The 57,671-nt window shown below is 41.9% G+C and carries 58 protein-coding genes and 1 tRNA gene (2 of these 59 running past the window's edge); 18 read left to right on the forward strand and 41 right to left on the reverse strand.

Annotation, left to right across the window (positions count from 1 at the left end):
• On the forward strand, positions 1-1,997 hold the 3' portion of the coding sequence (locus POV27_RS00445) for a TonB-dependent receptor (RefSeq protein ID WP_272860752.1). It extends 229 nt beyond the left edge of the window; only the last 1,997 of its 2,226 coding nucleotides appear in the window; the start codon falls outside the window, past its left edge; its stop codon occupies positions 1,995-1,997.
• A gap of 52 nt (positions 1,998-2,049) precedes the next feature.
• On the opposite strand, the gene POV27_RS00450 is transcribed toward POV27_RS00445, so the two are convergent.
• The 3 genes from POV27_RS00450 to POV27_RS00460 all read right to left on the reverse strand — a co-directional run bounded on the left by POV27_RS00450 (position 2,050) and on the right by POV27_RS00460 (position 4,360).
• A complete protein-coding gene (locus POV27_RS00450) occupies positions 2,050-2,763 on the reverse strand; it encodes a CPBP family intramembrane glutamic endopeptidase (RefSeq protein ID WP_272860753.1) in 714 nt (237 codons plus the stop codon).
• 34 nt (positions 2,764-2,797) lie between these two features.
• The gene (locus POV27_RS00455; RefSeq protein ID WP_272860754.1) at positions 2,798-3,364 is read right to left on the reverse strand and encodes a helix-turn-helix domain-containing protein; all 567 of its coding nucleotides are present in this window, start codon (positions 3,362-3,364) and stop codon (positions 2,798-2,800) included.
• A gap of 303 nt (positions 3,365-3,667) precedes the next feature.
• Positions 3,668-4,360, reverse strand: coding sequence for a DUF547 domain-containing protein (locus POV27_RS00460; RefSeq protein ID WP_272860755.1), 693 nt, complete (start codon positions 4,358-4,360; stop codon positions 3,668-3,670).
• A 364-nt stretch (positions 4,361-4,724) separates the two neighbouring features.
• On the opposite strand from POV27_RS00460, the gene POV27_RS00465 reads away from it, so the two are divergent.
• Complete coding sequence (locus POV27_RS00465; protein WP_272860756.1) at positions 4,725-5,252, forward strand: winged helix-turn-helix domain-containing protein; 528 nt, start codon at positions 4,725-4,727, stop codon at positions 5,250-5,252.
• Between the two features lie 32 nt (positions 5,253-5,284).
• Positions 5,285-6,775 (forward strand): M61 family metallopeptidase, encoded by a 1,491-nt coding sequence (locus POV27_RS00470; RefSeq protein WP_272860757.1) that lies wholly within the window; start codon positions 5,285-5,287, stop codon positions 6,773-6,775.
• A gap of 205 nt (positions 6,776-6,980) precedes the next feature.
• Here the strand turns inward: POV27_RS00470 and POV27_RS20325 are convergent, their stop codons facing one another.
• From POV27_RS20325 to rseP, 3 genes are all read right to left on the reverse strand, one after another.
• On the reverse strand, positions 6,981-7,265 hold the full coding sequence (locus tag POV27_RS20325; protein ID WP_419179930.1) for a GIY-YIG nuclease family protein: 285 nt from the start codon (positions 7,263-7,265) through the stop codon (positions 6,981-6,983).
• Positions 7,266-7,381: 116 nt separating this feature from the next.
• Positions 7,382-7,455 (reverse strand) — tRNA-Asn (locus POV27_RS00475).
• Positions 7,456-7,577: 122 nt separating this feature from the next.
• Positions 7,578-8,927 (reverse strand): RIP metalloprotease RseP, encoded by a 1,350-nt coding sequence (rseP, locus tag POV27_RS00480; RefSeq protein WP_272860758.1) that lies wholly within the window; start codon positions 8,925-8,927, stop codon positions 7,578-7,580.
• Between the two features lie 152 nt (positions 8,928-9,079).
• On the opposite strand from rseP, the gene POV27_RS00485 reads away from it, so the two are divergent.
• The 3 genes from POV27_RS00485 (at position 9,080) to feoB (ending at position 12,165) form a co-directional block, all read left to right on the forward strand.
• The gene (locus POV27_RS00485; protein WP_272860759.1) at positions 9,080-9,748 is read left to right on the forward strand and encodes an SCO family protein; all 669 of its coding nucleotides are present in this window, start codon (positions 9,080-9,082) and stop codon (positions 9,746-9,748) included.
• 87 nt (positions 9,749-9,835) lie between these two features.
• Positions 9,836-10,063, forward strand: coding sequence for a FeoA family protein (locus tag POV27_RS00490; protein ID WP_272860760.1), 228 nt, complete (start codon positions 9,836-9,838; stop codon positions 10,061-10,063).
• A gap of 2 nt (positions 10,064-10,065) precedes the next feature.
• Positions 10,066-12,165 carry a ferrous iron transport protein B gene (feoB, locus tag POV27_RS00495; protein ID WP_272860761.1) on the forward strand — a complete coding sequence of 700 codons (2,100 nt, stop codon included), beginning with the start codon at positions 10,066-10,068 and terminating at the stop codon, positions 12,163-12,165.
• Between the two features lie 167 nt (positions 12,166-12,332).
• Here feoB and POV27_RS00500 read toward each other — a convergent pair whose 3' ends face one another.
• The 9 genes from POV27_RS00500 to POV27_RS00540 all read right to left on the reverse strand — a co-directional run bounded on the left by POV27_RS00500 (position 12,333) and on the right by POV27_RS00540 (position 19,562).
• On the reverse strand, positions 12,333-12,692 hold the full coding sequence (locus tag POV27_RS00500; RefSeq protein ID WP_272860762.1) for a hypothetical protein: 360 nt from the start codon (positions 12,690-12,692) through the stop codon (positions 12,333-12,335).
• Positions 12,693-12,793: 101 nt separating this feature from the next.
• The gene (locus POV27_RS00505; protein WP_272860763.1) at positions 12,794-13,954 is read right to left on the reverse strand and encodes a metal ABC transporter permease; all 1,161 of its coding nucleotides are present in this window, start codon (positions 13,952-13,954) and stop codon (positions 12,794-12,796) included.
• Entirely contained in the window at positions 13,935-15,071 is a 1,137-nt protein-coding gene (locus POV27_RS00510) for a metal ABC transporter permease (RefSeq protein WP_272860764.1), read from the reverse strand. Before POV27_RS00510 ends, POV27_RS00505 begins: the two co-directional genes overlap by 20 nt.
• A gap of 50 nt (positions 15,072-15,121) precedes the next feature.
• Complete coding sequence (locus POV27_RS00515; protein WP_272860765.1) at positions 15,122-15,856, reverse strand: metal ABC transporter ATP-binding protein; 735 nt, start codon at positions 15,854-15,856, stop codon at positions 15,122-15,124.
• A complete protein-coding gene (locus POV27_RS00520) occupies positions 15,857-16,771 on the reverse strand; it encodes a metal ABC transporter solute-binding protein, Zn/Mn family (protein ID WP_272860766.1) in 915 nt (304 codons plus the stop codon).
• A gap of 6 nt (positions 16,772-16,777) precedes the next feature.
• Positions 16,778-17,575, reverse strand: a complete 798-nt coding sequence (locus tag POV27_RS00525) for a transporter (RefSeq protein ID WP_272860767.1) — start codon at positions 17,573-17,575, stop codon at positions 16,778-16,780.
• Between the two features lies 1 nt (position 17,576).
• Positions 17,577-18,233, reverse strand: coding sequence for a metal-dependent transcriptional regulator (locus tag POV27_RS00530; protein WP_272860768.1), 657 nt, complete (start codon positions 18,231-18,233; stop codon positions 17,577-17,579).
• 104 nt (positions 18,234-18,337) lie between these two features.
• Positions 18,338-18,787 carry a YHS domain-containing (seleno)protein gene (locus POV27_RS00535; RefSeq protein WP_272860769.1) on the reverse strand — a complete coding sequence of 150 codons (450 nt, stop codon included), beginning with the start codon at positions 18,785-18,787 and terminating at the stop codon, positions 18,338-18,340.
• Positions 18,788-18,824: 37 nt separating this feature from the next.
• Positions 18,825-19,562, reverse strand: a complete 738-nt coding sequence (locus tag POV27_RS00540; protein ID WP_272860770.1) for a TerB family tellurite resistance protein — start codon at positions 19,560-19,562, stop codon at positions 18,825-18,827.
• A gap of 217 nt (positions 19,563-19,779) precedes the next feature.
• On the opposite strand from POV27_RS00540, the gene POV27_RS00545 reads away from it, so the two are divergent.
• The 3 genes from POV27_RS00545 to POV27_RS00555 all read left to right on the forward strand — a co-directional run bounded on the left by POV27_RS00545 (position 19,780) and on the right by POV27_RS00555 (position 21,632).
• Complete coding sequence (locus POV27_RS00545; protein ID WP_272860771.1) at positions 19,780-20,190, forward strand: BrxA/BrxB family bacilliredoxin; 411 nt, start codon at positions 19,780-19,782, stop codon at positions 20,188-20,190.
• A gap of 64 nt (positions 20,191-20,254) precedes the next feature.
• Positions 20,255-20,992: a lysophospholipid acyltransferase family protein gene (locus POV27_RS00550; protein WP_272860772.1), complete on the forward strand. Its 738-nt coding sequence runs from the start codon at positions 20,255-20,257 to the stop codon at positions 20,990-20,992.
• Positions 20,976-21,632, forward strand: coding sequence for an HD domain-containing protein (locus tag POV27_RS00555; RefSeq protein ID WP_272860773.1), 657 nt, complete (start codon positions 20,976-20,978; stop codon positions 21,630-21,632). The genes POV27_RS00550 and POV27_RS00555 overlap by 17 nt, the downstream gene beginning before the upstream one ends.
• A 29-nt stretch (positions 21,633-21,661) precedes the next feature.
• On the opposite strand, the gene POV27_RS00560 is transcribed toward POV27_RS00555, so the two are convergent.
• From POV27_RS00560 to POV27_RS00600, 9 genes are all read right to left on the reverse strand, one after another.
• Positions 21,662-22,771, reverse strand: a complete 1,110-nt coding sequence (locus tag POV27_RS00560) for a PA0069 family radical SAM protein (RefSeq protein ID WP_272860774.1) — start codon at positions 22,769-22,771, stop codon at positions 21,662-21,664.
• Between the two features lie 48 nt (positions 22,772-22,819).
• Positions 22,820-23,158, reverse strand: coding sequence for a hypothetical protein (locus POV27_RS00565; protein ID WP_272860775.1), 339 nt, complete (start codon positions 23,156-23,158; stop codon positions 22,820-22,822).
• A gap of 190 nt (positions 23,159-23,348) precedes the next feature.
• The gene (locus POV27_RS00570) at positions 23,349-24,581 is read right to left on the reverse strand and encodes an amidohydrolase family protein (protein WP_272860776.1); all 1,233 of its coding nucleotides are present in this window, start codon (positions 24,579-24,581) and stop codon (positions 23,349-23,351) included.
• A 110-nt stretch (positions 24,582-24,691) separates the two neighbouring features.
• Positions 24,692-25,474: an enoyl-CoA hydratase/isomerase family protein gene (locus POV27_RS00575; RefSeq protein WP_272860777.1), complete on the reverse strand. Its 783-nt coding sequence runs from the start codon at positions 25,472-25,474 to the stop codon at positions 24,692-24,694.
• A gap of 84 nt (positions 25,475-25,558) precedes the next feature.
• Positions 25,559-27,013, reverse strand: coding sequence for a sensor histidine kinase (locus POV27_RS00580; protein ID WP_272860778.1), 1,455 nt, complete (start codon positions 27,011-27,013; stop codon positions 25,559-25,561).
• Positions 27,014-27,078: 65 nt separating this feature from the next.
• Positions 27,079-27,624, reverse strand: coding sequence for a CopD family protein (locus tag POV27_RS00585; protein WP_272860779.1), 546 nt, complete (start codon positions 27,622-27,624; stop codon positions 27,079-27,081).
• Positions 27,625-27,642: 18 nt separating this feature from the next.
• Positions 27,643-30,741 carry a VPS10 domain-containing protein gene (locus tag POV27_RS00590; protein WP_272860780.1) on the reverse strand — a complete coding sequence of 1,033 codons (3,099 nt, stop codon included), beginning with the start codon at positions 30,739-30,741 and terminating at the stop codon, positions 27,643-27,645.
• Positions 30,742-30,791: 50 nt separating this feature from the next.
• Positions 30,792-31,595, reverse strand: coding sequence for an NAD(P)-binding domain-containing protein (locus POV27_RS00595; protein WP_272860781.1), 804 nt, complete (start codon positions 31,593-31,595; stop codon positions 30,792-30,794).
• Complete coding sequence (locus POV27_RS00600) at positions 31,596-33,941, reverse strand: M20/M25/M40 family metallo-hydrolase (protein ID WP_272860782.1); 2,346 nt, start codon at positions 33,939-33,941, stop codon at positions 31,596-31,598.
• A gap of 139 nt (positions 33,942-34,080) precedes the next feature.
• Between POV27_RS00600 and POV27_RS00605 the strand changes: the two genes are divergently transcribed.
• Positions 34,081-34,545: a CBS domain-containing protein gene (locus tag POV27_RS00605; protein WP_272860783.1), complete on the forward strand. Its 465-nt coding sequence runs from the start codon at positions 34,081-34,083 to the stop codon at positions 34,543-34,545.
• Here the strand turns inward: POV27_RS00605 and POV27_RS00610 are convergent, their stop codons facing one another.
• From POV27_RS00610 to POV27_RS00620, 3 genes are read right to left on the reverse strand one after another with little or no spacing between them, the layout of a single operon-like run.
• Entirely contained in the window at positions 34,546-35,241 is a 696-nt protein-coding gene (locus POV27_RS00610; RefSeq protein WP_272860784.1) for a hypothetical protein, read from the reverse strand.
• A 1-nt stretch (position 35,242) separates the two neighbouring features.
• Complete coding sequence (locus POV27_RS00615; protein ID WP_272860785.1) at positions 35,243-35,593, reverse strand: DNA gyrase inhibitor YacG; 351 nt, start codon at positions 35,591-35,593, stop codon at positions 35,243-35,245.
• Positions 35,594-35,604: 11 nt separating this feature from the next.
• Positions 35,605-36,519, reverse strand: coding sequence for a DUF6268 family outer membrane beta-barrel protein (locus POV27_RS00620; protein ID WP_272860786.1), 915 nt, complete (start codon positions 36,517-36,519; stop codon positions 35,605-35,607).
• 128 nt (positions 36,520-36,647) lie between these two features.
• Between POV27_RS00620 and POV27_RS00625 the strand changes: the two genes are divergently transcribed.
• The 5 genes from POV27_RS00625 (at position 36,648) to POV27_RS00645 (ending at position 42,437) form a co-directional block, all read left to right on the forward strand.
• On the forward strand, positions 36,648-37,190 hold the full coding sequence (locus POV27_RS00625) for a hypothetical protein (RefSeq protein ID WP_272860787.1): 543 nt from the start codon (positions 36,648-36,650) through the stop codon (positions 37,188-37,190).
• Between the two features lie 158 nt (positions 37,191-37,348).
• Complete coding sequence (ileS, locus tag POV27_RS00630; protein ID WP_272860788.1) at positions 37,349-40,753, forward strand: isoleucine--tRNA ligase; 3,405 nt, start codon at positions 37,349-37,351, stop codon at positions 40,751-40,753.
• 1 nt (position 40,754) lies between these two features.
• Complete coding sequence (locus POV27_RS00635) at positions 40,755-41,138, forward strand: TraR/DksA family transcriptional regulator (RefSeq protein WP_272860789.1); 384 nt, start codon at positions 40,755-40,757, stop codon at positions 41,136-41,138.
• Positions 41,139-41,204: 66 nt separating this feature from the next.
• The gene (locus POV27_RS00640) at positions 41,205-41,819 is read left to right on the forward strand and encodes a DUF4097 family beta strand repeat-containing protein (protein ID WP_272860790.1); all 615 of its coding nucleotides are present in this window, start codon (positions 41,205-41,207) and stop codon (positions 41,817-41,819) included.
• Between the two features lie 33 nt (positions 41,820-41,852).
• Positions 41,853-42,437: a lipoprotein signal peptidase gene (locus POV27_RS00645; protein ID WP_272860791.1), complete on the forward strand. Its 585-nt coding sequence runs from the start codon at positions 41,853-41,855 to the stop codon at positions 42,435-42,437.
• On the opposite strand, the gene POV27_RS00650 is transcribed toward POV27_RS00645, so the two are convergent.
• From POV27_RS00650 to POV27_RS00670, 5 genes are all read right to left on the reverse strand, one after another.
• Positions 42,434-42,859 carry a response regulator gene (locus POV27_RS00650; protein WP_272860792.1) on the reverse strand — a complete coding sequence of 142 codons (426 nt, stop codon included), beginning with the start codon at positions 42,857-42,859 and terminating at the stop codon, positions 42,434-42,436. The genes POV27_RS00645 and POV27_RS00650 overlap by 4 nt on opposite strands.
• A gap of 25 nt (positions 42,860-42,884) precedes the next feature.
• Entirely contained in the window at positions 42,885-44,018 is a 1,134-nt protein-coding gene (locus POV27_RS00655) for a PAS domain-containing sensor histidine kinase (RefSeq protein ID WP_272860793.1), read from the reverse strand.
• A gap of 98 nt (positions 44,019-44,116) precedes the next feature.
• Entirely contained in the window at positions 44,117-44,680 is a 564-nt protein-coding gene (locus POV27_RS00660) for a 5-formyltetrahydrofolate cyclo-ligase (protein ID WP_272860794.1), read from the reverse strand.
• Positions 44,680-45,651 carry a succinylglutamate desuccinylase/aspartoacylase family protein gene (locus POV27_RS00665; protein ID WP_272860795.1) on the reverse strand — a complete coding sequence of 324 codons (972 nt, stop codon included), beginning with the start codon at positions 45,649-45,651 and terminating at the stop codon, positions 44,680-44,682. The genes POV27_RS00660 and POV27_RS00665 overlap by 1 nt, the downstream gene beginning before the upstream one ends.
• Positions 45,648-46,523: an ATP-grasp domain-containing protein gene (locus POV27_RS00670; protein ID WP_272860796.1), complete on the reverse strand. Its 876-nt coding sequence runs from the start codon at positions 46,521-46,523 to the stop codon at positions 45,648-45,650. Before POV27_RS00670 ends, POV27_RS00665 begins: the two co-directional genes overlap by 4 nt.
• A 290-nt stretch (positions 46,524-46,813) precedes the next feature.
• Here POV27_RS00670 and POV27_RS00675 point away from each other — a divergent pair, with 290 nt between their 5' ends.
• Positions 46,814-47,215 carry a hypothetical protein gene (locus tag POV27_RS00675; RefSeq protein WP_272860797.1) on the forward strand — a complete coding sequence of 134 codons (402 nt, stop codon included), beginning with the start codon at positions 46,814-46,816 and terminating at the stop codon, positions 47,213-47,215.
• Between the two features lie 43 nt (positions 47,216-47,258).
• Here the strand turns inward: POV27_RS00675 and POV27_RS00680 are convergent, their stop codons facing one another.
• The 8 genes from POV27_RS00680 to POV27_RS00715 form a co-directional block, all read right to left on the reverse strand.
• The gene (locus POV27_RS00680; protein ID WP_272860798.1) at positions 47,259-47,768 is read right to left on the reverse strand and encodes a Riean_0653 family protein; all 510 of its coding nucleotides are present in this window, start codon (positions 47,766-47,768) and stop codon (positions 47,259-47,261) included.
• Positions 47,769-47,950: 182 nt separating this feature from the next.
• Entirely contained in the window at positions 47,951-49,255 is a 1,305-nt protein-coding gene (locus POV27_RS00685) for a YCF48-related protein (RefSeq protein WP_272860799.1), read from the reverse strand.
• Positions 49,256-49,327: 72 nt separating this feature from the next.
• Positions 49,328-50,137 carry an AraC family transcriptional regulator gene (locus tag POV27_RS00690; protein ID WP_272860800.1) on the reverse strand — a complete coding sequence of 270 codons (810 nt, stop codon included), beginning with the start codon at positions 50,135-50,137 and terminating at the stop codon, positions 49,328-49,330.
• Positions 50,138-50,280: 143 nt separating this feature from the next.
• Positions 50,281-50,997: a T9SS type A sorting domain-containing protein gene (locus POV27_RS00695; RefSeq protein WP_272860801.1), complete on the reverse strand. Its 717-nt coding sequence runs from the start codon at positions 50,995-50,997 to the stop codon at positions 50,281-50,283.
• Between the two features lie 253 nt (positions 50,998-51,250).
• Positions 51,251-52,096: a 5-oxoprolinase subunit C family protein gene (locus POV27_RS00700; RefSeq protein ID WP_272860802.1), complete on the reverse strand. Its 846-nt coding sequence runs from the start codon at positions 52,094-52,096 to the stop codon at positions 51,251-51,253.
• Positions 52,089-52,817 carry a 5-oxoprolinase subunit PxpB gene (gene pxpB / locus POV27_RS00705; protein ID WP_272860803.1) on the reverse strand — a complete coding sequence of 243 codons (729 nt, stop codon included), beginning with the start codon at positions 52,815-52,817 and terminating at the stop codon, positions 52,089-52,091. Before pxpB ends, POV27_RS00700 begins: the two co-directional genes overlap by 8 nt.
• Positions 52,814-53,548 carry a 5-oxoprolinase subunit PxpA gene (gene pxpA / locus POV27_RS00710; protein WP_272860804.1) on the reverse strand — a complete coding sequence of 245 codons (735 nt, stop codon included), beginning with the start codon at positions 53,546-53,548 and terminating at the stop codon, positions 52,814-52,816. The genes pxpB and pxpA overlap by 4 nt, the downstream gene beginning before the upstream one ends.
• Positions 53,548-54,774 carry an Nramp family divalent metal transporter gene (locus POV27_RS00715; protein WP_272860805.1) on the reverse strand — a complete coding sequence of 409 codons (1,227 nt, stop codon included), beginning with the start codon at positions 54,772-54,774 and terminating at the stop codon, positions 53,548-53,550. Before POV27_RS00715 ends, pxpA begins: the two co-directional genes overlap by 1 nt.
• A gap of 189 nt (positions 54,775-54,963) precedes the next feature.
• On the opposite strand from POV27_RS00715, the gene POV27_RS00720 reads away from it, so the two are divergent.
• A complete protein-coding gene (locus POV27_RS00720; RefSeq protein ID WP_272860806.1) occupies positions 54,964-55,497 on the forward strand; it encodes a hypothetical protein in 534 nt (177 codons plus the stop codon).
• A gap of 182 nt (positions 55,498-55,679) precedes the next feature.
• Here POV27_RS00720 and upp read toward each other — a convergent pair whose 3' ends face one another.
• Positions 55,680-56,333: a uracil phosphoribosyltransferase gene (upp, locus tag POV27_RS00725; RefSeq protein WP_272860807.1), complete on the reverse strand. Its 654-nt coding sequence runs from the start codon at positions 56,331-56,333 to the stop codon at positions 55,680-55,682.
• Positions 56,334-56,894: 561 nt separating this feature from the next.
• Here upp and POV27_RS00730 point away from each other — a divergent pair.
• Positions 56,895-57,671: the 5' portion of a hypothetical protein gene (locus POV27_RS00730; protein ID WP_272860808.1), read on the forward strand. It continues 105 nt past the right edge of the window; only the first 777 of its 882 coding nucleotides appear in the window; the start codon lies at positions 56,895-56,897; the stop codon falls past the right edge of the window.

Consider the following 57,671-nt stretch of genomic DNA (forward strand, 5'->3'; position numbering starts at 1 on the left):
CCCTAATGATCTCGACTGAAAATTTGAAGAATCCTGTTACAGTAACATTGCAGCGGGCCTCTGTATCACTAGAGCAGGTGGTATTGGTCTCTAAAGTGGATGTGTTGAGTAAAATTGTGGAAGCCGACGTTCAGGTGAATCCTGTGAAATCATCCCAGGAAATGCTGAGAAAAGTCCCAGGCCTATTTATAGGACAACATGCAGGTGGTGGTAAAGCCGAACAAATCTTCTTGCGTGGTTTCGATGTGGACCATGGTACCGACGTAGCTATAAGCGTTGAGGGTATGCCCGTTAATATGGTGTCGCATGCTCATGGTCAGGGTTATGCCGATCTTCATTTTGTGATTCCGGAAACCTTGAAGAACATCAATTTTGGCAAAGGCCCGTACTATGCAGATCAAGGAGATTTCAACACTGCCGGATTTGTTGATTTGAAACTAAAGAAGCAGATTGACAACAATCTTATTTCGTCTGAAATGGGACAGTTCGGTACCCGACGATTCGTGGGGATGTTTAATTTGCTTGAAGAGGAGAAGAGTTCGGCCTATGTAGCCTCCGAACTTTATTTAACTGATGGCCCGTTCGAATCCCCTCAGAATTTCAATCGATTCAATCTTATGGGACGGTATCTTTTTAGTGTGCCGGGCGATCAAGAGCTATCAATAACGGCATCTCATTTTCAAAGTAAGTGGGACGCTTCTGGTCAAATACCCCAACGAGCGGTGGATCAAGGTATCATTGGTCGCTTTGGAGCCATAGACGACACCGAAGGAGGAGAGACCAGCCGTACCAATCTGGCTGTAAACCATCACAAAAGACTTAGCAAGGGAAAAACTTTGGAAACATCGGCCTATGCATCCCGTTATGAATTTGATCTCTTTTCAAACTTCACCTTCTTTTTGGAGGATCCCGAAAATGGAGACCAAATTCGCCAGTTTGAGGAAAGACTACTCATGGGGGCCAATACCGTATTCAAAAATGACAATGTTTCACTGGGGAAACTTGACTTTGACTATGAGGCGGGTATTGGTTTTCGTTACGATAATGTGGATAATAATCAACTTTCCCGGACGCTCAACCGTCAAACCGTTTTGGAGCGTTTGGCCTTTGGAGATGTTGATCAGGTAAACGCGAATGGCTTTGTAAGTGCTAATTTTAAATCTGGAGATTTTAGCTTTAATCCCGTGTTACGATTGGACTATTTTAAGTTTGACTATGTGGACAAATTGAGTGAGTCATACGATAACCGAAGCGAGGAAAAGGTTGCCTTTAGTCCCAAGTTCAATACCATTTATAGTCCCGCACCGGGAACGCAGTTCTTTTTGAAGACCGGTATAGGCTTTCATTCCAATGATGCGAGAGTAGTGACCGCGAATGGAGGAGAGAAGACCCTTCCTGCGGCCTATGGAGTTGATTTGGGCACCATTTTGAAGCCGACGGATCGGTTGGTTCTAAACGCCACCCTTTGGTCGTTATTTTCGGAGCAAGAGTTCGTTTATGTTGGCGATGCTGGAATTGTGGAACCCAGTGGCAGAAGTAGGCGATTGGGATTTGAATTGGGTGGTCGCTATCAAGCTACAGACTGGTTATACTTGTACGCCGATGCCAACTATACCCATGCCAGAAGTACCGAGGAGCAAGATGGGATGGATTTTATTCCTTTGGCGCCAAAACTTACCTCAATAGGAGGTCTCGTAATTGATGGTAAGCGTGGGTTTTCTGGTGGAATCAATTACCGGTATATCGATGATCGCCCAGCCAATGAGGACAATTCCATTGTGGCCGAAGGGTATCTGGTAACCGATGCCAATGTTAATTACAACTTCGGTAATTGGACGGTTAGTTTGATCGTGGAAAACATTTTTGATACCGCATGGAACGAGACCCAATTTGCCACAGAAAGTCGGTTGTTCAATGAATCCGAACCTGTGGAGGAAATTCACTTTACCCCAGGATCACCGTTTTATATTAGAGGAAAAGTTTCTGTACGTTTTTGATTGTATTTCTGACCCTCGGAATCCACAACTAGGAATTTTTTCAAGATGAACTTCATTCTTGTTCAGATTTGTTTTTGGATAATATTAATCTCGATCTGTTTAGCAGTATTAAGACTAACAGTGTCATTACTGAGGGAAATAGGCCTCTAAAAAAAGCATAGTAAGTTTCATAAGGCTCCGAAAGATCCGTTTTGGCTAATTCTCCAAAAAGGAGCTCTCCATAAGGTTGCGATTCGTAGAAACACGACATAAGTAGGTTATAACCTAGATGTAGTCCCAGACCAATATATATGGATTTAGTTTTGTAGAAAGCATAAGCCCATACGTATCCGGTAACCCCGGTGATTAAAATAACGTACCCTATTAGAACCCATCTTTCTGTTGTAATTCCATAGGAAAACACATGATAAACACCAAAACATAAAGCGGAAAGAAAAATGGCCCATCGGTGCCCCAATCTTTTAATGAGAACATATAGTAAGGCTCCTCTAAAGACAAGGTCCTCGGTTAGTGCTGATTTTATATGGTAGATAAACGCCTTGAAAAGAACCTTTGTGTGAAATCCTTTAGATTCCCACTGTACGGCTTTTAGTACGGTTTCAATATAGACCAATATGGAGCAAAAGATAACAATGATTGCAAAACCTGCTAAAAACTGAGCGAGATGCTTGGGGGTAGGAGCAATGCCTATGGCTCCAAGATTTTTTTTCTCAACTAGGAACAGAAGCCCCCATGAGATTAATAGAATAACTAGTAATCCTAACATTGTAAGTGTATTTAGTTTGATTTTACCTAAGCTCCTAGGCTTTCTGTTTCAGAAAAGGAATTGAAAGAGGATAGTTGCACCTACCAGAATCTAAGGCTGTCATTGTATTTCGTATACTGAAAATGATTCCTAAAAGAAGGATGGCTCCGGTGAGAAAATAATTATAGCCAGGAATGATAAAGTATAATAATAGCGAAAGCACGAAAAAAAGACTGACGCTGCAGTGAAAATTGATAACGGCCCTTCCGTGCGAATCATACACTTTGTTTTCGTCTGCCTTATTCATCCATACAAACATTGGGAAAAGAATGTTTGCCAAAGGAATAATAAACCCGAAGAATGGAGAAGCGTGAAGTAAAAGCATCCATTTTCTGCTTATAGGTTCTTCCTTGGGGTCATTCAAAACGATGAGGTCTTCAACTTCGATTTCCAGCCCTACCGCCAGTAACTTGATTGTTTGCAAATGAGGTTGAACTTCTCCCTTTTCGATCCGCTGTATGGTGCGCAAACCAACGGTGGTCCTTTCGGCCAGTTCGTCTTGTGTGTAGCCTTTAAGCTTTCGCTGATATAATAAATTCTCTTTTAGCGTTGGTTGTTTCATTTCACGATGTTTGATGATGCAAATCTAATGGCTACACTTGGTTTTTAACACGCCATTTAAATGTCACCTATATGCCATGTAAAGGATTTAAAGGGGTTTACAGCTAAAATATCGGTTTTTTAAGACTAATAGTATAAAATTCCTCGCTGGGGTATTTTTAGGGAAGGCCTTGGAAGTGTTCCTGAATATAGAAACAAAAAATCCGGTCGTTTAGACCGGATTCATCCGAAGCAGAAAGCCCCGGGTAAAATTCTGGGATTTTTTAGTCGGGACTTTATGTTACAATTGTCGTTTATTTCTCAATTACTTTCGATGTAAATTCCAGTTATACTCCATATAGGTAATCTTCGTACTCTTGATCAATTTATCTCCACTGCTATGCCTATTAATGAAATTGATAAGGTTAAAATCATCCTTATACCACTCAAATATCTTGGATAATTTGGCATACCTTGTTGTAATTATGTTCTTTGTTTTATCATTGATAAAATTACTGGTAGCAACGCCTAAATCATATTCTATGGTCTCAGGTTGATAGGCGGTTCGCTTTAATTTAGGAGAAGAGATGGCTGTAGAATACAATGCAAAATGTACTCTGGGATCATTTAATTTTCTGATAACTTCATGCTCAATCATGTCAAGCGATATTTCGATTCCATCATATTTTACAATGTCTATCTTAAAAGCGTCTCTTATATAATTGATGCTTTTAATGGGATAATTTTCCGCCAATAATTTTATGACATTGGCATTGTAGAAATTAATCCAGTAAGATTTCAACTCGCTTGGGGTCCAGCTGGCATTGGGAGATATCTTCGAAAAATTGCTGGTAATTTTATTGAGTTGCTCCATGTTCTTTAGGACTTTGTCGTAGTTAACAACTCCCTTATTAGAGACATGATCCTTTAAAAATTTATCATATTCGGTTAAATCGATGGTCTGAGAAAATGTTGATGAGCACACTACTAATGCCAATAAAAATAAAAATCGTTTCATAGTATTTTTAATTTGGGTTAACGTTTAACTGGGTCGTCTTTGTAGGAAAAAGCTAACAATTTGTAGGAAAAAACTATATGTTCTAGAAACAACATTGTGATTTAGAGCTCCTCCACACTTCAACTATGCTCAGTGCATCGCTTGTACTTCCTCCAGCATTCTTTTCTAGAACTTCGGCAGGTAAACCCTGCCCATGAAAGGCTGGTTCTCACCAAATAAGGTCAAAACAAAAACTCCGTCGGCAGGTGATGTTATATGGATGGAATATTCAGGAAAAAATCAGGAAAAGATCAGGAAAAGATCATGGAGATCCAGAATATGACGTATGTAATTCATTTAAATTGCAATAGTAAAATTGAGTTTTATGGTATACCCTGAATATGTAATCAATGGAAAATTTAAGATTTCGGTCGAAACGAATGAGATTACAACTCTTAATGACGATAAACACAATGATGTATATAAAATAGAACCGCGAACCATGGAAGTTCTAGGCAGGTTACTGGATGCGGACGGCAATCTTGTGTCACGTGATTATTTATTAAAGGTTATTTGGGAAAATTACGAGGGAGGTGACGAAGGAATAAACCAAGCCATATCTAAACTACGTAAAGTCTTTAAAGATGATCCTAAGAATTCCAAAATTATTGAGACCATATCGAAGAAGGGATATCGAATAATTGCAAATATTGAACATGTAAGCAAAGTCGATAAAGGAAGTATTGAAAATGAAGTAGCGTCCGGCGATAATGCATCACAGTCTAAGCTATTAGAATTTTTAAAATACCTAAGCACTCCAAAACACCTTGCCGTATTTGTGATTTTGGCTGCCTTCGTAATTGCAGTTCTAATCATTCTCTACAAAATTATTTATGCCTTGGTATGGAGTTAGACATCAAATTCAAATTATAAATTTCTAGAAAAATGAAACTTCGATTTTACATTTTATTGGTTTTTATATGCACGTTTAGTTTTTCAGTTTTTGCTTTTGTCGGTTTAGACAATACACACGAAATTTTGACATATGATACATATGAAATATTTGTGGACAAAAAAGAACCTCTAAGAGTTCATGTGTCAGCAGAAGTAAGGATAAAAGGTGATACGCTATATATGAACCCAAATTGCCCGAACTATGACTATCCGGAAGGCTGGACCAGCTTTGTTAAAGATCTTACTATAACGACTCTTAAAGGGAAACCCGTTTCTTATGAATATGTATCGAAGTCCAAATGGGTGATAGAACCCAATCGCGAAGAAGTTTTGAAACTCGACTATGAGGTAGATTTATCCTTTACAAAGATCAGGTGGGATGTGGGTAACGAACAAGCTGGGTTTACAGACGGCAAATCGGTTTATACCGTTAGTAAAGCACTATTTATCTATAGCAATATGGATAGTGCCTCAATGGTGAGTTTTAACCTACCATCACAGTGGAACTTAGCCGTTCCATGGAACTTAATGAAAGATAGAAATGAGTATACTTTTTACGTAGCCAATAGAGAAACCCTTCTTGAGAATTCTTTGGTTTATGGAGATTTTCATTTAGAAAAAATTCAGCATGGTGCTTTTCAATTTACGCTCGCCCTTTTGGGGGATGCCAGAAAAGATTCTGAATTGTTCAATTCTATTTTATCTAAAATTACTAGGGCATATTTGAAGATTTTTGATAAGACTCCTACATCCAATTACCTAGTGACCATGTTCTATGCAGCATTAAATGATGGGGAGTCGTTCAATACAAGCTTAACATTTACGCTTAAAGATCCAATAAACGAGCACAACAAAATAATTTGGGCCAATCAAATGGCACATGAACTTTTTCATTATTGGAATAGTGACTTAATCATTGCCGAAAACCGGACGGATAGGCAATGGTTTTCTGAAGGGACTGCCGAATATTATGCGAATATGACCTTAATACGAGAAGGGATTATTCCAGAATCCATATTTCAGAATAAAGTGGAAAAAGTTCTAGGATTATATCAAAATTATCGCGGATGGAGGGAAGGAAAGACATCTCTTTTAGAAGCTGGAAAGAATAAAGGAGTCCATCGTTTTTTAGTGTATAATGGAGGCTGGGCTGTGGCGATGGCCTTAGATATAGAAATAATAGAAAACTCCAAGGGTCAGAAAAATTTGGACGACTTCATGAGATCGATGTTCGATAAGTTTTCAACCACTCCATATACTTATCAAGACTTGGTAGAAACGGCCTCTATTGTGGCAGGGACAGATCTTACGGATTTCTTTGCTAAATACGTTGAGGGTACTGAATTATTACCTCTGAACGAGTATTTGGGGAAGTTGGGTTATACCATGTTAGATATTATATATGAAGCAGAAATGTACTTGGTAAAAAAATCGGATGATCAATTAGGGCTGCATGATACGTGGCTTAGAAAAAAACCTTAGTAAAACTACTAGAGGTTTGGTTTTGTATCGCAGCAAAGTAGAACTTTGTTCACTTCACTGCGATAAAATGAGCTGAGCTCTACTTTATAGCTCCTCCACACTTCGGCTTCGCTCAGTGCAGCGCTTGGACTCCTGCCTGCGTTCTTTTCAAGAACTTCCGCAGGTAGACCCTACCCAAGGCAGGCAGGTTCTCGTCCAAGTTTTTCTAATTGTTTCTAGGATAGTCTATATCCTTTAGTGTTTCCCTCAGCATTAATTTCAACATTCTTTTACCTTGGCTTGTTTTAAAATATTTTTCTCTTCTCATAGCATCTTCCTTGCTCATGTAGAATTCACAAAAGACTAATCTTAAAGGCATTCTTTTCGATGTACTAATCGTTCTTCCAGCGTTGTGGTCTTTCAGTCGTTTTTCGATATTGGTAGTAAAACCATGATATAGCAGAAGGTCTTTTTCACTTTGTAGGATGTAAACACAAAAAGGCAGCATCATAAATAGTACAAATAAAAAACCCCTAGTAAAACTACTAGGGGTTTGGTTTCATCTCGCAGCAAAGTAGAACTTTGTTCACCTCACCGCGATAAAGTGAGCTAAGCTCTACTTTAGCGCTCCTCCACTTGGACTCGAACCAAGGACACCCTGATTAACAGTCAGGTGCTCTAACCAACTGAGCTATGGAGGATTTTATGTCAATTTTTAACCCTTTTTCTCGGGTTGCGATCTCCGAAGCAATACCATTTATTGCGTAGGAGGGTGCAAATATAAATTAAATTTTATCCGCGCAAAAAAGAATTTTGCATTTTTTTACTTCGTTATCGCTCGGTAGATATCGTTACCATTAGCGAACAACAATAATGCGATCAATAAAAAGAAACCAACAACCTGTGCATACTCCATGAATTTGTCGCCCGGCTTACGCCCAGTAACCATTTCCCAAAGCAAGAACATCACGTGGCCCCCATCCAATGCGGGGATCGGTAATAAGTTAAGTACCCCCAACATAATGGAAAGGAAAGCTGTTAGTTTCCAGAAATCTTCCCAACTCCATTCCGAAGGGAAAATGTCGTAAATGGCCTTAAAACCACCTACACCTTTATAGGCCCCTGTTTTAGGGTTCACAATCTTCTTAAGCTGCCCCCAATAATTGGAAATTTGCTTTACGAATTTATCGGTACCTACCCCAAAGCTTTCACCAAAGGAATAATGCTTTCTTGTTAAGGCAAAGTAACCTTCAGGCAGATCGGTAAAACGTTCTACCTTTCCAACAGGATAAATACCCATCTTGCCTTCGTCCGTTACCTTTAAGGGAACTTGGATATTCTTTCCATCCCGAACAACATCGGCCATGATATCCTGACCTTTGTAATTGAGTAGGGTAGGAACTAAAACGTCATAGTATTTGGTGGGTTGCCCGTCGATCCCTACGATAAGATCTCCTTTCTCAAAATCACCATCTTTGTTCGGAGAGGCATCGTCTACCCGTCCTACCATAAAAGGAATTCTCAATTCCAGTAAGGATACATCGTTTTGATCGGTGATTCTCCCAAGGAAATCCTCAGGAAGGTCAATAGTTTTTTGAACACCACCTTGCTTTTCGATGGTAATTTTCTCTCCCAAAATCATAGCGGAGCGCATGTCCTGATAATTGGTAAAGGTTTCTCCGTCGATAGAAACAACCTTATCCCCGGTTTCGATTCCTAACTCCTGTAGTACCGGATTCTCTACCCAGTAACCATCTTCTATACTGTTGGTAGCTACCGTTAAATCACCATAAATAGCAGAGGCAAAAACGTAAATAAGCAATGCCAAAATGAAGTTTACAATCACTCCACCCAACATTATGATTAATCGCTGCCAAGCTTTTTTACTTCGGAATTCCCAAGGCTGTGGGGGTTGGGCCATCTGCTCCTTGTCCATGCTCTCATCGATCATCCCCGAAATTTTCACATATCCCCCCAAAGGAAGCCAACCAATTCCGTATACGGTCTCCCCAATCTTCTTTCTGAAAAGGGCATATTTTATATCGAAGAAAAGGAAAAACTTCTCCACACGGGTTTTAAAGGCCCGAGCAGGAAGATAATGCCCAAATTCATGCAAAACGATGAGCAGGGAAAGGCTCAGCAGGAATTGGGATATTTTTATAACGATTTCCATATAATAGTCTCAAAATTTGAACGACAAAAGTAACTGAAACTGGGCGGTTAAAAAAATTAATAAATCTTCTTATCCCTTGTATTAGAAAAGTTTTAACGCTTCAAGCAAGCGCATTCCTTTTTTAGGTGGTAATTTTGCAGAAAATTATTGGAATGCTCCAGTTCTTTGCTAAATACAAACCCTTTGTAATCGTTTTAGGGATACTTTCCGTCTTCATTATTTACGGTATGTATACTGCCCTAAAGCCCGTTCCCAAACTGAAGGTCTATCAGCCTGCCGATTTCGATCCAGAATTGGTAGATACCACCCTTCAACACGTAAAGAAATACCACACTATATCCGATTTTGCTCTGACAAACCAGAATGGGGAAACCGTCACCCAAAAAACCTACGAAAACAAAATCTACGTGGCCGACTTTTTCTTCACCACTTGCCAAACCATTTGTCCGATCATGACGGATCATATGTTGGAGATTCAGAAAGAACTAAAAGAAGAAAAGGATATACTGCTACTGTCGCATACCGTAACACCGGAAATAGATACCATTGCACAATTAAAACGATATGCCACCGAAAAAGGAGTGGATGACTTGAAATGGAACTTGGTAACAGGCGATAAGAAACAGATTTACGATTTGGCGCGAAAATCGTATTTAGTCGTGAAAGATATACCGGGCGTGGAGAGCTACGGAATGATACACACCGAGAATTTTGTATTGGTAGATCCTCAAAGGCGTATCCGTGGCTTGTACGACGGAACGGATCCCGAAGAAATCCAACGGCTTTTGGAGGATATCGAGATTCTGAAGAATGAAAAATAACGCCCCAATGGAATCGATCCAAAACCTTTACGATTCCACATTTTTCTACTACATTTGCACTGTTTAAAATTATTCTAAATAAGAAACATGCCCACCATTGCAAATCTTAAAAAAGGGGAACGTGCCATTATCAAGCAATTTTCCATCGATTTGGTTCCCTTAAAGTTATTGGAAATGGGCTGCCTTCCGGGAAATGAAGTGTTCCTCGTTCAAACGGCACCTTTTCGTGACCCACTTTACCTTAACATCAATGGGAGCCATTTGGCCATTCGCAAGGATACTGCCGCTCAGATTGAAATAGAATTGATCTCCTAAGTATGGCAAAACAGTTTAATGTTGCACTTATTGGTAACCCAAACACAGGAAAAACATCCGTTTTTAACCGACTTACCGGCCTTAATCAGAAAGTAGGGAACTATCCTGGAATTACGGTAGAAAAGAAAGAAGGTATTTGCAAACTCGACCGCGGTGTAAAGGCCCATATTTTGGATCTCCCCGGAACCTATAGCCTCAATGCTTCTTCTTTAGACGAGAATGTAGTGATAGAGCTCATGCTCAACAAAAACGATAAGGATTATCCCGATGTGGCCGTTGTCGTTTGTGAAATTGAAAACCTGAAGCGTAATCTACTGCTCTTCACCCAAATAAAGGATTTGGGAATCCCTACCATTTTGGCGATCAACATGTCCGATAGGATGAAGCGCAAGGCGATTTCCTTGGACATTGAAAAGCTCGAAGAGCGGCTCGAGACGAAGATTGCGCTCATAAGTTCCCGAAAGAACACAGGATTCGATGCCCTGAAAAGCTTAATCGCCAATTACAAACAAATCTCTACCAAACCTTGTTTGGATGCATCGGTCATAGCACCGGAATATTTCGATCAACTGAGGAAGACCTTCCCCAATCAGGATTTATACAAGCTCTGGTTGGTCATTACCCAAGATGTCAACTTCGGGAAGTTGGACCGAAACGAATTTCAAGGGGTAGGATCCTTTAAAACAGAATCTAAGAGTAATCTTAAGCGGCTTCAGCAAAAAGAAACCATTAAGCGCTACCAGTTCATTAACGAAGTGCTCAAGGAAACCTTAGAAATTGATACCGCCAATGCCAAAGACTTTAGGAGTCGATTGGATCGTATCCTTACCCATAAAGTGTGGGGTTATTTTATTTTCTTCGGAATTCTATTGCTCATTTTCCAGGCGATTTTCGACTGGAGTGGATATCCCATGGATTTCATCGATGAATCTTTTGCTTCATTGAGTGAATGGGTAAAAGATACGTTGCCCCCCGGGGATTTCACCAACCTCTTGGCCGAAGGAGTCATTGCTGGTCTAGGCGGGATCGTTATTTTCATTCCACAGATTGCCTTTCTATTCCTGTTTATTTCGGTGTTGGAAGAGAGCGGCTATATGAGTCGGGTAGTATTTTTAATGGACCGTGTTATGCGTCGCTTTGGACTTAGTGGAAAAAGCGTGGTTCCCCTAGTGTCCGGGACAGCCTGTGCCATTCCCGCCGTGATGGCGACACGAAATATCGAAAACTGGAAAGAACGTCTTATCACCATATTGGTTACCCCATTTACCACTTGTTCGGCACGTCTTCCCGTGTATCTTATTATCATCTCATTGGTGATTCCCGAAGAACGTGTATTAGGTATTTTCAATCTTCAAGGACTTACGCTTATGGCCCTTTATCTGTTGGGCTTTGGAGCTGCTATTTTCTCGGCCTATTTGTTGGACAAGATGCTAAAGATTCGAAGTAGATCCTTTTTTGTGATCGAAATGCCCAATTACAAGGTGCCCATGCCCAAAAATGTATTGATTACCGTAATAGAGAAGACCAAGTCCTTCGTTTTGGGAGCGGGAAAAATTATTTTGGCTATTTCCATTGTACTTTGGGTGTTAGCTTCCTATGGTCCGGGCGACTTTAATAATGCGGACGAAATTGTACGGCAACAAAACATAGGTACTTCACTTACTGAAGAAGAGATCGAAACCGAAATAGCTTCCTTTAAATTGGAAAAGTCCTATATCGGCATTCTGGGAAAAGCCATTGAACCCGCTGTTGCTCCTTTAGGGTATGATTGGAAAATAGGAATCGCTGTGATAAGTTCGTTCGCAGCCCGTGAAGTATTTGTAGGAACCCTGGCAACCATTTATAGCGTGGGAAGTGAGGAAGAGGAAACAATTAAAAATAGAATGGCGGCCGAAGTCATTCCGGGAACAAACAAACCTAGATTCAATTTTGCCAGTGGAATTTCCCTATTGCTGTTTTATGCCTTTGCGATGCAGTGTATGAGTACCCTAGCGATTGTGAAACGGGAAACGAACAGTTGGAAATGGCCGATGTGGCAATTAATAGGAATGTCGGTGATAGCGTATATCACTGCGCTAATCGCTTACCAAATTTTAAATTAATATCTTTAGTGTATGCAAACGATATTGGTCATCATTACATTTTGTCTGGCAATGGGCTTCTTATTGAAGAAATTCGTTTGGAATCCTATTTTCGAGACTCGCCAGAAGTCTTTAGGGACCTTAGATGGTGATAAAACCAAGTGTGGCAACGATGATTGTGGGTGCCACTAATTACCGCCTTCACCAATAAGTAATGAGTAGGGGCCCATTTCCTTTTCGTTCTCCGGATAAGGATTTACCGCCATTAGCTCGATAAAATAACCTTCCTTTTTATAGAACGTTTTATTCTTGGAAACGGCATCCGTAGCGCCTAGGGTAACCTCATGCATAGTAGCCTCTTTTCCTTTTTCCTGAATGGCTACTTCCACGCGTACCTCACCTGCCCACATGCAATTTACATACTTGGGACAACGGGAATCTTCCAATACCTTGACAAAAGTGATGGACACATCTCCCAAAGTCACCGTTTCATCCAATGCTACCTTCACCCCAATTTGCGGGGAAGCGGCTTTTTCTTCTTGCGCCATAAACAATGTGGGAATTAAAAAAACGATAAAATATAGATACTTTTTCATCATAAATTCATTGTAATCATAAAGGTATTGGAAAAAACCGTGCCAACTTTCCGTTAGCCACGGAATAGGAAGAAGTCATCCTTCATGGGCTCTATCTTTTCATCCTTATTGGTAATGATGTATTCCAAGGCCAATTCGGTAAATTCTAAGCCCTTTTCGGTAAGGGAAACAATATCATCTTCAATGGAAATCATGTTGTTCTTTAAGGCCAAATCCACCACCGTTTTAGAACGTACTTTTTGCCAGTTAATGTGCTCATTAAGGTGATTAATATGGCGTTCGTTAATATCTTGGTGGTTGTTGAGGTGCAATAAAAAAGTGAGCAAGGATACTTCGGTACGTTGTTGTCGCTGTCGATACAGCACGGAAATCAATCCTTTGTTGGGAGCAAAAAGATAGACCGACAAAAACACCAATCCCAATACGGACGTCATCGCTCCCGAGATGGAGGCATCCAACAAATGCGCAGCCCAGTAACCCATAAGGGCAGAGGCTACTCCAAAGGCAATGGAAAGTCCGATCATCTTCTTCAAATCACTGGTAAGAAGATAGGCGGTGGCTGCTGGAGCAATCATAAGTGCGACCACAAGGATGGCTCCGACGGCATCAAAAGCCCCCACCACGGTAATAGAGGATACCGACATAAGACCATAGTGCATAACGATGGGCGATATACCAAGGGCTGAAGATAAACCAGCATCGAAGGTGCTTACTTTCAATTCTTTAAAGAAAAGGAAGAGTAGTGCTAAGGTACAGATGAGGATGATTCCCATGACCCAAAGGGATTTAGGGCCAACATCTGCTCCGAACAATTCCAACCGATCGAAAGGCGCAAAGGCCAATTCACCCAATAATACCGCATCTACATCCAAATGTACATCGTTAGCATTTTTGGCAATAAGAATGACACCAATGCTGAAAAGGGCAGGGAAGACCAAGCCTATGGCCGTATCTTCTTTTACTAAGCCCGTTTTCTGAATGGCCTCTACCAAGACCACGGTAATCACACCGGTAATCGCAGCTAACAAGATAAGCCAAGGGGAGTTGAGATCATGTGTTAGAAAGAATCCTAAAACGATCCCAGGCAGAATGGAATGACTAATCGCATCACTAATCAGTGCCATTTTCCGAAGTACTAGAAAGACCCCTGGAATGGCGCAGGCGATGGCCACCACCATGGCGATAAGCTGTATTTCAATCTGCGGTGCGGTCATCTGCGAGTTGTTGGTTATACAAATTTTCAGCCTTATGGAATCCTTTAGAAGTCAATGCCCATTGCTGTCCCGTAATGGTGATCCAGTCCTTTTCTTCCATTTTCTGAAGGGTTTTTCGGGTAAACCCTTGAAAGTTGTTCAATATTTTTATCGCATGGGGATGCTTTATGTTTTCATGATTCACAGCAATACTATGCATGAACTGAAGGGTTTTCTGAAGTTTTAGATCCCTTCGGTTTTTCCGGAAACGCAATTGCCGAAACAGAATACCCCTTCCTGGGGAAAAAATGAAAGAAACAATGACAAAGACGGCCGCCACCAAAACAATAACAGGCCCAGTGGAAAGGTTGTTCTGTGAAGCACTAATAGCTGTTCCAAAAACGCCTGAAAAGGCGCCAAATAAGGCCGCTAAAAAGATCATAATGCTGAGTCGGTTGGTCCATTGCCTTGCCGCTGCTGCAGGCGCCAATAGCATTGCGCTCATTAATACCACCCCTACGGTCTGTAGCCCTAAGACAATAGCCAAAACGATAAAGAAGGTGATAAGAATATCGATAAATCGAATGTTGAATCCCAAGGTTTTTGTAAAATCGGCATCGAAGAGCATGATTTTGAATTCCTTCCAGAAAAGCAATAGTACGACCAAACAAATCCCGGTAACTGTGGTCATGAGCCAAACGTCTTTTTCGACCAAAGTAGCTGCTTGTCCGAAGAGATATTTGTCCAATCCCGCCTGATTCGCATTGGGCTGCTTCTGAATAAAGGTGAGCAGGAGCATTCCGAATCCGAAAAATAGGGAAAGAATAAGTCCTAGTGCTGTATCCGTCTTAAGATGGGTTTTGGTAATCATCCCCCGAATCCAAAAAGTGCCGATAAGACCACTTACCAAAGCACCCAATAGCAAAACGTTGGTGTCTTTAGCGCCTGTAATTAAAAACGCTAAGGCGATTCCAGGTAAGGCCGCATGGGAAATAGCGTCTCCCAAGAGACTTTGTTTCCGAAGCACAGCAAAACTTCCCAACATACCACAAATAGCACCCAAAACGGCTGTTCCCAACGTAATGGTCCGAAGGGTGTAATCGCTTACTACTAATTGAAAGTATTCGGTTATTGACATTTTTTAGTCGATGGTCTTTAGTCTATGGTCTATCGACCAACGACTATAGACTATTTATTTATCGCGACCTTATAATTAATTCCGTAGGTCTTCGTAAGATTATCATCATTAAAAATATCCTTTACGGGTCCGGTTGCAATCTTCTTCACATTCAGGAAGGTTACCCAATCAAAATATTCAGGAACCGTTTGTAGATCATGATGTACTACAATTACCGTTTTTCCGGCTTTTCGCAGTTCCTTCAGAATATTGATAATGGCAATTTCTGTGGTAGCATCTACTCCTTGAAAGGGTTCGTCCATGAAATAAATTGAAGCATTCTGGACCAAAGCACGTGCAAGAAAAACCCGTTGCTGCTGTCCTCCACTCAACTGACTTATCTGTCGGTTCTTAAAGGAAAGCATGCCTACTTTTTCCAAAGCTTCCAAAGCGGCCTTTTTTTCTTTGGAACCGGGACGTTTTATCCATCCCAAGCTACCATAGGTACCCATCATTACTACGTCTAAAGCGGTCGTTGGGAAATCCCAATCCACGCTTCCTTTCTGTGGTACGTAAGCCACTAATTTTCGTTGTTTGTCGTAGGGTTTTCCATAGATAGAAACACTACCTGCAATGGGGTCTATAATTCCCAAAATGGCCTTAATGAGTGTGGATTTTCCAGCACCATTGGGTCCGACGATAGCCATAAGCACCCCTTCAGGAATAAAGAGGTCAATATCCCAAAGCACGGGCTTATAATTGTAAGCCACGGTAAGGTCATCTACTTGTACGGCTATTTTTTCCATTTACTTCAATTCGTCTACAATGGTATTTACGTTGTATTGAAACATCCCAATATAGGTTCCTTCTACCGTTCCGGGGTCTCCAAGGGCATCACTGTAGAGCGATCCTCCAATTTTCACATCAAAATCTTTGGCCTTTACAGCTTCTTGTAATGCTTCGATGGTCCTTCTTGGCACCGAGCTTTCTACAAAGATAGCTTTCACTTGCTTTTCAATAATGAAATCGGAAAGGCGTTGCACGTCTTGTACCCCTGCTTCGGTGGCGGTAGAAAGTCCCTGTAGTCCTACCACTTCAAAATCATAGGCTTCTCCGAAGTAGTTAAAGGCGTCGTGGGCTGTTACCAAGATGCGCTGTTCCTTTGGAAGGGTGGTTACTTTGGCTTCCAATTCAATCTTCAGTTGATCTAATTGGGCAAGGTACTTGGTTTCGTTCTTCACATATTCTACACTGTTTTCTGGATCTTTTTCAGAAAGTATAGCGGTCACCTTGCGAGCAAATTCCTTGAAATAGTCAATATTGAACCAAACGTGCGGATCGTAATTCGAGGCAAAATAATCGGACCCGATGAGGCCGGATTTATCCAAAATTTCCCCAAGGGCCACTTGGGTTTTGGTGTCACTGCCCATTTTTTCGAAGACTTCTACCAACTTTCCTTCCAAATGAAGTCCATTATAGAAAATGACATCTGCATTGTACAATTTGGAAACATCGCCTTCGCTGGCTTTGTAGAGGTGGGGATCTACCCCAGCGCCCATAAGTCCATTCACTTCAATATAATCACCTCCAATATTTTTAACCAAATCGGTAATCATGGTAGTGGTAGTGACCACATTTAGTTTGGCATTTTTCTTTTCTCCTTCCCCTTTGCAGTTTAGGAGTAGAAGACTCATGCATAGTATAAAAATCGTCTTTTTCATGATCTGTTATTTAGGGATTCTATAACTGGCACCTACCGATAGCAATAAGTCCTGTCCTTCGGTAATGCTGGTACCTACGGTGGCATCCAATTGTAAGTTGTTTTGTACGAGATACGTTAGTCCTGCATCCCAGAAATGATTTGCTTTACTGTCTTCGGGGAAGTCGCCATATACTTCGGCATAGACCCCAAACTTGTCAGTAATGCCGTAACCATAAGCCAAGGTATAGATATAGGCCGCTTCTGATGAATCGTTGCCCCATTCGGCACCAATGTTATAAGCGATGCTCGATGTTTCCGAAAGCGTATGATCGAACGAAAGTCGAAAATCCACGCCGGTCGTTTCGGGCCTGTAATCGGAAGACGCGCTTAATGGCAAAAACACGTGCCCAATTAAACCAATGGTTGGTAATAGGCCATCTTCTTGGGTAATATTTACCTTCATTCCCGCTAGGAGGGGAGAGAATCCACTTTGAACGTCATCCAATCGGGTGCCACCAATAGACGTTCGGCCTTCTTCGAAGTTCCACCCCAGACGCAATTCAAGATTATCCAAGACACCATAGCGAAGGAGCGTGGTGTTATACCCCAGTACTTCCTGTTTTATATTGTCCTTCTCAAAGGAAGTATAGAATGCCCCGGTTTCAATCTGCAATAAACCTACAGGCACTGTTGATGGCGATTCGGTAGCATCGGGGCGATCGGTAATAAGTTCCGGATCGACTTGATACGTATCGTCTTGGGCAAAGGTCTGTAACGTAGCGCACAGAAGAAATAATAGAATAGATAGTTTGGTCGGTTTCATGTTAGGTAGTTTGTACATATAGGTTTTCTGCTGTTTTTTTTGAAATGAAAAATTGATCCCTTCCTACTTGAATGATCATGGATCCATCGAAAAACTCCTTTCCCAATACGGTAAGCTTGGTGCCAATAGTAATTTTTCTTTTGTCCAAATATTGAAGGAATTCACTGCTGGTCTCCTTAACCCCCACGCAAACTCCTTTTTGTTTTTTGGTGAGTTCGGAAAGCAGTTTTTTCTCGGTTTTCTTTACGTTTCCATTTTTGTCTGGAATGGGATCGCCATGAGGATCGAAATCGGGGTGACCCAAGTATTTGTCCAAGCGATTGATGAGCTCTTCGCTGTGAATGTGCTCCAATTGCTCTGCAATTTCATGAACCTCATCCCAATGAAAGTCTAGTTTGTCTACCAAAAAAACTTCCCATAAGCGATGCTTACGAATTACGCCTGCAGCGGTTTTTCGTCCCTTGGTGGTAAGAGAGGTCCCCTTGTATTTCTTGTACGATAAGGCTCCTTTTTCTGCCAGTTTCTGTACCATATCGGTAACGGAAGAAGGTTTGGTGTTTATTTTATCCGCTATGGAATTGGTGCTCACACCTCCCTTGGATTCCTGCTCCAAATGGTAAATGGCTTTTAAATAATTTTCTTCGGCTAATGAAAACATGCGACAAAAGTAAAGATATTTTTTGTTTTATACATACTTATTTTTTAGCCTTGCCTAAAAATAAGAACAAAAAATAACCCCTATCGCATTGTAGGGGCCTATGTTTATTGCATTTTCACAATATCCTGCCAGCGTTCGTCCGCTTCCTTCTGAAGGGTCTCAGCTCCTTCTTCATTCCATTTTTCTAGCGTATTCACACCCCAACTATTGTAGAATAAATAGAGTTTTTCGTCCGAAATAAGATAGGTTTTCGGGTTTACGCCTACTTTTTCACCTTTTTTGGCAATAGCATAAGCACAATACCCTCCGTATTGTGGAATGTATTTATCGGGATTGGCTTGAAATGCCATTAAATTTTCCTTGGAAGCAAACCGATACCGCACTCCTTCGTGTGTATGGGTGTATTTTTTATCTCCTTTTTGTGGGTGGTCCTGAAAGTAGGATACCACATCATACCCTTGCGCCGCGTAATTGTTCTTTAGATTTACATGGTCCTGACCCAATACAGGTAGGCTCATAAATATAATTCCGAGTAGTAAAATGATCTTTTTCATGCTCCCTTAGTAGTGGGGCAACCACAATCCTTACGCTTTAAAAGCCTTTTTCTTTCTGAAGTTGTTCGTAGGCTTCCTGAACTTTTCTGAATTTCTCCTCTGCCCCTTTCTTATAGGCCTCGTCCATGTGCTGCAATTTATCGGGATGGTACTTCTTTACCATTTCACGATAGGCCTTCTTAATTTCCGAAACCGTCGCCGTTCGTTCTATTTCCAAGATTTTGTAGGCACTATCCGGATTTTGGAAGAACATGGCCTTGATGCTCTCAAAATCCCGCATTTGGATACCCAAATACATGCCTATTCTATTTATTTCTTGCACCTCCGGTTGGGAAACATGCCCATCGGCATTAGCGATACTAAACAGGAAATGAATTACCTGTAAACGGGATTCATAGCGCATACGTTTACGCAATACGCCTGCAATATTCTGGGCAGAGACTTCCCTTTTTTTGATGACTTCATTAAACACCTTGAAAGTTGCGTTGGCCCTTTCCTTTCCATATGCCTGAACAAAATATTGGCGAACGTAATCCAACTCCGTCTGGTTCACGGTACCATCGGCCTTAATTACAATGGAAGCTAGGGAGAGCAAATTGAGTTCGAAATCGGCCGGGGTGACCTTATCCCTTGGCTGACTGAAAATAGGACGCCTTTGAGTTTTGGTTTTTCCCAAGTTCATATTATCGAAAATGCTTCCAAGGAGGAAACCGATCACGGCTCCTGGAAACCTGAAAAAACTATAACCTAAAATTGCAGCGAACCACCGAATCATTGCTGTTGGGTATTTGAGGGGCAAATGTACATCATTTAACGCGTTGTTTTAATGGGTTTGTGGTGGTTATTTTGGCTATGGGCTGGTATGGAACAAGGATTCTATGCAAGAACTTAGCGATCCCTTTATCAACTCTTTAACGTTTCTACAGTAAATCCCTATCGTGTAAATTAGTTATCTTTGTGCTCTAATTGTTACACATTTAAAACAAATATATATGTACCCACCAGAGTTGGTAAAACCCATGCGAGAAGACCTAACCAATATCGGATTTGCCGAGTTGTTTAATGCCCAGGATGTAACCGATGCACTGTCCAAAGAAGGAACTACCTTAGTGGTGGTTAATTCTGTTTGTGGTTGTGCGGCAGCCAATGCCCGTCCGGGAGCAAGGATTTCTTTGCAAAATACCAAAACCCCAGATCATTTGGTAACCGTTTTTGCTGGGGTGGATTTTGAAGCTGTAGATGCAGCACGAGCACAAATGGTGCCCTTTCCTCCAAGTTCGCCTTCTATGGCTCTTTTTAGAAATGGAGAATTGGTACACATGTTAGAACGTCATCATATTGAAGGAAGATCAGCTGATATAATCGCCGAGAACCTTATGGGCGCTTACGACGAATACTGTTAAGGTAAAACGTATTGAAATAATGAAACCGCCCTCATCTTTTGGGCGGTTTTTTTATTTTTGATGTATGGCCAAACTACTTTCCTATCCCATATCCATTGTCTATTTCATTTTTTTCGGGATCACCCTCGTGGTATTTCATCCCTTACAATGGATTGCCCTTAACGTTTTTGGCTATCAGGCGCACAAGGTGGTGGTAGATGCCCTGCAGTTTATGCTGATGCGATGCCAAAATATATTGGGGACGCGCTTTTCATGTAATCACGAGCATAAGGTGCCTAAAGGCCAGCCGGTTATTATTGTTTCCAACCACCAAAGCATGTTCGACATCCCACCTATTATTTGGTTCCTACGGAGGCATCACCCCAAATTTATTAGCAAAAAAGAATTGGGCAAGGGCATTCCAAGCGTCTCGTATAACCTTAGGCATGGGGGTTCTGTGCTTATCGATAGAAAGGATCCCAAACAGGCTATTGCCGCTATTCAGAAGTTTGCCGATTACATTGAAACCAATAAAAGAGCGGCTGTAATTTTCCCGGAAGGGACGCGCAGTAGGGATGGAAGGCCACGACCTTTTCAGGTGAAAGGGTTGCTTACTTTGTTTGAAGGTATTCCATCGGCCATTATATTACCCATTACAATCAATGATTCTTGGAAGACTATCCGTTATGGTAAGTTTCCTTTGGGTTTGGGGGCCCACCTTAAGATGAAGGTGCACGCTCCCATCGTTTTGAAAGACCATCCCGATCACCAAGCACTCATTAAGATCATAGAAACCCAGATTAAAGATGCCATCAAAGTCTAACCTTATTGAAAGAACCATAGCTTTCGTACAGAAGGAATTGGCCACGGCCGAGGGTGGACACGATTGGTTCCACATAGAAAGGGTATACAAAAATACCATTGCCATTGCCAAAACCGAAACTGTAGACGAAGAGGTCGTGTTGTTGGGAGCCTTATTGCATGATATTGCGGATGCTAAATTTCATGATGGGGACGAAACCCTTGGCCCTAAAAAAGCGCGCCAATTTTTGGAAGGCGAAGGAGTGTCTCGGGAAGTGATAAATCATGTGGTGGCTATTATAGAAAATGTTTCATTTAAGGGCGGGAATGCGACCAAAAGTTTCGATTCTCTAGAGCTGCGCGTAGTACAGGATGCTGATCGATTGGATGCTTTAGGAGCTATCGGTATTGCACGCACCTTTAATTACGGAGGCTTTAAGAATAGAAGTTTGTACGATCCTTCCATTCCTCCAAAGTTGGACATGACCCCGGAAGAGTACAGAGCCTCTAAAGCTCCGACCATAAATCACTTTTATGAAAAATTGTTGTTGCTAAAAGACCTTATGCACACCGAAACTGGGAAAAAGATGGCCCAACAACGCCATTCGTACATGGAAGATTTTCTTTCCCGTTTTTATGCCGAATGGAATGGAGAGGCTTAAAAAGCACTCTTATCATTTTTGGGAATTTTCTAAAAGAGTGTCCTTTGTGGATTCTTAAGATCAAGATAATGGGTATTGTCTAGAGCGGGCATTTTCCTTCCTTTAAGGTATTTCGACCTACCCAATCGCACCGTATCGGCGATTTGTTTAGCAATAATTCCCTCTCCGCTAATGCGGCGACCCCATTCGCTATCATTTACTTTTCCGCCATGACATTCCGCTATTTGATGTAACATTCTGTCCGCTCGATCCGGCAGTTTTTTTCGGGCCCAATCCTCGAAAATCTCACCTATCTGACCATTCAGTCGAACGATGGTATGGGCAACACTTTGGGCACCCAGAGAAGCTACTTTCTTAATGAGCGGAAGGATTTCATGACTATTCAACGAAGGAATAATGGGCGCAATCATAACATTTACCGGAATATCATGAGCAGAAAGTATCTCTACCGCCTTCAATCGGTTTTTGATGCTGGCGGTTCTGGGTTCCAACATTCTTCGGGTTTCTTCGGACAAGGAAGTGATGGAAATATTGACACCTATCGTATTAAGTTGGGCCATTTCCTTTAAAAGATCTAGATCCCGTAATATGAGCGAGTTTTTGGTAATGATGCCTGTTGGATTTCGCCATTTTAGCATGACTTCCAAACAGTTTCGAGTGATTTCCAACCTGCGCTCAATGGGCTGATAACAATCTGTGTTTCCTGAAAACACAATGGTGTCCCCCATCCAGTTTTTACCGGTGATTTTCTTTTCCAAAAGCGATGGGGCGTTCTTCTTTACAAGTATGTTGCGTTCAAAATCGACTCCAGCACCATACCCCCAATATTCATGTGTATTTCTTGCATAACAGTAAATGCATCCATGCTCGCATCCTTGATAGGGGTTGGCAGAATACATCATTCCAATGTCTGGGCTCGTGACCTTGTTTACAAAGGTTTTAGGGAACACATCGATATACTGCGTTCTGTTTTTGTCGGCTACTTCACCTTCCAGTTCGCAAAAGTTGAGAAACTCATCCAATACCTCGTGCTCCAACTCGAAAAAGCGGTTGTGTACTCTTTTCTGGGCGCCACGGCCTTTGATGGATTTGGGCATAATTACTCTGAAGGTATTGACTCCTTCAAAGGTAATCATCATTTGGAATATTTCCAATAGTATTTGGAATAAATCCTAAATTGTATTATTTTAGTCCCAGTCGTAAGCAATAGTTTCACTATCTGCCCAAGAAGTTGAAGCGAATTCTGCAAAAATGGGGTAGTTGTTGTATTGCAACGCATTTATGAAGTCCGACCTTTCAAAGTAGTGAAAGGAAAGCAATTCGGGAAGGTCAAAAGGATCGGTCTTGGCCGATGCATCGCCTTTACCCTCGTAAGAAATACTCGGTGTTTTGCTCATGGAAGGGTTCTGAACAAAATTCATCGTAATCTGTGAGATCAACTGGGTGGGTATTTCTTTATCGTGAACTTCGAAATCGTTCGAAATAGGGTCATCGTTGCCTGATGAGAAGATAACGGTAATGAGCATCAGTGTAAAGGTTCGTTCATAATTGGCTTTTTTTGAAACAAATAGTTAGGCGATGTGAAAGTACAGTTATCCCCAGAAGCTTCCAATAGAAGCCACACCGAAAAGTTGAAGATTTTCAGGAATTAAGAGCAGTATTTTTATGGATATTTATTTCCCTGGGAATTCGGGCTTGCGTTTTTTTAAAATCCGATTACGATTCCCTGAATAATTCGCCATCCTTTATTACAATGTGTATGTCTCTTGTGTTAGAGATGTTCTCCAACGGATTACTATTTAGAATAACGAGATCGGCCTTTTTATTAGCTTCTATGGAACCATATTCATTGTCAATATTTAAATACTGGGATGGATTAATGGTTGCTGTTTTTAAGGCGTCTAATGGAGAAAGGCCTGACTTTACCATCATTTCTAATTCCTTGTGCAATCCATCAAGTGTGGTATCGTTAATCGGTCCCATATCAGATCCCGATAATAGTACTACATCATTTTGATTCATCCAGCGAGTAATTTCATAAAAATGAGCCATCATTCGCATTCCCGTAGCGCGTGACGCTTCATTTTCTAGGTGGGAGTACATATCTTCGAGCGTGTATAGTGTTGGTGTTATCGCAATATTATTTTCTACATAGTATCGAGATAATTTTGAAACATAGGTGGAATCTAAAGTAGTTAGGGCCGTGGTAATATCTTCAATCCCGTTGGATTCCTTTAAGACCAAACCGCTTATCAGGCTATTCATATGTTCTACACAATCAATTCCATAAAATTCCAATTCCATGGGTCCTATCGTAACTGGAATATGACCGGCAATTTTCAATCCAAATTCATTGCTCAATTCCTTTAGTTCTAGGAGTCGATCCTTCGGGAAATAATTGTGCACCTTGAAAAAATGGATCCCTTTATTTTTTAGACCAAGAGCAAGTTCTTTTAGATCGGTAGTGTCATGAATTTTTATGTGGAAGGGATCATTGCTTTGTGGGCCATCTAAGGTGACGCCTGCATAGTAGATGTTGGGCCCTTTGATGTTTCCATTCACAATTAGGTCTTTGGCATAAGTAACAGTATCTACAACACCTCCCATATCGCGAATGCCGGTGATCCCGTTCAATAAAAACCGATCAAGTTTGGGAATTGGATTTTTATGTTCGGAAATATGGGTATGCACGTCAATTAAACCGGGAATCATATACTTTCCCTTGCAGTCTATAACTTGCGCTGGATTGCCTTTTGCTAATAGACTAAAGTTTCCAATTTCTTTAATTAAGCTGTCTTCAATTAACAACGAAGTGGTCGTTAATTGTCCATCCCGAATATCAATTATGGTTGCATCACGTAATATGATGGATGGATTGTCGGGACTCTCACAAGAATTTATACCAATAAAGACCAGTGCCGCGATTAGTAGATAAAAGTGTGCTTTCATTATACGATGCTGTTTTTATAAGGACAACATCCAAAGTAGATAGGCCAACTTTAAATCCAGTTAGTTTTTATAATCTTTGACCTTTTAGGTGGAAGTTCTTGTTTAAGAACCTATTTCCCTGGGAACTCTGGCTTGCGTTTTTCCAAAAAGGCTTGGGTCCCTTCTTTGAAGTCTGCCGTACCAAAACATTTACCAAATTCGGTGATTTCGGTGTCAAAACCATTCTCTCCATCTTCGAAACCGGCATTCACCGAATTGATGGCAGCAGCTACCGCTACCGAAGAGTTCTTCTTGATTTTTCCTGCAATTTTTTGAGCCAGTGGAAGCAATTCTTCTTGAGAAACCACGTGGTTTACCAAACCATAGGATAAAGCATCCTCTGCGGAAACCATACCTGCGGTCATGATCATTTCCATAGCACGCCCTTTACCAACTAGTTGAGGCAGTCGCTGCGTACCTCCATACCCTGGAATAACTCCCAAGGAAACTTCGGGCAATCCCATTTTAGCATTATCACTAGCGATTCTGAAATGGGCCGACATGGCTAGTTCTAGGCCACCCCCAAGGGCAAAACCGTTAACAGCGGCAATCACTGGAGTGCCTAAATGCGCCACAAAGTCGAACAAAAGCGCTTGTCCTTGAGCGGCCAATCGCTCTCCTTGAGAAACAGAATAATCGGCAAACTCGCTAATATCTGCACCTGCAACAAAGGCCTTTTCTCCACTACCCGTAATGATGATTACCTTGGTATCATCATCCTTGTCGGCTTCTTTAAAAGCCTCGTGAAGTTCTTTGATCGTTACCTTGTTTAGGGCATTTAATTTGGAAGGTCTGTTAATGGTTATGGTAGTAACACCTTCGTTAAAATCACATAAAATATTCTCGTAATCCATCGTACACGCTTTTGGGGGTCAGGTTTCGGGCTGCAAGTTAGCCAAAGATGCGCCCTTTTCAAAACCAAAAACGGAATTGCCGCTCTATTTTGGGATGGCTACCACAAAAGAAGTTCCCTCTTCTTCTTGAGAGGTAAAAGTAATGCTACCGCCATAGGTTTCAACGATGTTTTTTACCATAGCAAGCCCCAATCCCATTCCACTGGATTTGGTGGTGAATTTAGGTTCGAAGACTTTGTCTTTGTTCATTTCCGAAATACCAATACCATTGTCTCGCACCGTAATGTGGGTGGCACTTTTGGAGGTAGAAACAGTAACGTCTATTCTAGGGTTTTCTGGACGTTTTTGCTCAATGGCCTGTATGCTGTTTTTTACCAAATTAGTCACCACACGAATTAATTGTGTACGATCGAATTTAGAAATGATCTCATCCTCTTCAGAAAAGAAATAGATATAATCTTCATTAAAAATCTCTATGGCCAACTTCGTAATCCGAACGATATTCAAGGTTTCATCCTGTTGGGCAGGCATATCGGCATAGGTAGAGAATGCCGAGGCGATAGAACTCATCGTATCGATTTGTTGAATCAAGGTATTACTATACTCGTCCACCTTTTCGTTGATATTCTCGTCATTCGGATCGAATTTACGTAAGAAACTTTGCACCGTTAAACGCATTGGAGTCAACGGATTTTTGATTTCATGTGCCACCTGCTTTGCCATTTCGCGCCAAGCTGCTTCCCGTTCGCTTGCTGCCAATTGGGCGGCACTGCTTTCCAGTTCATCGATCATGCCGTTATAGGCCAATACCAAGTTGGAAATTTCCTGGGTAGTATTAGAGTCCAACTCGATCTTTTTGTTCCTTTTATCCAATCGTGTTTCGGTAATTTTCTCACTCACCTGATTCAAAGACCGGGTAATGTATTTGGAAAGGAAATAGGCTAGGGCAATGGCAAAGAATAGGGTAACGAGATAGGCAATTCCCATTCTCGTGAGGCTTTCCTTTAGCTCTTTATTAATGAGATCATCATCTTCAATATAAGGCAAATTAAGGATGGCCAAAGGTTTAAAGGAGGGGTCGGTAATGTAGAAGTAGGACGATTGGTATTTCTGCCCATCTTCCATGAATTCGATAAGATGCCTTTTCTCGGCGGAGTTTTCCAGATTGCCTAGAATCTCCTTGGGAACCCGAGCATGCGAAGTGTCTTTAAGGAAGGAGGCTCGGGACGATTTCAGTAATTTTCCTTCGAGGTCATAGAAATAAATTTCCAGTCCGTTCACATCCTTAATCTCGTAGATTTTGTTTTTGAAAATAAGGGGAATGTTCTCCGTTTCTATGGGATAGGTGGTATTCTTTAGCACATATTCAATATTCTTGGTAATGGCTGTTTCCTTTCGCAACAAACGCTCTCTGTGATAATCTTGTGCCTCTTCGCGATATTGATACACAGTCACCACCGCAATAAGGATGGATGCAGTGAGCACAAGAAGGAGCATGGATAGGAAGATTCGGAAGCGCAACGATTTCAACAATCCCATAGGGTTAAATTTGATTCTGAAGATAGCAATAATTGAACCAAACGTTAAAACGCCCTTTCAATATTTTACTTTGAATTGTTTTTTTCCCGAATTCGTTTGTAAAATCGGAAGCCGAGCATGATGAGTACACTAAAGGCAACAATACCTAATACGCCGTAAATCCAATTAATGGCGTTTTTCAAAATCACCAAGAAAACCACAGCAAATAGAATAATGGTAGCCCCTTCGTTGAATAACCGCATAAAATTGGAGGAATGCTTCACCACATCCTGCTGGAGCTGCTTATAAATGATATGGCATTTTATGTGATAAATGATAAGCAATACAACAAACCCTAGTTTTACCTGCATCCAAGCATCGCTAATGTAGAATGGACGTATGTAGAGTAACCACACTGCAAAGAAAATGCTCAAAATCATAGAGGGCCACGAAATGATAAACCATAGACGTTTGGCCATGATCTTTAGCTGATTCCCTAGGATTTCTTTTTCTGGGGAAGGTTTATGAAAGGCCTCAATTTGGTACACAAATAGGCGCACTATGTAAAACAGTCCTGCAAACCAAGTAATCACAAAAATGAGATGCAGGGATTTTATGTAATTGTATTCCATAGGGCCACAAAGATACGCTTACTTATCTTCTTCTATAAAGAGATAGTTTAAATTCAATGCATTGAATGCCGTATTGAATGCTGCTACTTCTTTCGATACCAGATTGTCGAATTTTACCAGCTCAATGTTGATCTTTTGTGTCAATTCATTTTTCACCGCAATGTCCTGTTCGGTAGGTGGGAAATCACCCATACCTACCAGACTGTTGAGGTGTGCCAACTTATTGGTAAGTCGAATGGGGAAATTCAATGGATCCTGTCCGCTTCTGTTTTTGGTTTGATATAAGGTTTTCTCAATTTCTGAAAATTGCTCGCTCAAGGTCTTGGCTTTTTCCAAAAGGTCTTTTACAGCATCATTCCCTTTGTATTGCTTCTGAAAGGCATCCAATTGATCTTTGATCTTGCGTATCTTTTTGATGGATTTATGGGCGTGATCCACTGTTTCGTTAATGTCTGTAATGAAATCATACTGAAGCTGCATTTCCGCTATGCTAGCTTCTCCATTCTTGTTTGGGGAAATGGTAAACGATTGCGATTGTACCTCATCATCCACTTGTAGTACCACTTTGTATTCGCCTGGCACTGCCTTGGGAGCATTGGTACTGGCCCACCAAAGTATCATGCCCTTGAGTCTTTCGGCACCTTTACCGCGAGTGTCCCAAGCAAATTTATTGGTACCCTCTTCTACCGTAAGTTTGTTGTCTTTGCTCTTGGTACTGAATGTTTTTATGGTGTCGTTTTTGGCATTCAGGAAACTCAATTTCACCTCCTTATCTTTAGGATCCTCTAAATTGAAATAGGTAATAACCCCTGCTGGGTGGTTGGTTCCCGTGGTGAGCGAACCTTTTCTACTACCTCCACGCAAACGATAAGTTTCTTTGGGTTTGAACAAATAATTTGCTTTTCCTTGGGCATCACTTAATTGATGCAATACTGTGAGGTCATCAATAATCCAAAGGCTACGCCCTTGTGTAGCGACAATAAGGTTGTTGTCCTTTAACGCCAAATCGGTAATGGGAACGATAGGTAGATTTAACTGAAAGGGTTGCCAATTTGCTCCATCGTTAAAGGAAATGTACATCCCCGTTTCCGTACCGGCATATAATAATCCCTTCTTGGCAGGATCTTCCCTTAGAACACGTGTAAAGTGCTCCGGTGCGATGCCATTGGTAATTCGTTTCCAAGTTTTACCGTAATCGGTGGTTTTGTAAAGGTAAGGTGTGAAGTCCCCGGTTTTATATTTGGTTCCTGCTACATAACAGGTTCCTGCATCGAATCGAGAGGGTTCAATGCTGTTTATCATCATCCATTCCGGCATACCCGAAGGAGTTACATTATCCCAGTTCTGGCCACCATTCCTGGAAACATGAATTAAACCATCGTCGCTACCCACCCATAACAATCCCGGGGTAACGGGGCTTTCGGAAGCAGCGAAAATGGTACAATAGTATTCTACCGAAGTATTATCCTTAGTTATGGGTCCTCCCGAAGGGCCTAATTTCGAAGGATCGTTGCGGGTAAGATCTGGACTGATCACCTCCCAGCTTTGTCCTTCGTTGGTACTTGCATGCAAATGGTTGGAAGCCGTGTACAACTTATTGGGATCGTGAGGGGAGAAGAAAATGGGGAAGTTCCATTGAAAGCGGTACTTCATTTCTTCTGCTCCGTGTCCCATGGGATTGTCCGGCCATACGCTAATACTGCGAATGGTTTTTTTCTTGTGATTGTATCGAGTAAGGAAGCCATCGTAACTTCCACCGTAGACAATATCATTGTCTTCAGGGTCTATGGCGATATGGGCACTTTCACCTCCCGCAGTGCTTTCCCAATCGTCCTCATCAATGTCCCGGCCTTCGGTACGATGGGGAATTCGGATGGTACTATTGTCCTGTTGGGCCGCATAAATACGATATGGAAAAGCATTGTCCGTCGTAACCCGATAAAATTGTGAAGTGGGCTGATTGCGATACGTACTCCATGTTTCGCCACCATCGTAGGTTACCTGTGCGCCACCATCATCTCCAATCACCATTCTGTTGGGATTTTCGGGAGCGATCCACAAGTCATGATGGTCGCCATGCGGGGCATTATAGGTTTTGTATGTTTTGCCGCCGTCTGTGCTTTTGTGGTAGCGTACATTCAGTACATATACCACATCTACGTCTTTGGTGTCGGCATAAATACGGGTATAGTACCACGCTCTTTGGCGTAGCTTTCGTTCGCTATTTACTTGAGTCCAAGTTTCTCCTCCATCATCGCTTCGATACACGCCTCCCTTGTCTTTGTTTTCAACAATGGCCCAAACACGTTCGCTGTTTACGGGAGAAACGGTAACACCAATAATCCCTAGGGTATCTGTAGGAAACCCTTTGTTTTTTGAAATCTCTTCCCAAGTTTCCCCACTGTCCGTACTTTTCCAAAGTGCAGAACCGTCACCACCACTGCTTAGACTATAGGGCGTACGACGTACATTCCAAGTGGAAGCATATAGAATCCTCGGATTGTTAGGATCCATAGCCAAATCTACGGCTCCTGCATTTTCATTGGAAAACAGGGTTTTCCGCCATGTTTTTCCACCGTCAATACTCTTATAGACGCCTCTTTCCTGCGTAGGCTTGTAGATATTTCCCAATACTGCTGCATAGACAATATCGTGGTCTTTGGGGTGAATCGCTATTCTGGGAATATGCCGCCCTTTTTCCAAGCCGCTTTGCGTCCAAGTTTTTCCGGCATTTTCAGATTTCCAAATCCCGTATCCTGACGAAACATTTCCTCGCACTGTCTTTTCTCCACCTCCCACATAAATGACATTGGGATCGCTTTCGGCCACTTCGATGGCTCCAATGGACCCTCCAAAGAATCCGTCGCTAATATTTTCCCAAGTTCTTCCTCCGTCTTTGGTTCTCCAGATTCCTCCACCAGTCGCACCAAAATAAAAAAGATTGGGCTTGTTGGGAACTCCGGTTACGGCTGCACTTCGACCACCACGGAAAGGTCCTACCAAACGATACTCCAAGGCATCGTACAGGCTTTCATCATAGGTTTGTGCTTCTAGGGAAGGAAGGGTTGCCAAAAAAGAAAAAAGAAATAGCAAAGAGGGAATGGAATAGCGTTTCATTAGGATGGTTTAAAAATTGGACTCCTAAAGATAACTATAATTGGAAAATCTTACAGCTCCTCCGAAAAGCTAAAATCCAAATGGGGTTTAAGATGCACAGAATCTACTTGTTTGAAAGAAGTAGCCGCTTCTTCTTTTTCGAAGGAAGGAGGCTCCAATCCCAAATCCTTGGTTTTTTGAATGTAATAGGAAGATTTGGCCGGATGACTTGGATGAACGGCATTAAAGATGTGTCCGTAGGCCTGTTGCTTCACAATTTCGATCAGGATGGAAATACAGTCATCACGGTGAATTAGATTCACGGGGGCATTTCCATTACTCAGGTTTTCACGGCCTGCCAAATAACGAGCGGGTTGTCGGCTTCCTCCATACAATCCACCAAAACGGACGATACTGGTAGGGCAACTGGAAGTAAAGAAAAGCTGCTCTACTTGCAGCAATTGCCGCCCTGCTTCATTTTCGGGTTTGGGCAAGTCCTTTTCGGTCACCTTTCCTTGTGCATCACCATAGACCGAAGTGCTACTAACGAAGATGATATTTTCTATTTCCGAAGCTTCTATTTCCGAAAGAAAATGAGACATTTTCAAAACATAATCGGAACCCGTATTTCGCCGAAGTCCAGACGGAATCATGATGATAATATCTTTGACCTCGCTTAAAAATTCATTGACAGATCCAGCGACACCATCTTCAGAAATCATGATAGGAAAGACGTCCCATCCACTGTTGCGTAGGTCATTTGCCTTTTCTTGGGAAGAGACACTACCCTTTACGTTATAACCCAGAATTTTGAGGCGATGTGCCAAGGGCAATCCCAACCATCCCATTCCTGCAATCGCGATCTGTTTGTTCATTTAAGGTAATAGTTCTACTATAGTATCATTAACCGCTCTAAGCGCCTTCAAATCTATATCTTTTTTTACGATAACCGCATCGGTTGTTACAAAAGGTAACGGCATGGTATGCGCCGGTCTTTTATTAATGGTAAAGAGCGGATTTTCTGTGAGGTCTAAGGAGTATTCCAGCACACTAAAGTTGGGCTCTACATCGATTGGCAAAGAATAGGAAACCTCTAGGGAATCACTTTCCGACACATTATAATGCATTAGGAAATTATTACTTCTTACTCTTGGAATGGCTCCGGTACTATCTGCAGGAACTTGCATGCCATTATACGCCAGTGAATTGAACACTACCGTAGAATCTGCATACAATCGCAAAATATGAACATCCCTTTTAGGAAGCAGGGTGAATGTTACTTCTTTGTTATTATCGATAATGGTATCCTTTTCCAATCGGATATCGAATTGCGGAACATTGATAAGCGGAGCCGGTGCAGCGTAGGTATATCCTGTGTTGTACTTACTGCCGGAAGAGCTTACCACATATTTGGAAGCTTCCTCGGGCGATTCGCCTAGATACCCCTTCACCCATTCGCCAGGATTGTTATCGTAAGTAACCCAATGGGCTTTCCCTTCATTGGCATTTTGGTAGTACAACAAACTGGTAGGTTGCTGTCTTTCTTCACTAAAGCTACTTTCAAAATGGGCGCTGATGAAAAACCCGAATGCTAGAATGAAGAAGAAGATAGAAAACAATCGTTTTCCACGGTAAAATCCTACTACATTGTAGACCAGACCGAAAAGCAATACTGTAAATACGCAGCTAATCGCAAGCATTTCGAGTCCAAGCCCTACCGGGAAAAACTGAATGAGTGGCGCAAATACGAAAATGGCCGGAGCACTTATAAGTGCCATTAAAAGTAGATTGGGTTTTTCCTGACGGGTCAATATCCACAAGGCTAGCAATCCGAAGAACACGGGAATAATAAAGTAAGCTCCCCCTTTAATAACAAGGAAAACTACGGTATTAATGAGCAGCCAAAGGAAGAGCGGAGCAATATAAGCGCTTGCTATGTTCTTTATTTTAAATCTGCGATACACCATAAAGGTAATGGCCAACGACAATACCACGAAGAAGGCAATGTAGGTATGACCATTATAGGTGAAGCCGTGATCTATTTCTTGATACTGGGGATAGATTTTCAGCAACAGTGTCCATCCAAAAAATCCGATGAGCCCACAAACGATGAGGGAAGTTAAAAGAGCTCCAAACCCTTTTCCTATTTCCTTTGCTTCCAGCTTTCCGTTTTTCAATCCCAAATAGATCAAAACGATAAATCCGATAGCCGCCAACAGCAGCATGGGTAGAATCCACGAAAAAGGATAGCTAATCATGTTCACGAAAGGAAGGTTTACATAAACGTCATCCTGATCGCTTTTTAAATTGGAAAGGTCGGCATCGGCGTAATGATGTAGCAGTGGAAGCAAATAACTCCCCTGATGCTGCAGGGTATTCCTATCTAGATTTTCGAAATTGTCATTGGCCGTATGATAGTCGAAATGATCGTCTATAAAGGCAAAGAACAAACCATCGATATCGGCATCTTCGCGCAGCACGGTCGAATCGGTATCGTTGGGCAGCATTTTGTAAATGCTATACATGAGGGAAGAGGCCACTGGGAATCGCACATCGGCATCGATAAACGATTGAATGATATTGTGGTTCCCTTGATTGCTTTCCAGAATCATGTTACTGGGGCCACCACTTCCCCTAGCTTCAAAATTAAGTGCCAATCGAATGTCTTTGGCCCATGGGTGATTGTTCACGAACAGATCGGCCCCGTCCAATCCAATTTCCTCCGCATCGGTAAACAGTACGATAATATCATTTTTAGGCTGCACCCCATTGGCCATATAAGCTCTCACACTCTCCAAAATAGTCACCACCCCACTTCCAGCATCGCTAGCACCAAAGGATGGGGTAAGGGCACTATCGTAATGCGCAAAGATGAGCAACGAATTTCCGGGTAGGGTCCCTTTAATACGCCCCATAAGGTTAATGGGTCTTACCAAGCCGCCCCAGTCGTTATAGATATAACCGTCCTGTGTTTGTACGTCGGATAGTCCTAGGTCCTCCAGCTGTTGCTTCAGGTATTCCCGAACCCTTGCGTGTTCATCATTTCCAATGAAGTGGGGTGCTTTAGAAATTTCGCGCAAAGGGACTAAGGCACGTTCTGCCGAGAATTCCGTTTCCGGTGCCGAAGCAGGAACTGCTTTTCTGGGCATGAGGCTAAAAAAACTATAGTACGTAAGGGCTAAAAGAAGGAGAAGGGATGGAAAGGCGAGTTGTCGTTTCATTAAATTGGCTTTGTTTTCCTAAAAGTAAGCATAATTGAGCAAATGTTAAATTCGGATTTTTCGGGCCTCATTTTCAACCGAAACCGATTTCTCCAATCCACATTTTTTGCTATCTTTAAGAAGATAAAAACCTAAAAACATGGGAATTAAAAGTTATATCGGAAGAAGGGCCAAACCCTCTAAAGGTTCTTCAGAAAACATCAAGGTTTCGGACTATATGAGCACCAACCTCATTACGTTTCGGCCCGACCAAAGCGTGATGGAGGTAATGAATACCCTTATTAAGAAGAAGATCTCGGGAGGTCCTGTGGTGAATGAAAAAAATGAATTGATCGGGATTATTTCCGAAGGGGACTGTATGAAACAAATTAGCAACAGCCGTTATTACAATCAGCCCATGGAAGACGTAAAAGTTGAGGAGCACATGGCCAAAGAAGTGGAAACCATAGATGGTGACATGAATGTGTTCGATGCGGCCGATCGGTTCCTTACTTCACGAAGAAGGCGGTTTCCCATTGTAAGTGACGGAAAACTGGTGGGGCTTATTAGCCAAAAAGATGTGTTGAAAGCGGCCCTTCAGTTAAAAGGGAATAGTTGGAAGTAACTAAGACTTGGGATCCTTTAAGGCCCTTTTGTGGTCAGTAATGAGCAATTTTTTGTCCTTACTGCCTCGCAAGCTCAATATTTTGGAATAATGATACCCTTCTATAGGGTTTTTAAGGGATTTCCATTCTGCAATTCCCTTTACTGCTATGATTTCATCGATTCCTATGATGCCTTCCCAATATTTTAAATCTTTGTTGAATCCCAACCAATACTTGCTATCCTTGCCGTGCTTGTTAAGATACTTCTCCACATGCTCTGATGGATTTTTGAAGATACCGGAATCATACTGATGGTCTTCGACCAAAACAACATTCCTAAACGTAGGCGGTTGATCCATTTTCACCATGGCCATTTCCCCATCTTTTTCGATAAAGAAATCCTGAACCTGCATATCGTCAATGATGGTCCTTCGGTTCTTACCACTTCCTTGTATGACCGTAATATGATAAAAAATACAAGGACGTTTACTTATGGGTGCTAACATGGGTTCCGTAACATGTTTGGCCTTTCCTACGATCTTTGTGTATTTGCCTTCTTGTGCACGCCCAATGGTTTGGGATTTGGACTTTCTCATTTCCCTCAATAGGACAATCTTTTTGCTAAAAAAGTAACCATATGCAAAACCACCAATGACCAACAATACCACTGTCACAGCAACCCATGGACTATCGAAAATGCTGTTTGCTATAACCATATTAAAACTCCCTTTTTACGAGCAAATAATAATTATTGTCCAACGCCAAATACCCTTGATCATATACGTAGAAGTATACATCGCCTTTTTTGGTGGTGTACATTCCTGTGAAGTAATCGAATAAAAAACCATGTTTCGACAAGGTAGCCTTGGTCACTTTGGTTTTGGCCTTGGTGTTTAAGTTTTCTAGGATACGATGGTTTTTCCGAAGGCGATTATTGGTCGTTCGGATGATGTTTTTGGTATCCTTGTTAAGTGCATTGTTGTGTGCATTGCGACAGGCATCGCTGCAAAATTTCTTATCGGCACGCCCAATGATTTTCTCCCCACATTCTGGACAAAGCTTTTCCATATCCAAAACTATTATAATTTTTCGGGATCGGTTTCCTTTTGGGGAAGGTTGAAGCGATAGATGGCTTCAAATCGCAAAAAGAATCCTCCTTGTATAGTTGGATTCAATTGCGTTCTGTCATCCCCAAAACTAAAAGCTGCTACACCCAAATCTATTTTCTCCCCTTGTTGGTATATTTCGAAATCATTGCTGGAGTATCCTAATTTGGCACGCAGCAAAATACTTTTATCCAACGCATTGAACTGTAAGTAGGAGGCAAACTCCAAAGAGCTGAGGTCGGCATAGGTGTTAGAATTATTGCCATCGATGTTGAAACTGCGCCCAATCCCAATATAGTCTACACCATAGGTAAAAATACCTTGGGTATAGTTAATATCGGCCGAAACGGGAAGAGATACATCCATTTCGAATTGGGAATTAGGACTTAGGTAGTACCATCCAAAAATAGGAGTGCTAAATACCCCAAAGGCCTCGGAAGAAGCATATAGTCCAAATCGATAGATCAGGTTTTCCTTTTTCTGGTATTTCAACAGGGCAATACCCCCAAAATAGAAGTCATCTCCATCAATATCTTCATAATCCGAAGCAATTTTGGGAAGCGCTACTAACGTCGTACTCCATTTTTCATCCCAAGTGGCTGCCCATCCTATTTTCAAGGTGCTGCTGTAAAGACTTGTAAATTCCGCTTCTGGGAATAATTGAAGGTTATTTCGGCTGAAGAGCCCCCCCGTAATGATGGCATGGTTGTCATTAAGGACTACGGGAAAGGTAAGGTCGACTTCAAATGTTTTTGTTTCTGTACTATTGTCGGTACCTTCAAAATCATTGTTAAAGGTTTGGCCGTAGCCCACTTTCAACAGGTCCACATAGTTTTGTGCGTACAAGCAATTGGTTAGCAGCAGCGCAAGAAGGAGTAGTCTTTTCAATGTAAATGTTCTTGGTCGTTAGTTGAGCTAAAGATAGAAAATTGTGTTAGTAACTTGGGGAAATTATTTGATTTCGCACAAAGAGCAACATTCAAAAACAAAGTATCTTTACCCAAAATCTACTACTTATGAACATTAAAAAATTACTATTACTCTTAACTCTTGCTCTTACGGTGGTAAGTTGTAAAAAGGACGATGATGGAGGGGACGATACCTTTCTGTTGAATAGAGAAAACCTAGCGGCTACCTACATAATGAATTCTTACATTGAAAATGTAGATGAGACGTACGTAATTAACGGTGTGCCAATCGATTCCAATACAAACACGGTTGGAGATACATTTCAAGGAACCACAACCTTCGACGCCGACGGAAATTTTACCATTGATGTACAGTATCGTATTACAGAGACCATCACAGTAGCCGGAGAAGCTCCGTTAATAAATACTGCGATCATCATCGAGAATTATTCGGGGACTTATACTTTGAACGCTACAGCAGAAACCATTACGCTTAACTATGTAAGAGATGGTTTCAACGAAAGTGACACCTATGATGTGACTGCATTTTCACGTACAGCATTTGGGATAGGATATACAGATATAAACAGTAACTCTACCACTGGAGAATCGTACGAATTAACGGGCGAAATCCTTTTCGACAGACAATAATTTTCACTTAAATATAGATGGCGCCATGGTTAACTTATCATGGCGCTTTTTTATGTCCCTTTAATTTTGGGTTAAATTCTACTGCCAAGTCGCTCTATGAGTGGGGTTTTTGTGCAAAAATTCCGTAAATTCGCACCCTTATTAAAAAACAAGGCCCTATGAGCACAAAATTTAAGGAATACAAAGGCTTAGACCTTCCTAAACTGGGAGAGGAGCTACTCGACTTTTGGAAACGTGAAAACATTTTCGAGCAGAGTATTTCCATTCGTGAAGGAAGCGAACCTTATGTGTTTTTTGAAGGGCCTCCATCTGCTAATGGATTGCCCGGTATTCACCACGTAATGGCAAGGGCCATTAAGGATATATTTTGCCGCTATAAAACCCAAAAAGGGTATAAGGTAGATCGAAAAGCAGGATGGGATACTCACGGACTTCCTATAGAGTTGGGAGTGGAGAAGGAATTGGGGATCACCAAAGAAGATATTGGTAAGAAAATATCCGTTGAAGAGTACAACGCGGCTTGTAGAAAAGCAGTGATGCGCTACACCGATGTTTGGAACAAAGTGACCGAAAGCTATGGGTATTGGGTAGATATGGACGATCCTTACATCACCTACAAGTCCAAATACATGGAAACCGTATGGTGGTTGCTTAAGCAGATCTACAACAAAGACTTGTTGTATAAAGGATATACCATCCAGCCATATTCCCCAAAGGCAGGTACAGGATTAAGTTCGCATGAGTTGAACCAACCGGGAACCTATCAAGATGTAACCGATACCACGGTTGTGGCACAGTTTAAAACCTTAGTAGATACCTTGCCCGAGTTCCTTCAAGGATATGGCGATGTGCATATCTTGGCTTGGACGACCACACCTTGGACCCTACCAAGTAACACAGCCCTTACCGTAGGTCCTAAAATAGACTACGTACTGGTTAAGACGTTTAACCAATATACCTTCGAGCCTATCCATGTGGTATTGGCCAAGAATTTGGTTGGAAAGCAGCTGACTGGAAAATACGAATTGGCTGAAGAAGAATCGGCATTCGATGCATATGAACAAGGGAACAAGAAGATTCCTTACGCGATCGTGAAGGAATTTAAAGGAGCCGATCTGGTAGACATTCGCTACGAACAGTTATTGCCTTTCGCTCAGCCCTATGAGAACCCGGAAAATGCCTTCCGTGTTATTTCTGGTGATTTCGTTACGACCGAAGATGGTACAGGAATCGTTCATACCGCTCCTACCTTTGGTGCAGACGATGCCAAGGTAGCCAAGGAAGCCGTACCGGAAGTTCCTCCGATGTTGGTGAAAGACGAAAATGACAATTTAGTGCCATTGGTAGACCTTCAAGGACGTTTTCGACCCGAAATGGGCGAATTTGGAGGTAAGTATGTGAAGAATGAATACTATGATGATGGCGAAGCGCCTGAAAAGAGCGTGGATGTTGAGCTTGCTATCAAGCTGAAAATAGAAAATAAAGCCTTTAAGGTCGAAAAATACGTGCACAGTTACCCAAACTGTTGGAGAACCGATAAACCCATCCTGTACTATCCTTTGGATTCGTGGTTCATTAAGGTGACTTCCTTCCGGGATCGTATGCACGAATTGAACGAAACCATCAACTGGAAGCCCAAGGCAACTGGAGAAGGTCGTTTTGGTAACTGGTTGGCCAATGCCAACGATTGGAACCTTTCCCGTTCGCGTTATTGGGGAATTCCATTGCCTATCTGGCGTACAGAAGACAGAAATGAAGAAATCTGTATTGGTTCTGTGGAAGAGCTGAAGGCAGAAATGGCGAAGTCGGTGGCGGCGGGTCACATGGACAAGGATATTTTTGAAGATTTTGTGGTAGGTGATTTTTCTGAAGATAACTACGACAAGGTCGATCTGCATAAAAACATTGTAGACCAGATCGTATTGGTGTCCCCTTCTGGAAAACCCATGAAAAGGGAAGCCGATCTAATTGATGTTTGGTTCGATAGTGGTTCCATGCCCTATGCACAATGGCATTATCCGTTCGAAAACAAGGAAAAGGTTGAAGATACCTGGAGAAAGGCCGATTTCATTGCCGAAGGGGTAGATCAGACCCGTGGATGGTTCTATACCCTACACGCGATTGCGACTATGATTTTCGACGATGTAGCCTACAAGAATGTGGTATCTAACGGATTGGTATTGGACAAGAACGGACAAAAAATGTCCAAACGCTTGGGGAATGCTGTAGATCCATTTGATACGTTGGCTCAGTACGGTCCCGATGCAACACGTTGGTATATGATAAGCAATGCCAATCCATGGGACAACTTAAAGTTTGATAGCGACGGAATCGCGGAGGTACGTAACAAGTTCTTCGGAACCCTTTACAATACGTACAGTTTCTTCAGTTTGTATGCCAATTTGGACGATTTCAACTATGAAGAGGCCGATATCCCTATGGAAAAGCGTCCGGAAATCGACCGCTGGATACTTTCCGAATTGAACACTTTGATTCAGAAAGTAGATGAAGCCTATGGCGACTATGAGCCTACACGAGCGACACGTGCTATTTCAGAATTTGTTCAGGAGAACCTAAGTAACTGGTTTGTTCGTTTAAGTAGAAGACGTTACTGGAAGGGAAGTTATGGCGAAGACAAAATCAGTGCCTATCAGACCTTATATACCTGTTTGGTGACTGTGGCCCAATTGGGAGCACCGGTGGCACCGTTCTTTATGGACCGTTTGTACAGGGACTTAACGGCTGGTGTAATACACGAAGCACCCAATTCGGTACACCTAAGTAACTTTCCGGTGGCCGACACGACACATATCGATAAGGAGTTGGAGCGAAAAATGCAGCGGGCACAGACAATAAGCTCACTTGTTTTATCGTTACGACAGCGCGAGAAGATTAAGGTGCGACAGCCGCTTCAGAAAATCATGATTCCTGTACTGGAAGCATCCGAAAGGGAAGAGATACTAGCGGTTTCCGATCTTATAAAGAGCGAGGTAAATGTGAAGGAGATCGAATTGATCGATGAAGGATCTGGAATTTTGGTAAAACAGATAAAACCGGATTTCAAGAAATTGGGACCTCGTTTTGGAAAAGACATGAAGTCTATTGCGCAGGAAATCAGTTCGTTTGGACAAGAAGAGATCTCTAGATTTGAAAAAGACGGGAAAATTTCTATTTTGTTTAACGAAAAAAATGTTACATTAAGCCTCGATGAGGTACTAATTAGCTCGCAGGACATAGAAGGTTGGTTAGTGGCCAACGCCAGTGGAATAACGGTTGCATTGGATGTTACCATTACCGATGAGCTTAGGAACGAAGGGATTGCGAGAGAGTTGGTGAACCGAATTCAGAACCTTAGGAAGGATTCTGGTTTCGAAGTTACCGACCGAGTAGAGATCATCGTTCAAGAAGACAAAAACCTGAAACCTGCCGTAGAGCAGAACATAGCTTACATTAAACAAGAAACCTTAACCGAGGTATTGCAATTTGAAGCGGAAGTAGGAGATGGAACGGAAATTGCTTTCGATGACATTGCAACCCGATTAAGCATTAAAAAACATAATTGATATGGCTCAAGAAGTTAAGAATCGATACAGTGATAAGGAACTTGAGGAATTCAGAGTCCTTATTCAAGAAAAAATTGAAAAGGCAACAGAGCAATTGCATCTTATAGAGAGTGCCTATAAAAACGATAGTAATAATGGTACCGACGATACCTCGCCTACCTTCAAGGCTTTCGATGAAGGAAGTGAGGTAATGAGCAAGGAAACCTCTTCGCAATTGGCGATCCGTCAGGAAAAGTTTATCCGGGATCTTAAAAATGCCTTGATTAGAATTGAAAACAAAACCTACGGGATTTGCCGTGTAACCGGAAAATTAATTAATCCCGAGCGACTTAAATTGGTTCCCCATGCTACCTTGAGCATTGAGGCTAAGAACATGCAGAAGTAGGCACTTCTTACAAATATCACTTAATTAATGGCCCTACCTAGTGGGGCTTTTTTTATGAAAAATTACTTGCTCCTAATATTCGTGGTATTTCTTGCCCTCCCAGGCAAAGCCCAAAAGGTCATCCAGCGATCTTTGGATGCAGAAGGGATTAAGAAGCTTGAAATTACAAGTGATCAGGTATTTCTTATAAAATTGGAGGCCAAAGACACCGAAACCATAGAGATCAAGACCTTGGTAGAAGGTGAAAACTATGAAAATGTGGTGCTTTCGGTAGAAGAAAAGGAAGGTGTATTACGCGTTAAGACCGGGTATACCCCATATTTTGAAGGGGCCAATGACAAATTGGCGGCACATAAGGTAATTTCTATAGAAATGACCCTCATCATACCTGAGAATCTATCGGTCTTTGTGAGTTCCTTTATCGCTTCTGTGCAGGCCACGGGATTTTTCGAGAACCTTTATACGGGTCTGAATAATGGAAATTGTACGCTTCAAGATTTTTTGGGTAATGCACAGCTCAATTCCCGGAACGGATTCATTCATGTGACTGCCGAAGCAGGGGTAATGGGAACAGCCCATTCGCAGCGCGGGAAGGTAAATAATTCACTTCCAAAGACAGGTTGGTACGAGGTAACTGCCCAAAGTGTTAATGGAGATGTAATTTTGAAGCCCAGCCAATAATTATTCTTTATTTTTGCGCAATTACATCGAACTATGTCATTACGAAAGGCCCTACTTATTGTTATTTTAATTCTGCTTGCCGATCAAGCATTGAAGATTTATATCAAAACCAATTTCATGTTAGGGGAAGGTTTTGAGATTTTCAGTTGGTTCGATATCAATTTTGTAGAAAATCCAGGAATGGCTTGGGGTGTAGAAATCCCTGGGCAATACGGTAAGTTGGCACTTTCTATCTTTCGCTTGTTTGCTATAGCAGGAATTGGCTACTGGTTGTTCGATACCGTACGCAAGAAAGCCCCTGCCATATTAACCTTTGCCTTGGCCTTTATTTTTGCCGGTGCTTTCGGAAATATCATCGACTCTGTTTTTTATGGGGTTATTTTCGAAGACAGTATGGGGCAGGTAGCCCGTATGTTCCCCGAGCAGGGATACGGGAAATGGTTTCACGGAAAAGTAGTGGATATGTTCGCCTTTTCATTCTTCCCACCCGTTTTCAATATTGCCGATGCTGCCATAAGCACTGGGGTTGGGATCCTAATTGTATTCAATAGAAGGGCATTTCCTAAAAAAGTTCAGGAAGAGATATCAGAAGCTCCGGTACAGGAAACGGAGGCTTAAGCGCTACTTTTTACGAAAATAGCTTCAAACTCGTCTAAATCTACTGGCTTTACTAGATAATCCGTTACTAGGGAGAATTCTTTGGCGCGTTCCAAATCCAAAGGATTTATGGATGAACTCACAATGTATAAGGTGGTTTTTACGTCCTTTCCTGTTTTTATTTTGGTGAATTCTTCCAAGAACCTCCATCCGTCCATGACGGGCATATTGAGGTCCAATAGAATGATTTCTGGGAACACTTTATCATCTTCTTCCTGAATAATGGGAGTGAAATAACGAAGCGCCTCTCGACCATTTTTGAAAATGAGCAGATTTTCAGACAGCTTTCGAATGTTGATCACTTTCTTTATCAAGTTGATATAGACGTCATCATCATCGATAATGCACGCTAGTTTTATCGGGGTTGGGGATAGGTTTGTCAAAATGTGGGCGGTTTTTGTTGGTTTGTTAAAAGGTAATTTTAAATGTGGTTCCTTCGTCCACTTTACTTTCTACATGAATGCTTCCTTGCAGGGTTTCAATTTGATTTTTCGTTATAAATAGACCAATTCCTACCGACTCTTTTCCGGTGTGGAAGGTTTGGTACATATTAAATAGGTCATTCCCGTGTTTTTCCAGATCAATACCCAAGCCATTGTCCTTTACCATAAGACATACCCTCTCATCTTCATAATAACTACAGATGTCGATCACTGGGGATCTATCGGGGTGTCGGTATTTAATGGCGTTGGTAATAAGATTTAGGAAAATACTCTCCATATAGGAGGGGATGTATCGTATTTCGGGTACTTCAGAGAAGTCCGAATAAATTTCTGTTTGCGTGTCCTCGATCATTCGGCTAATGGAACTCAAGGTACTTTGCAGTACATGATCAAAATTCAGTAGTCTTCTATCGTCCAACGATTGTGCTTGGGCCGTAACAATTTCATTAAGGTGATTAATGGTCTCGTTTAGGCTTTCCGAAATTTGATAGAGACTGGATTTAAGCTCTTCCTCTTCCGTAGCATCATCGATGGACTTCAATAGGTCCAAAGTGAGACTCAAATTGCTCGCATGCGACCGTAGGTTATGCGAAACGATATGCGCGAAATTAAACAGTCGGGAATTTTGGGATTCGATCACCTTTACAGAGGTTTCCAAACTTAATTCCTTCAATTTTTCCTCGTCTATATCCTGAAAAACCCCTTGTATTCCTACGATTTCGTTGTTTTCACCGTAAATGGGTCTACCTACGGCTTTGGCCCAAAATTCTTGCTTATTGTACCTGAGCATTTTCACAGTAGCATTAAAGGGAGTACCCATGCTACAGGCCATAAATGCCTCGGCCGCTCTGGCTTTGTATTCATCAGAATAGAAATCTAATGCTGTTCTAAGGGAAGGGCGATAATCCTCGGGGGTTTCAAGGATTTTTCGGGCCTGCGGATCCAGAAAACTTTTCTTTTCATTAAAAAGAACAGTCCATCCACCGGCACCTGTTAATTCGGCAACGTCTTTATAGTAAAAGTTGCCATAAGGACGCTCTGTCTCACTGCTGGAAGTATCCTCATTCTCTTGTCCCTTATTTTTCTTCTTATGGGTCAAAAACATAATGGTTTTGTCAATTTGGGGGCCGTAATATAGTGTAAAAAATAAAACTGTACGAATTTACGTATTTCAGGAACCCTTAAGTAATCAGGGAATTAGCGGAAAGAGTAGGTTTTATTGGGGGTAACGCAATAATCTAAAGAAACGTCATTAGAATCGTGCGGAATGCTGTCTTCTGCTTCAAAAAAAGAAATCCCGATGGTAAGGCAGGTATCGGGGCATTGGGCCAAGAATCGATCGTAGAACCCTTTTCCATATCCGATACGATTTCCTTTTTCATCGAAAGCCAACAAGGGAACAAAGACCACTTCCATTTGTGAGGGAAGAATAGGGATCCCCGATACGGGTTCGGGAATGCCGTAGTTTGAAATGGCGATGGAAGTGTTTTCCTGGAGCAAGTAATGTTCCATTTCACCCGTTTCAAAATGGGCCTTGGGTATTACGATGCTTTTATCCCTTCCTTGTAGGATGTGCAACAGGAATTCGGTGAGGACTTCTTTCTTTTCTGAAATAGACAAGAAGATATGGTAGTAGGTCGCTTTCCAAATGGGCAAGGCTAGTGCCCTATTGGCAATGGCGATGCTGAAATCTTCGATTTGAGATTCGGTAAGGGCCTCCCGTTTTGCCTTGTACGCCTTTCTCAGTGCCTTTTTGTCCATTACTGCACTTCGGTTGAAATGTGGAACAACGCATCCCCTTGATACACCAAGGGGGCTTCGTTTGCATTGATGATATAGCCTTCCTGAGGGGATTTAATCCAATGATGAATCTTTCCGTACGGATCGGTGATATGCCCAATAACTTCCCCCTTTCCTACATAACTTCCCACTTTGGTGTCCGATTTAAACATTCCCGATGCATTGGCGCGCACCCATTTACTTTGCGTAATAACGACCGAAGCTTTTTTGGGCGACGATACCTTAAAATTAGATCGCAGCATACCCAAATGATGTAACACCCTTTTAGATCCGTTGACTCCTGTATTGCTTACAATGGCATTGATAGAGTTGGATTTACCTCCTTCGAAAAGAAGCAAGGGAATGCCTTTCTTTTGGCAAGCACTTCTAAAGGATTTATTCAGGTTTTTGGAATGAAGAATGAAAGGAGCATTGAATTGCTCTGCTAGGTCTGAAAGTTCTTTTTGCTCTTTTTCAATTCGAATATGGGGCACGTTGAACCGGCTGGATCCTCCAGTATGGAAATCGATACAGTAATCTACATAGGGGACAATTTCATTCATCAATTTATAGGCCACTTGGGCGGCTAGTGAACCTGTTTTACTTCCGGGAAAGGAACGGTTGAGGTCACGTCCATCGGGAAATTCGCGAACCTTTTGTAGGAAACCGAATATATTCACAATGGGGATGCATATAATGGTACCTGCTTTGGGTTTGTTGATTCCCTTGGAAACCATTTGGCGTACAATTTCGATCCCATTTACTTCATCCCCATGAATCCCAGCAGTAAATAGCACTGTAGGGCCTTCGTATTTGGAGCGCTCTACAATAATGGGCACATCTACCGGAGTATTGGTATGGAGGTTGGCAAAACTGAAGTTAAGCTCCATAGAGCTGCCGGGGGCAATTTCTTTGCCCATAAGAATTAGGGAGTTGGCCTTTTTTGGGGTCATGTACGTTTGTTGCGTTCTATATAATTAATGATTTTAGTGGCGATGTCAATACCCGTGGTGGTTTCTATGCCCTCCAGTCCCGGGGTAGAATTTACTTCCAGTACCAAGGGCCCATGTTCCGATTCTAGGATATCCACTCCACAAACCCCCATTTTAAGGGCTTTGGCTGCTCGCAAGGCAATATTTTCCTGCGCATGGCTCAATTGTAGGGCCTCGGCCGAGCCTCCACGGTGTAGATTGGATCTAAATTCGCCTTCCCGACTTTGCCGTTTCATGGCGGCCACTACTTTTCCGTCTACCACTATGGCCCGCAGGTCCGAACCGTTGGATTCCGCTATAAATTCCTGAATAATGAAACGCACCTTGGCGGCCTTTAGTGTTTCTATGGTAGAAAGGGCAGAGGCATGTGTTTCGGCTAGGATCACTCCTTGACCATGCGTCCCCTGCAATAGTTTTATGATGATTGGGGTTTTCTTGAAATGGGCCAAGGCAGCTTGTGCATCTGGGGCATTTCCTAATATCGTTTTGGGAATAGGAATCCCGGCTTTGGCCAAAATCTGAAAGCAGGTCCATTTGTTGCGGGACTGAAGAATGGGTTCGGCTCCTACCACACAGAAGACCCCCATGGACTGAAAATGGCGTACCAGGGAAGCTCCGTAAAAAGTGTTAGAGGCCCCTACACGCGGAATAACGGCATGCAGATCGTCCACAATCTCATTGTAATAGTACAGTACGGCTTTACCCTCTTCTACACCTAGGGTACAATGGGAAGGGTCCAACACTTCCATTTCGTGATTTCGTGCCAGCCCCGCTTTGAGCAGGCTTTGGGTAGAATACAGGTTTTCCCCACGGGATAGTACGGCGATGTTCATGCGCAGTGCTTAGTGATTGCAATTTAGGAAAAAAGGGAATTAGATGGTAAGTAGGAAGAAAATACGTCCCGACTCTAGCAGATGCCCTGCCGTTAAACAAATAGAGACGACCGATAAAAGGAATTGCCTTTGGTGGATTGGGAAAGCTGTGTATTCTTGTAATTTTTGAAAGAAATTGAGAATTGGAAATATGAACCTGTTGAATTAATCCCTTATAACAAGGATAGTTAATTATGAGAATTTTATGCATATTAATCATCTCAGTATTGTTTAATTCATGCAATGAAAAATTGAAGAATGAGGCTAAATTGACTGATGATAAAAATCTTTTAGGCAATTGGTATAGCGTTAAAAACAATCACTATTTTGAATATTTCTTTGAAAATTCGAAAATGTATGTTTTTAGCACCTCTTCTTTAGACCTATTTGAATACGATTATTATATTAAGAATGATTCAATTTTCAATTCTATTTTGCTTCCCAGTGGGAAAAATGGGGAGTACAAATTTCATAGTATCATTATAGACAATGATGGGAGTAGATTGAAACTTAGCACAAGAACTTTAGAAAGAATGGTAGACTCTACAGAAACCATTGATAAATTTCTAAATGAAAAAATTGATTATGATGATTTAAAAAAACGGGTTTTGTCTAGGGAAAGAAAGTTTTCTAATCTGATTAAGAAAGAATAAAAAACCCGAAATTTTACTGTTCTCAATGAAATCTAAGACAACCTTAGGGAGTATAGTGCATATCAAAACGACCATTTGTAATAACCACGTCTTCGCAATTATCGGTAACGTTCGAAAACTCAAAGGTTCCCGATACTATAAAATTCGTTTGATCAAAACGTGTTAGTCTTAAAAACCCTTCGATAGTTTCTGGGAAATCATAATAACAACCCTCACCATTATTAACAAATATGGCATTGTTTGTAGGGGTGTTGGTTAAATCATAATTGGTGTTTAGGCTTAAAGGTCCCTCAACCCTAATAATTACCCCTATATCCATTTCCGAATTGTCTATTCCTCCTCCCAATTGCAATATCCCTCCCCCATAAAGAGCAGTCTGCTGAGAGGTGTTCGTTACGTTAATGGCTTCACCATTTACTGAAAAACCAAAAGTGTCTGCCCCTATTTGCGTTTCTGGAGGTAATTGGTCAATGGGGTTTTGAGATAGGTTATCATCATCGTTAAGACAACTCATTAAGATGGTGAGCATAAAAACAAAATATAGGCTCTTCATAGCGGGGTTTTTCCTTTTAAAAATAAGAAAAAATCCATTTTAAAAAATGTTAGTATATCTCGCGTAAATAGAACCTCTTTACCAGCTCTTATCCAAGGTAGACATGATGTAGGGTTTGATTAAGAATGGCCATCTTTATGGTATTACAGGTAATTATTAGGGCTGAGGTTTTTAGCTTCAAATCACTTAACCTGCGCCTTAATGGACTGATACCCATAATACGTATACAACGCCAAAAAGTAGTTTCCGGCAGCAAGGCCTTTGGTATTCCAAGGAATGCTGTAGGTTCCTTTTTCTCCAAGACCCTCATAAATGGTCTGTATCCGTTGCCCGCTACCGTTGTACACACTCAATTCGTAATAGGTATTGTTAACGAGTTCGAGTGAAATTTCAGTTTGATGTTCAACGGGATTGGAACCCATAACCGTAATGGTATGCCCCTTAGGTTTTGGTATTGTGAAATCTTCCACACCCAATGTAGGATCTGAATAACGGTATACATTCACGCCCGACCCAAACATCAAGGTATTGTTAACCCGATAAAACCGATTGAAGCTTTGTCCAATGGTAGGCAAGTACTCCCAAGTTTGTCCTGCATCTTGGGTTTCGTAAAATAGTTCGCCAAAACCACCGATCCAACCCAAATCCTCATTCAGGAAGCCAATCCCCTGCATGGTCCCCGAAGTATTGGTGGTTTCTACAGTTTGCAAGCCCCAGCTTTGTCCGCCGTCCACGGATTTAAAATATTGCGGACTGGGTTCAAATTCCTCTATGGAAGCATAAAAAACAATCTCGTTCAGCATTTGAATTTTCCATGCACGTTGATTCACATGATCTGCTATAGCTAGCTCATTCCAAGTGTCACCACCATCCGTAGTACCAATAATAATGGCTCTCAGTCCAGTGCCCTGTGCACTTTGTCCCACTGCGAAACCATTGTTTTCATCTACAAAATGAATATCCACCAATCCATTGCAAAGGGATGCCAAGCTAGCATAGGACCATGACTGACCTTGATCGGTCGATTTCATGACGTAAGCCGATCCAAAGAACACACCAGTAATGTAAATGGTGTTTTCGTCTACCATGGATATGCCACAAATTCCCGGGACATTGTTGGGCAGGCTATTCGTAATATCTACCCAAGTTTGCCCACCGTCTATCGTTTTTAAAAGGGAAGCGGATGGATTTCCATTGGCCAAGGTTCCTGCAAAACCAATCTGATCGTTGTAAAACTCCACACTTCGGAAATAATAATCGGAATTGAAGTATTGTTGGGTCCAGTTTTCACCGCCATCGGCCGTGTGCAATACCTGGCCCGCTCCATCGACCACCCATCCTTTGTCTTCATCTACAAAATACAAGTCTTCAAAGCGCCAACTCAAGGTGCTGGCATTAAGCGTTTCCCACGTCTGGGAAAAAACAGAACTACTAAGGAAACAAAACAATAAGATAGATAAGCAGTAGGTAGGTGTGAGGGATTTCATAGCTTTCATTTTGGGATAATGTCCAAAAGTAAAGGCCATATTCCATCGAAAATAGGAAAAAAACGAAACGGATTACCCCACACGAAGGTTCAAGATGTCCCCGTTGGGATTTATGGATTTTAGAAATTGGGAAGGGTTTACCCCTGTGAATTGCTTAAAATCCCGAATAAAATGGGATTGGTCGTAATAGCTGTGTTTCAGGGCAAGTTGGGTTAATGACTCTGGATTTTCTTTGCATAAATCCCCGATGATTTTGTTAATTCTTTGGGTGCGCAGAAACAGTTTATGTGGAATTCCCACTTCTTTTTTGAATCGTTGTTCCAATCGCCTTGTACCAATACCCAACTGTTCGGAATAATCCCTTTTATCGTTGGGATGAATGCTAGATAGAATACATTTCAAGCTTGTTTCACCCTTGTAATTTAAATGGGCCGAAAGGTAATTTTCAATAAGGGCCATCCTATGTTGTATTCCCTTGGCCAGATACACTTTTTCCTGAAGGGTTTTCATCTCAGGAAGTTCCAAATCGATCAAATCAATGCAGCTATCGGTAAGGTAATGCATGTCGGTTTTCCAAATTTCATTGGCGATCCAAGGATGGAATTTTACACCGAAAATGTCCAAACCATCTTTAGGGAGAGCTAGGTTTACATAGCGCTTTATCTGTCCGAACACATGAAATCTTCCGGTTTTGGAATGCGAAAATTCGTTAGGAAAATCACATTGCCAGGGCGTTCCCAAATGAAAAACCCAATCTACATATCCATCCGGCACAAACCTGTATTGTGCTCCCTTTGCATCGTTTTCGGACGATGTCAACGTCCAGAAATAAGCAATGAGGTGTGCATGCGAATGAGACGGTAAGTACTTTTCAAATACCATAGGATTTTAGCATAAAGACAGCAGCCCTAAGGTAATTCAAAAATCATTTAGATCTTACCTATTGTGAAAAGCAATGGGAGAACTTTATAATTTTAAACCCCTATGACCCCAACGAATAAGGTGCCATAGGGATATAATAAGGTTTATTCTTTTACGATTTTATGAATTTCCCTACCCTGATCAGAAACAATTTCAATAAAATAGATACCGCTACGTAGATGTGATATATCTACGGAATTTGAAGAGGAATCTAACGCTTCATGAACCTTTCTGCCTGTATTGGAATATAGGATCCAGTTATTTATCGGAAAGCTTTCGGGTGAAGAAATCCGAAACGCACTGGATACCGGATTAGGATGAATAGAAAATACCTTCTTCTGTACATCTGGAACCGATAAAATTGGGGTGTCCTGAAAATAAAGACGTTCCCAAGTGCAATTGTCCATCACCATGGACGAACCTTCTACACCAATGGCAACAATACATTCGGTGTCTGATACTTCTGTTAGATAGTTCAAAAAATAAAAATCGATATTGGAAGGAGGCACTTGCGGATCGTGATAACAAACATTGTCGCATGGAGAAATTTCAATATTTTGGAAATTTTGAATGTTAAACCATTGACTGTCGGTATCATAAGTCCAGTTCCCGGTAAATTCAGAACAGGTTGACCTTCCATGAAACGTACCATCTGACCCAAAATAAATAAATAATGGATCATCGCAAGGGTCGGCCTCGGAGTAATTATCCAGAACCGTGTGCCAATAGTAGTAGATATACCAAGGTTTGTCGAAAATTTCTGGGTTTTGGGCTTTAGCAAAAAAGGTTGCAAACAGCATGAGTAACATAATTTTTTTCATAGCAAAAAAATTTAAAGGTTAATAAAAAAGTAAACAGTTAGAGGGAAATTTTCGGGTCTCACCCAAATATTTCGCGTCTTATATCACAATCATAAAATGAAACCTACGTGGAGGAATGAGAATACTTTCCTCGATTAAAGGAAGTTTACTCTTTTACCAAAAAAATTGAAAAACGATTAATGGTGGAAGTTGGGAAAGAATTCATTCTTTCAGTACTAAAATACACATTTTTAAGAATATAAAGCCAAAAATGCTAAACAATTACAAGTTGAATAGCCTCCATAGGCTGTTTCTGTGCCAACCGATTAATAGATTCCTCGGTCAATTGTAAGACACGGGCATACCCTCCTGTAGTTTGTGCATCGCGCATGAGCACGACCCATTTTCCGGACGGGGTTAATTGTATTGTTCCCGGTTGCACGGGCGCTGTAATGATTTCCGGTGCCGAGATTTCCGTTTCCGAATTCAAGACATAAGCCATACGATTGCTATTAGGAGAAACGGTAAAGGTGAGTCGTTTCAATTCTTTTTGAATTTCCTTCGGAAGTAGATAAAACTCAGGCCCTTTAAAAGCTTGTATCTGCATGGCACTAAAATGCGCTTCCCGAACCTTGACGGAAGCATTAGGAATCACTTCCTTTAAGGGAAGACTTTGTAAAGGGATGCTGTCTCCTTTTTCCAACCTTCCTTTGTGGGTGATTCCGGTATACCAACTCCTACTTCCCAGTATTCTTTCCGATTGAATACCACCTGCGGCTGATAGATAACAACGTACTCCATACATGGGTTTCCCAAATCGTAATTCACTGTCTTTTGGAACCATAATTGGGGTATTGTTGGCTATCGATTTTCCATTTAAAGCAGGGGAAAGATCTGCTCCAGTTAAGGCGATTATCGTATTTTCTGTGAAGTGCAGTGTGGGTCCTTGCAGTGTGATTTCGATCACTGCTTCCTCAGGGTCATTCCCCGCCAATCGATTGGCCAATTCTGCCGAATAGAGATCCATGGCACCACTTATAGGCACACCATATTTTCGGAAGCCGTAACGCCCCAAATCCTGAATGCTGGTGTACAAACCCGATGTAATTACCTTAATCATGATAAGGGACTTTGTCTAGTAAGTAAATGCCGTTTTCCACTAAAGCGTGGATATGCTCAAACTCTTTTGTTGAAATCGGCTTAAATTTCACATAGTCCCCAGCTTCGATAATTGCTGGCGGTTGTTTGGTAGGATTGAAGAACGAAAGGGGACTTCGCCCGATTAGATTCCATCCTCCGGGAGAGTCCATAGGGTAGATGCCCGTTTGTTTTCCTCCAATGCCCACAGATCCTTGTGCTACTATTGGTCTCGGATCGTCCTTTCTAGGAGTGTGCAATTTCGGATTCAGTTTTCCCAAATAGGGGAATCCGGGCAAAAAGCCCAGAAAGTAGACTTTATACATGGCTTCGGAATGAAGCTGGATGACTTCGTCCTTTGAAAGATTGTGATAATGGGCCACATTTTCCAAATCAGGAGCAAAATCTTTCTCATAGCAAACGGGAATGGTAATTAAATGATGCTCGTCTGTACTTTCTTCTTGTTTTGCGGTTTTGAAAGAGGCTTTGATGGATTTCAAAAACGTATCGGGATCCACACCTTCTTTCAGATATACGACCAATGACTGATAGGTCACTACCGTTTCTAGGATTTCTTCGCCATAGTTTTCAGTCATAAATCGGTCCCATCGTACTGCTTCTGCATGCACTTCCGCATCGATAATGGACTCCCAAGAAATGAGTGCCGCTCTATCACCAAAACGTTGAAAGGAAGGAGGTTTCATATGGCCAATTGTATGGAATGGTTGCGTATCTGATCCCTTATATGTTTCAGTATAGCTATCGAATGTTCGTGATCTCCATGAATGCAATAGGTAGCCGCTACGATGTCTTGAAAACTTCCCGAAAGCGTTCGAACCTGTTGTTTCTCGGCCATATAATGGAGTTGTTCCCAAGCCGCTTCGGGCTCATGGATCAAGGCTCCGCTTTCACTTCTGGAGACCAACGAGAGATCGTCATTATACCGTCGGTCTATAAAGGCTTCGAATACCAATGGGAGTAGATTTTCGGCTTTTTTAGCTAAGACAGAGTTGTGCAATACATATAATTTGGGTCTTACTTTAGTGGCTACAATTGCTTCAACCACAGCATCGGCAGTGGGAGCATCCTTGGCAGCGTAATTGTACAGAGCCCCATGCAATTTAATATGATGCAATTTGGCCCCTTCGGTTTCACAAATTGCATAGAAATGCAATAACTGTTCAAAAATGGATTCGGAAAGTTCGCTTTTGGTCAATGTTAGGATTTTTCTTCCGAAGTTATCTTTATCGGGAAAAGAGGGGTGTGCGCCAATCTTTACTCCATGTTTCATGGCCAATCGCACAGCCGTTCGCATGCTCTTTTCATCTCCATAGTGTCCGCCACAGGCGATACTGCAAGAGGAAATCAATGGCATGATGGCGGCATCGTTTCCCGTACCTTCTCCTAAGTCTGCATTGATGTCGATAGTAATCATTACAGGTCGATATTAAATACTTTGAACAGACTTCTTGCACCCAAAACAAGAGCAGTTAGAATAATAAGCCATCCCAAGATATTCTGAAAACGGGTGTTCTTGTACGTCCCTAAAACCGATGTTTTGTTCACGACCCACAAGAGGAAAATTGCGATAATGGGAAGTAGTAGCCCATTGGCTACCTGAGCGAATTTTATGATTTCAATAGGGCTAATTCCGATGGAAGAAAAAACGACGCCGAGTACCAATACGAAAATCCAAACAGCACGAAAACGACCCGAAGTTAATCCGGCATTCCACCCGAAACATCCCCGAACCACATAGGCCGCGGCCAAAGGTGCGGTTATGGCAGAGGTAATTCCAGCAGCGAACAATCCTATGCTAAGGAAATATTTGGAAAAGCTCCCAAAGAGCGGTTCCAGTCCCTTGGCCAAATCGGAGGCATTCTTAATTTCGGTCGAATTTATGGCCGCCGCGCAAATGATGATCGCCATGGATACCAATCCTCCCAAAATGATGGAAACCCGAGCATCTTTTCGGGCGGTTTGCAAATCGTCTACCCCTTTCCATTTTTCCCCGACTAAAGAGGCGTGAAGGAAAAGGTTGTAGGGAACCACCGTGGTTCCTACAAGAGCGATGACGGTGAGCCATCCCTCTTCGGGAACTTTTGGAATGAATATGCCTTTAAGAATTTCGATAAGGTTGGGGCCTGTAAGTGCCGCTGTGATTAAAAAGGAAAGACTCATAAGCACCACCAAAAAGACAAGGCTGCGTTCCAGTATTTTATAATTTCCAATGAATAACAGGACAAAGGCTAGAATCCCAATGGCAATGCTTAAGGTATTTATGGTATAGTCGAATACAGTGATTCTAGCATTGGGCACTAGGGTTTCCAGTCCCAAAGCGCCACCGCTAATATTTCCGGCTTCGTAGGCAGCGTTTCCTATTAAAATGGCCGAAAGCATTAAGAGAATGGCAACCCATTTCCCTAAAGGAGACTTCATTTCACTTTTAACGGTTTCCGCGAGTCCTTTGCCTGTTACCAATCCCAATCGTGCTGCCATTTCCTGAAGCACAATGGTAGCAATAATAGAGAGTAACATGGCCCAAAGGAGGGTGAATCCATGGTTCACGCCAGCAAGGGTACAAACGGTAACAGTCCCCGGACCAATGAAAGCAGCCGCTACCAGAGTACCTGGGCCAATTTTGGAAAAGAAGTTTTTCATGCGAAGGAATTCACGGTTGTATAAAAGTATGACAACTTATAGACAAAGAAAAGTAGCAAAGAACGAGCCTGCTGCATGAGACCCTTAAATTATGGGGTATTTACCCCTTTCGAATAGGTCTACCACCCCGTGTTTTCCACTTTGGGGCTTCGGTTATTTGCTTTGTATTAACCACTAAACATTTTTATTATGAAAAAGTACTTCAATGTAGCATTAGGCCTATTGGTTATTCTTGCGGTAACCATCGCCTGCGACAAGGACGAGACCGTACCAACGGAGAGTGCAGATCTTGTACATCAACAAACCAACACCGAAAGAGGGTTGTATTTCCCTTGGGATTATGTAATGGATTGGCGTTATAGCCGCTTAGAGTGTGCCACCGGGCCTGGGGTGTGCTTTAGAAATGGCTATGGTGACATTTTTAGAATGTACACCAAAGGGGACGATCCTGTAGGGGAAGTAACCGAAATGATGGCAAGGCTTATGGCCGATTACCAAGATCCAGAAGATGGATTGATCGTTTTCAGTATCGAGGGAAACACCCTAAACCTTATCTTTTCCAGAGAACTGGAAGAAGGACAGTTTATCGTAGAAAGCGATGAGGTGATTCGTGGTGAATTGGCCGAGCGCTTGGGGCGTGACCAGATCGTGATTCCAGCAGGAGAGTATGAAGTGCAGTACGGAAATTACGAACATGGGGAAACCCATATCGAAATTGAGTAGATCCATAATCCCAACGTTTTTGGATTGAAAAGGGATAGGCCTTCTGGGGAGGAGGCCTATCTTTTTGTTTTTTAGAAAACAAGCCTGGGTTCCCGGAAGAATCCTTCCGTCGCTCATTTCTGCAATACCCCATAACCCATAAAAAGTGCGATCCACCGTTTCTTTTTAAGGACATATTGTAGTTAGAGTTTTAACCCATAGGCCAGATCGCCTGCATCACCCAAACCTGGAATAATATAGCCGTTAGAGCTCAGTACTTCATCTACGGTGGCGATCCACAGATGGGTGTTTTCCGGAAAAATTCCTTTCACATAATCTACCCCTGCTTTGGATCCTATAATAGAGATAATATGAATTTGAGCGGGCTCTCCGTGCTTTCTAATGGCGTTGTACACATTTTCCAAAGTTTTGCCAGTTGCAAGCATGGGGTCTGTAAGGATTAATGTCTTTCCCAAGAGATTTGGGGCGGCAAAATATTTCACAATAACATCGAATTCATCACCACCATCAGGATGGTGACGGAAGGCAGAAATAAAGGCATTTTCGGCCTTGTCGAAATAGTTAAGCAATCCTCTATGCAAGGGTAAGCCTGCACGCAAAACGGAACACAATACAATATCGTCTACGGGAAGATGTATGCCCGTGTTACCCAAAGGTGTAGTCACTGTTTGTTTTTGAAAGTTGAGGGTTTTACTCAATTCGTAACCCAGAACTTCACCGATGCGCTCAATATTCCTTCGAAATCGCATGGCATCTTGTTGAATGTCTTTATCTCGCAATTCTGCAATAAATGTATTGAGTATAGAATTATTCTCCTGGAAGTTGTGAATGTGCATAGCGGCTATCTTGCTTTTGAATGGAAAGATAAAGAAAGCAATTTATTCCTTTTCAAACATTGAGGGTTGTCAGTTTAGCAATTGGTTTTTGTTTCCGCTACAACCGTATCCGAGGTCGGACGGCGAGGCCGAAAATGGAAGATGTAATAATAGCAGGAGATGCGATGATTTTTTGCCATCAAGTTCTTTAAGTTATAAAAAACCGAAAGAACAAAATCGTTTTTCCTACAAGAAATTTCTGTGGTATTCCCGCATTTCTTTCATGCTCATCCCATCAAAATATTTTGTACAAGTAATTGATATTGAATAATTTAGAATATCAAATAGAAGCAATGGATCCTGTTTCGATTTGATGGGTTTTTACAAGAACTGACCAATTTTATTTTCATTACGCGCAGTGCAATCTTTTGCACAATGAAAGCTTTTGGGGAGAAGCGAGCACACTTTCCTGTTTCCATGAGTACGATGGAATAGGAGCCGACCTTCTTATGGCTCTTTTGAAAATCATCCAGAGGTTAAATCCTCAGCACTTAATTAATAACAAATCTAAAAACAACCATCATGAGAAATTTCAATTTTTTTCAGCAATTATTTGTCTTATTATTGATTTTATCGGCAACAGGCACTGTTATGGCACAGGACCGGGGAGCCGAGATTGACGACCCTGTTAACCATTTTCAAGAGGTAACTAACACGCGCATGCCCATTAATGGAACCAACACCTACGATGGACTGAATGCCGGTACTACGGGTAACTACGGTTCTTATTTTGGAGCCAATGCAGGTTTCAGCATAGGAGCGACTCCTTTCTACAATACCTTTATGGGAGGTTTTAGCGGGTATAGTACGACCGATGGGCAGTACAATACCTATTTAGGAGTTGCCGCTGGGTACAGAAATACCACAGGAAACTACAATACCGCTGTAGGGTTCTTGGCAGGATTTAGTGCCGTTACTGGAGAGCGCAACGTTTTCTTAGGGAATTTTGCAGGTCTTAATGAGACAGGAAGCGATAAGTTGTACATAGACAACAGCAACACGACTACTCCTTTGTTGTTTGGAGACTTTGCTGCAGACAAATTGGGGATCAACACCAATCAGCTTCCCAATAGTGTTGGAGGCGCCAACACTAGTGCTTACAGTCTATATGTAAAAGGGGGAATCCTTACCGAGGAATTAAGGGTACGTACCGGTTGGGCCGATTACGTATTCGAGTCGGACTATTCCTTGATGCCTTTAAACGAACTGGAGGCTTACATTTCAACCAATGGACACTTGCCGAATGTACCTTCTGCTACCCAGGTGGAAGCACAAGGAATCGAGTTAGGAGACATGGCC

Origin of the sequence: Aureisphaera galaxeae, from assembly GCF_028561275.1 — a bacterium.
Taxonomy (GTDB): domain Bacteria; phylum Bacteroidota; class Bacteroidia; order Flavobacteriales; family Flavobacteriaceae; genus Aureisphaera; species Aureisphaera galaxeae.

Coding starts and splice junctions, on each gene's coding strand:
- POV27_RS00450 (WP_272860753.1), bottom strand. CDS start 2,763: ATGTTAGGATTACTAGTTATTCTATTAATCTCATGGGGGCTTCTGTTC.
- POV27_RS00455 (WP_272860754.1), bottom strand. CDS start 3,364: ATGAAACAACCAACGCTAAAAGAGAATTTATTATATCAGCGAAAGCTT.
- POV27_RS00460 (WP_272860755.1), bottom strand. CDS start 4,360: ATGAAACGATTTTTATTTTTATTGGCATTAGTAGTGTGCTCATCAACA.
- POV27_RS00465 (WP_272860756.1), top strand. CDS start 4,725: ATGGTATACCCTGAATATGTAATCAATGGAAAATTTAAGATTTCGGTC.
- POV27_RS00470 (WP_272860757.1), top strand. CDS start 5,285: ATGAAACTTCGATTTTACATTTTATTGGTTTTTATATGCACGTTTAGT.
- POV27_RS20325 (WP_419179930.1), bottom strand. CDS start 7,265: ATGATGCTGCCTTTTTGTGTTTACATCCTACAAAGTGAAAAAGACCTT.
- rseP (WP_272860758.1), bottom strand. CDS start 8,927: ATGGAAATCGTTATAAAAATATCCCAATTCCTGCTGAGCCTTTCCCTG.
- POV27_RS00485 (WP_272860759.1), top strand. CDS start 9,080: ATGCTCCAGTTCTTTGCTAAATACAAACCCTTTGTAATCGTTTTAGGG.
- POV27_RS00490 (WP_272860760.1), top strand. CDS start 9,836: ATGCCCACCATTGCAAATCTTAAAAAAGGGGAACGTGCCATTATCAAG.
- feoB (WP_272860761.1), top strand. CDS start 10,066: ATGGCAAAACAGTTTAATGTTGCACTTATTGGTAACCCAAACACAGGA.
- POV27_RS00500 (WP_272860762.1), bottom strand. CDS start 12,692: ATGGCGCAAGAAGAAAAAGCCGCTTCCCCGCAAATTGGGGTGAAGGTA.
- POV27_RS00505 (WP_272860763.1), bottom strand. CDS start 13,954: ATGACCGCACCGCAGATTGAAATACAGCTTATCGCCATGGTGGTGGCC.
- POV27_RS00510 (WP_272860764.1), bottom strand. CDS start 15,071: ATGTCAATAACCGAATACTTTCAATTAGTAGTAAGCGATTACACCCTT.
- POV27_RS00515 (WP_272860765.1), bottom strand. CDS start 15,856: ATGGAAAAAATAGCCGTACAAGTAGATGACCTTACCGTGGCTTACAAT.
- POV27_RS00520 (WP_272860766.1), bottom strand. CDS start 16,771: ATGAAAAAGACGATTTTTATACTATGCATGAGTCTTCTACTCCTAAAC.
- POV27_RS00525 (WP_272860767.1), bottom strand. CDS start 17,575: ATGAAACCGACCAAACTATCTATTCTATTATTTCTTCTGTGCGCTACG.
- POV27_RS00530 (WP_272860768.1), bottom strand. CDS start 18,233: ATGTTTTCATTAGCCGAAGAAAATTATTTAAAAGCCATTTACCATTTG.
- POV27_RS00535 (WP_272860769.1), bottom strand. CDS start 18,787: ATGAAAAAGATCATTTTACTACTCGGAATTATATTTATGAGCCTACCT.
- POV27_RS00540 (WP_272860770.1), bottom strand. CDS start 19,562: ATGATTCGGTGGTTCGCTGCAATTTTAGGTTATAGTTTTTTCAGGTTT.
- POV27_RS00545 (WP_272860771.1), top strand. CDS start 19,780: ATGTACCCACCAGAGTTGGTAAAACCCATGCGAGAAGACCTAACCAAT.
- POV27_RS00550 (WP_272860772.1), top strand. CDS start 20,255: ATGGCCAAACTACTTTCCTATCCCATATCCATTGTCTATTTCATTTTT.
- POV27_RS00555 (WP_272860773.1), top strand. CDS start 20,976: ATGCCATCAAAGTCTAACCTTATTGAAAGAACCATAGCTTTCGTACAG.
- POV27_RS00560 (WP_272860774.1), bottom strand. CDS start 22,771: ATGATGATTACCTTTGAAGGAGTCAATACCTTCAGAGTAATTATGCCC.
- POV27_RS00565 (WP_272860775.1), bottom strand. CDS start 23,158: ATGCTCATTACCGTTATCTTCTCATCAGGCAACGATGACCCTATTTCG.
- POV27_RS00570 (WP_272860776.1), bottom strand. CDS start 24,581: ATGAAAGCACACTTTTATCTACTAATCGCGGCACTGGTCTTTATTGGT.
- POV27_RS00575 (WP_272860777.1), bottom strand. CDS start 25,474: ATGGATTACGAGAATATTTTATGTGATTTTAACGAAGGTGTTACTACC.
- POV27_RS00580 (WP_272860778.1), bottom strand. CDS start 27,013: ATGGGATTGTTGAAATCGTTGCGCTTCCGAATCTTCCTATCCATGCTC.
- POV27_RS00585 (WP_272860779.1), bottom strand. CDS start 27,624: ATGGAATACAATTACATAAAATCCCTGCATCTCATTTTTGTGATTACT.
- POV27_RS00590 (WP_272860780.1), bottom strand. CDS start 30,741: ATGAAACGCTATTCCATTCCCTCTTTGCTATTTCTTTTTTCTTTTTTG.
- POV27_RS00595 (WP_272860781.1), bottom strand. CDS start 31,595: ATGAACAAACAGATCGCGATTGCAGGAATGGGATGGTTGGGATTGCCC.
- POV27_RS00600 (WP_272860782.1), bottom strand. CDS start 33,941: ATGAAACGACAACTCGCCTTTCCATCCCTTCTCCTTCTTTTAGCCCTT.
- POV27_RS00605 (WP_272860783.1), top strand. CDS start 34,081: ATGGGAATTAAAAGTTATATCGGAAGAAGGGCCAAACCCTCTAAAGGT.
- POV27_RS00610 (WP_272860784.1), bottom strand. CDS start 35,241: ATGGTTATAGCAAACAGCATTTTCGATAGTCCATGGGTTGCTGTGACA.
- POV27_RS00615 (WP_272860785.1), bottom strand. CDS start 35,593: ATGGAAAAGCTTTGTCCAGAATGTGGGGAGAAAATCATTGGGCGTGCC.
- POV27_RS00625 (WP_272860787.1), top strand. CDS start 36,648: ATGAACATTAAAAAATTACTATTACTCTTAACTCTTGCTCTTACGGTG.
- ileS (WP_272860788.1), top strand. CDS start 37,349: ATGAGCACAAAATTTAAGGAATACAAAGGCTTAGACCTTCCTAAACTG.
- POV27_RS00635 (WP_272860789.1), top strand. CDS start 40,755: ATGGCTCAAGAAGTTAAGAATCGATACAGTGATAAGGAACTTGAGGAA.
- POV27_RS00645 (WP_272860791.1), top strand. CDS start 41,853: ATGTCATTACGAAAGGCCCTACTTATTGTTATTTTAATTCTGCTTGCC.
- POV27_RS00660 (WP_272860794.1), bottom strand. CDS start 44,680: ATGGACAAAAAGGCACTGAGAAAGGCGTACAAGGCAAAACGGGAGGCC.
- POV27_RS00665 (WP_272860795.1), bottom strand. CDS start 45,651: ATGACCCCAAAAAAGGCCAACTCCCTAATTCTTATGGGCAAAGAAATT.
- POV27_RS00670 (WP_272860796.1), bottom strand. CDS start 46,523: ATGAACATCGCCGTACTATCCCGTGGGGAAAACCTGTATTCTACCCAA.
- POV27_RS00680 (WP_272860798.1), bottom strand. CDS start 47,768: ATGAAGAGCCTATATTTTGTTTTTATGCTCACCATCTTAATGAGTTGT.
- POV27_RS00685 (WP_272860799.1), bottom strand. CDS start 49,255: ATGAAATCCCTCACACCTACCTACTGCTTATCTATCTTATTGTTTTGT.
- POV27_RS00690 (WP_272860800.1), bottom strand. CDS start 50,137: ATGGTATTTGAAAAGTACTTACCGTCTCATTCGCATGCACACCTCATT.
- POV27_RS00695 (WP_272860801.1), bottom strand. CDS start 50,997: ATGAAAAAAATTATGTTACTCATGCTGTTTGCAACCTTTTTTGCTAAA.
- POV27_RS00700 (WP_272860802.1), bottom strand. CDS start 52,096: ATGATTAAGGTAATTACATCGGGTTTGTACACCAGCATTCAGGATTTG.
- pxpB (WP_272860803.1), bottom strand. CDS start 52,817: ATGAAACCTCCTTCCTTTCAACGTTTTGGTGATAGAGCGGCACTCATT.
- pxpA (WP_272860804.1), bottom strand. CDS start 53,548: ATGATTACTATCGACATCAATGCAGACTTAGGAGAAGGTACGGGAAAC.
- POV27_RS00715 (WP_272860805.1), bottom strand. CDS start 54,774: ATGAAAAACTTCTTTTCCAAAATTGGCCCAGGTACTCTGGTAGCGGCT.
- POV27_RS00720 (WP_272860806.1), top strand. CDS start 54,964: ATGAAAAAGTACTTCAATGTAGCATTAGGCCTATTGGTTATTCTTGCG.
- upp (WP_272860807.1), bottom strand. CDS start 56,333: ATGCACATTCACAACTTCCAGGAGAATAATTCTATACTCAATACATTT.